Source organism: Nonomuraea sp. NPDC003727, from assembly GCF_053586935.1.
Genome location: NZ_JBSFNE010000007.1, coordinates 57,154 through 113,192 on the forward strand (window position 1 = coordinate 57,154; position 56,039 = coordinate 113,192).

Genomic DNA, 56,039 nt, shown 5'->3' on the forward strand with positions numbered 1-56,039 from the left:
CAGCTTGGGCTTGCTGGTGGTGCCCGAGGTGAAGTACAGCAGCAGCGGGTCCGCGGGCGCGGTGCCGGGGTGCTTCGCCGGGGGGACGGGAGCGGCGTAGGCGTCGCGGTAGGCGGCCCAGCCCTCCGGGGCGTCACCCACGCAGATCCTGGTGTAGTCGCCCTTCACCTCGTCGAACTTGGCTGTGTCGGCGGCGTTGGCGACGACGTAGCGGGCGCCGCCCCTGTCGATGCGGTCCGCCAGGTCCGACGGGCCCAGCGCGGTGGTGGCCGGCAGGATGACCGCGCCCAGCTTCATCACCGCCAGCATCGACTCCCACAGCTCGACCTGGTTGTTGAGCATGAGCATCACCCGGTCGCCCCGCGAGACGCCCTGCCCGGCGAGGAAGGCGGCGACCTGGTCCGATCGCCGCGCCATCTCGTCGTAGGTGTAGCGGGCCTCGGAGCCGTCCTCCTCCACCACCCACAGCGCCGTCTGGTCGTTGCCGCGGGCGATCGCGTCGAACCAGTCGACCGCCCAGTTGAAGGTCGCCTCGAACCGCGGCCAGGCGAACTGCTCGACCGCTTCGGCGTGCCGCCCGCCCAGGTTCAGCAGCAGGTCGCGGGCCGTGCGATAGATCTCGGTGTTGCTGGTCGCGCCCATGGCGGCAACTCCTCTCGCTGGTTGCCACAAGCTACGACAGCAGTATCCGTCGCGGCACCCCCGAAAGGGGGAGACCGCACCGCCGCCGGCGAGGCCGTCCAGGGCTCGTCGGGGCGCGCGGGTCAGCGGGCCGTACGGCCGATCAGCTGGGGGACCGTGGTGCGGTGGCGGCGCAGGCGGCGCGAGAGCTGCCGGTGGATGCGCGAGGCCCACAGCGGCCCGCCGTAGATCATCCCCGTGTAGCCCTGCACCAGCGTGGCCCCGGCGAGCAGCCGTTCCCACACGTCGTCGACGTCCTCGACACCGCCCACGGACACCAGCGTCAGGCGGTCGCCCACGCGCGCCCGCAGCCGGCGCAACACCTCGAGCGAGCGCCCCTTGAGCGGCCGCCCCGACAGCCCGCCGGTCTCCCCGCCGTGCTGGATGGTGGTGTTCGTCGCGATGATCCCGTCGAGGCCCAGCTCCAGCGCGAGGTCGGCGACCGCGTCGATGTCGGCGTCGGCCAGGTCGGGCGCGATCTTCACCAGCAGCGGCGTACGGCGCGGCGTGGCGTCGGCGACCTCCTTGACAGCCACGAGCAGCGGCCGCAGCAGCTCGACGGCCTGCAGGTTGCGCAGCCCAGGCGTGTTGGGCGAGCTGACGTTCACGACGAGATAGTCGGCCAGCGGCGCGAGCTCCTTGGCGCCGGCGACGTAGTCGGCCGCCGCCTCGGACTCCGGCACGACCTTGGTCTTGCCGATGTTGACCCCGACCACGACGGGCACGCCCCTGGTACGGCGGAGCCTGCGGGCCGCCGCGTGGGCGCCCGCGTTGTTGAACCCCATCCGGTTGATCACGGCGTGCTTCCCGAGGTCGCGGAACAGGCGCGGCCGCGGGTTGCCGGGCTGGGCGTGGGCGGTGATCGTGCCGACCTCGACGTGGCCGAAGCCGAACGCCGACAGCGCCTCGGCGCAGGCCGCGTCCTTGTCGAACCCGGCGGCGAGCCCGAGCGGCCCGGGGAAGTGCACGCCGAAGGCCGTCACCCGCAGCGCGGGATCGCTGGGTGCGAGAAGCCGGTGGAGCAGCCGCTTCAGCAGCGGCAACGTGGAGAGCAGCGCGAGCGCTCTGACGGTCGCGTGGTGCACGGCCTCGGCGTCGAACCGCCGCAAGACCTGCGTGAACAGGAGTCGGTACATCAAGGCCAGGCTATCGGTCCCCGGTGGCCCCGATCACGAGGCCCGCTTCGTAGGCGACGATCGCCGCCTGCACCCTGTTGCGGACCTCCAGCCTGGTGAGGATCGTGCTGACGTAGGCCTTGACGGTGCCCTCGACGATGAACAGCCGCCTGGCGATCTCGGCGTTGGACAGCCCCTCGCCGACCAGGGCGAGCACCTCCTTCTCCCGCTCGGTGAGCACGTCGATCCGGTCGCGGGCGTGGGCGCCGCGCCCCATCCTGCCGCCGCTGATCTGGGTGATGACCCGGTGGGCGACCTTGGGCGACAGGTAGGCGGCGCCGCCGGCGACGGCGTGGACGCCCGCGATGAGCTCGCGCGGATCACCCGCCTTGAGCAGGAAGCCGCTGGCGCCGACGTCGAGCGCCTTGGCGATGTAGTCGTCCTCGCCGAAGGTGGTGAGCATGATGACCGCCGTGGCGGGGGCCACCCGGCGGATCTCGGCCGCGGCGGCGAGGCCGTCGAGCTTGGGCATGCGGATGTCGAGCAGGGCGACGTCGGGCCGGTGACTGATCGCGAGGTCGACGGCCTGCCTGCCGTCGCCCGCCTCCGCGACTACCTGGAAGGCGGGGTCCACGCTGAGGATCGCGCCGACCCCGGCCCTGATCATGGCCTCGTCATCGGCGAGGAGGATACGTACCACTTTTGTATAGTGCCCGACATGGCGCAGGTGAAGGTCTTCGGACGGCGGGACGTGTGGGCGGGGCGGCAGCGGGAGGTCTCCGACCTGCTGCACGCGTGCGTCACGAAGGCGTGGGGGCTGCCGGAGGACAAGCGGTTCCACCGTTTCCTGCTGCTCGACGCCGACGACCTGATCTGCCCGCAGCGCGGCGACGGCTACCTCATCGTGGAGATCGTCTGTTTCACCGGGCGCAGCGACGAGGCCAAGCGGGCGCTGATCCGCGAGGTGTTCGCGAAGGCTCCGGCCCTCGGGATCACGACCGACGACATCGAGCTAACGATCATCGAGATGCCCGCTGTGAACTGGGGTATCAGGGGCGTGCCTGCCGACGAGCTGGCGTTGCCGTACAAAGTCGAGGTCTAGCCGCAGCACCAGCACCGCGGTCAGGACGGCGACGCCGCCCGCGAGCTGGCCCGGCGTGAGGATCTCGCCGTACACGAGGGACGTGGACAGCAGCGTGACCACCGGCTCCGCGCACGACAGGATCGCCGCGGTGGGCGCGCCGAGCATCCGCACGCCCACGAACAGGGTCGCCATGGCCAGCACGGTGGACACCAGGCCGAGCAGGCCCGTCCACAGCCAGCCCTCGGCGGTCGCCGGCACCTGGAAGCCGCCGGCGAAGCCCAGCGTGATGGCGGCGGCCGTGCAGACGATGGCCGACAGCAGGTAGACGTCGACGTCGGCGGGCAGGCCGTCGGCGACGGTGAGGTAGAGGGAGTAGGCGACGGCCGCGCCGAGCGCGAGCAGCACGCCGGTGGTCCCGCCCTCGGCCACCCCGCCGAGGCCGAGCAGCAGCACCAGGCCCACGGCCGAGCAGGCGAGCGCGGCGAGCTTGCGCCGGTCGAGCGACTCCCTGCGCAGCGCCACGGCCAGGGCGGTGACCAGGGCGGGGAAGGTGTAAAGGAGCAGCGCGGCCAGCGAGGCGTCGATCCTGGCGACCGCGCCGAAGTAGCACAGCGCCTGGACGGCGTAGCCGACGGCGCCGAGCCCCACCGCGGTGGCGATCACCTTTCTCGTCGGAAGCGCGGGCCTGCGCCAGGCGCAGATGGCCCACAGCACGACGGCGGCGATGACGAACCTGCCGGTCAGCAGCTCCGTCACGCTCGCGCCGGACTGGTAGGCCTCCTTGGCGAAGATCGGCGACAGGCCGAACGCCGCGGCGGAGATCAGGCACCACAGCACTCCCATGCCCGGCAACCTAGGCAGCCTGGAGCCATCGAGGTAGCCTTGCTTTCCTTTGGAATCCGCAGGAATTACCTCTATGACCACGTTGCACCAGCTGCGCTGTTTCCTGGCCACCTTCGAGCACGGCTCGTTCACCGCCGCCGCCGCGGCGCTCGGCTACGCCCAGCCGTCCATCTCCGAGCAGGTGCGCCTGCTGGAGCAGCACCTCGACGTGTCGCTCTTCCTGCGTGTGGGCAGGGGCGTCGTGCCGACCGAGGCCGCGCTCGCGCTCCGCCCGCACGCGCTGGCCGCCATCGCGGCGGTGGACGAGGCGCGCAGGGCGGTGGCCGCGGTCCGCGAGATGCTGACGGGCACGGTACGGCTGGGCCTGTTCGGCACGGCCCGCTTCTACCTGGGCGCCGATCTGGTCGCCGACGTCCTCGAACGACATCCCGGCGTGCGCGTCGAGCTGATCGGGCAGAACTCGGCCGAGGTGCTCGACCACGTCCGCAGGGGCCGGCTGGAGGCGGCGGTCGCGACCGTGCCGGTCGCCGACGAGGGGCTGTCGGTGACGCCGGTGTTGCGTGACGAGCTGGTCTTCGTCAGCACCGAGCCCTCGGACCCCGTCACGCCCGAGCAGCTGGCCGCCCGCCCGCTCGTGCTTCCGAACATCAGCTGGCGCGAGGAGGACACCACCCGCCGCACGCTCACCAGCACCCTTCAGGCGGCGGGCCAGGTGCTGCGGCCCCGGGTGGAGGTGGAGGATCCCGAGATGGCGCTGGAGATCGCGGCGCGCGGCCTGGCGGCGACGGTGACGTGGCGGGGCGTCCTGCACCGGCTGGCCGACCGGCTGCCCGGCAACCTGCGGTGGGCGCCGCTCGACCCGCCGCTGCACGACACGTTCGCGATCGTGCACGGGCCCGCGCTCTCCCCCGCCACCCGCATGGTGCTGGAGCTGGCGTCGGCGCGCATGCGCGCGCTCGAGGCCCAGGTACGCAGGTGACCGCGGAAAAACCGGTCGACTCGACGGGCCGCGCGGCGGCACGATAGGAGGCCCACGAACCTCAGGGAGGACCAGATGCGGCAGAGCCTCGCGGCACCCCAGCGTCCTGTCCTTCTTCCTGTCGAGGTTCCACGCATCCATGACCACCCTGAACATCGGCGTGCTCGCGCACGTCGACGCGGGTAAGACCAGCCTCACCGAACGACTTCTCTTCGACGCGGGCGCCATCGACCGGCTCGGCAGCGTCGACGGCGGAGACACCCAGACCGACAGCGGGGCGATCGAGCGCCGCCGCGGCATCACCATCCGCTCGGCCGTCGCCGCCTTCGCGATCGGCGGTCTGCGGGTCAACCTCATCGACACCCCCGGCCACGCCGACTTCGTCGCCGAGGTCGAGCGGGCGCTCGGCGTCCTCGACGGCGCCATCCTGGTGATCTCGGCGGTCGAGGGCATACAGGCGCAGACCAGGGTCCTGCTGAAGACCCTGAAGAAGATGCGCCTGCCCACGCTCCTGTTCGTCAACAAGATCGACAGGAGGGGGGCGCTCCAGCGCGACATCCTCGCCGGGCTGCCCGTCATCGCCATGAACCGGGTACGGCAGGGCCGCGTCGTCTCCGTCCCGATCGACGCCGAAGCCCTGGCCGACCACGACGACGCGCTGCTGGAGGCGCTCGTGGAAGGCCGGGTGCCGAGCCACGACGAGCTGCTCAAGACGCTGGCCGTACGGACGGCCGGCTGCGAGGTCCACCCGGTCTTCCACGGGTCGGCGGTCGGCGGGCAGGGCGTGGCCGAGCTGCTCGGCGGCATCCGCGACCTGCTGCCGGTGCCCGCGCCGAGGGGGGAGGGGCTGTCGGGCACGATCTTCGCGGTGGAGCGCGACCAGGCCGGGCGGAAGGTCGCCTATCTGCGGCTGTTCTCCGGCGAGGTGCGCCCGCGGCAGAAGCTGGCCGGGGGCCAGGTCACCGCGCTGCGCGTGGTCGGCGCGGCCGAGGAGCCGACGCTGACCGCAGGCAACATCGCCAAGGTCTGGGGGCTGCACCGGGCCCGTGTCGGGGACCGGCTGTCCGACGAGGGCGGCGAGACCTCCGCGTTCGCGCCGCCGGGCCTGGAGACCGTCGTGCGGGCGGTCGACCCGGCCGACTCCGCGCGCCTGCACTCCGCGCTGCTCTGGATGGCCGAGCAGGACCCGCTCATCAGCACCCGCGTCCTGCCCGGCGGCGGCTCGTCGGTGCTGCTCTACGGCGAGGTGCAGAAGGAGGTGCTGGCCGAGCGGCTGCGCGACGAGTTCGGCGTCGAGGCGGTCTTCGCCGACAGCACGCCCGTCTACCTGGAGCGGCCGGTCGGCGTGGGCGCGGACGTGGCCGACATCGACGACCACGCCGTGCACCACTTCTGGGCCACCGTGGGTCTGCGCGTCGAGCCGGGCCAGGGCTTCACGTTCCGGCGCGAGGTGGAGCTGGGCGCGCTCCCGCCCAGCTTCGACCAGGCGATCGAGGACACCGTCCGCGCCACCCTCCGCGAGGGCCGGTACGGCTGGCCGGTCGTCGACTGCACGGTCACGCTGACCAGATCCGGCTACGCGTCGCCGGTCAGCACGGCGGGCGACTTCCGCGGCCTGACGCCCGTCGTGCTGCGGTCGGCGCTGGCCCGCGCGGGCACGAGGGTCTTCGAGCCGTGCCATGCCTTCGAGGTGGAGATCCCCTCCGCCGCGCTCGGTCAGGTCGTCGCCAGGCTGGCCGCGCTGGGCGCCGAGCTGGCCGACACCTCTCCCACGCTTGTCACGGGGTCGCTGCCCGCCCGTTCGGTCAACGAGGTCAAGAGGCAGCTGCCGGCGCTGACCGGGGGCACGGGCGTGTGGTGGTCGCGTCCGTCGGGCGATCGTCCGGTGCAGGGCCGGATTCCGCCGACACGGCGGTAGACACTCCATCCGCTCCGAATAACGGCGATTTCCCCGATCGCGGCCGGTGCCTACCGGCCGCGATCGGCATTCGCGGGACCATAAACGAGTAACTGGTATTTCCCGCACCAACTCACTGTCAATGAAATCTTGCCTGCCAATCTTCCGTTTCCCCTGCACGGTGCCGGAAACGATGATTGCCGGAGGGCTACGATCAAGGCCTTTGTTGCGGCATTTCTCGCGCAATGCGGAGGCAAATATCGGCACCTCGTCAAGAGCAAAGACAAGAGACTCACAAGAGCCGCCGGTGATCCTTGACTGGATTAGTCGGGCAATTAACGCATGCCCGACTTAAGGTGATTTATTCCGGAGAAATGATGGCTGTACCTGTTAGGGATGACCGCCATGCCAGGGAACGGGCGGGGCACCGACGGTCGAGACGTTGGGCGGCAGTCCAACCTCTCGGCCTGGTCGGCATGGACCTGGCGTGCATGACCGTCACCTCGCTGGCGGCCGGACAGGGGGCCGCGCGAGTCGCCCTCGCAGGAGCGCTGGTGGTGGCGGTGAACGCGGCGGGCCGCGGCTACGAGCCGCGGATCCTGCCGTCGAGCCTCGACCGGGGGTTCTGGCTGGCCGGCTCCGGGCTGGCCGCGTCGCTCGCCGCCTTCTGGGGAAGCACGTCGTTGACGGTGGTCGCCCTGACCTGCCTGCTCTTCACCTTCCTGGCCTTCTGCGGCAGATGCGTCTTCCATTCCGTGGTGCGGGGCGCCCGCCGGCGCGGCGTCACCACGCCCACCGTGATCGTGGGCGCCGACCGGCACGGGCAGCGCCTGGCCGTCACTCTGCTCGGCCATCCCGAGTACGGTCTGCTGCCGATCGGCTTCATCAACGACGGCGAGGAATCCGAGCTGCGGCTGCCGGTGCTCGGCAAGCCGGGTGACCTGCGCGAGATCCTGCGCGACCACGGCGTGCGCGCCGTCGTCCTCGCGGGCCAGGACGACCAGGCGACCGCCAGGACGGCCAGGTCGCTCGGGTGCGCGGTCTACTTCGCACCGGAGCCCGGCGACGTCATCGTCGACTTCGTCCCGCTGCGCGAGCACGTGCGGAGCTTCACCCTCCTGCGCATGCGTCCCGCCCCCCAGGCCCGGGTGACCTGGCCGCTCAAGAGGGTGCTGGACATCACGGCCGCCATGGTCGGCCTGCTGATCAGCGCACCGATCCTGGCCGTGTGCGCGGCGGTGGTGCGCTGGGAGATCGGCCCCGGCGTGCTGTTCAGGCAGCGCAGGGTCGGCTACGGCGGCGAGCCGATCGAGCTGATCAAACTGCGCACGCTCAAGCCCGTGGACGCCCACGAGTCGGCGACCCGCTGGAGCATCGCGCACGACCACCGGCTCGGCCCCGTGGGCAAGGCACTGCGCAAGACCTCCCTCGACGAGCTGCCCCAGCTGTGGAACGTGCTCAAGGGAGACATGAGCATCGTCGGCCCGCGGCCCGAGCGCCCGTTCTTCGTCGACCAGTTCTCCAGCTCGACGCCGCGCTACCACCTGCGTCACCGGGTGCCCGTGGGGATCACCGGCTGGGCGCAGATCCACGGCCTGCGCGGCGACACCTCGATCGAGGACCGGGCCCGCTTCGACAACCACTACATCGACGACTGGTCCCTCAGAACCGACTTCAAGATCATGCTCAGGACCGCGTGGTCCCTGCTTCGCCCTGGTGGCAGTTAGGAAATGCGCGTCGTGTTCACCCGCCTCCGGCGTCCCCTCACCCTGGTCCGCAGGCCGAGCGTTCTCGCGGCCCTGACCGTCCTGCTGACCTGCCTTCCCGACGGGCGGGCCGACCAGGCCGCCGCCGCGCACGTGACGGCGGCGGACATCGCGTCGGTAGGGCTGATCCTCGTGGCCGCGGCGTGCCTGGCGGCGCGCCGCGCGACGCTGCCGGGACGCGCGCTGGTGCTCGTGCCCGTCGTCCTCGCGGCGACGATCGCGACGCTGGCCTCACCCGACATGTTCACCAGCCTGCCGGGACACCTGAGGCACATCCAGATCTTCGTGCTGATCCCGCTGGCGGTCGTGGTGACGCTGCGCGACAGGGTCGACGCCTGGCTGGTGGGGGGCGCGCTGGTGGCCGCCGCCTCCGTCCAGGGGGTCATCGGCTGCTACCAGACGCTCACCGGGACGGGCGCGTCCTACGGGGGCGAGCGGGTGCGGGCCGTGGGCACGTTCGGCGCCCTCGACGTCATGGGGATGGCGACGGTGGTCAGCTACGGCGCGATCGTCCTGCTCGGCGCGGGGCTGACCCTGCGGGGCAGGTCCAGGGGCGCCGCGCTGGCCGGCGCGGCGCTGCTGGCCGTACCGCTGGTGCTGTCGCTGAGCCGCGGCGCCTGGCTGGCGATGGCGTGCGCCGCGCTGGTCATGCTCGTCATGTACGGCACGCGGACCGCGGCCCGCGTGATCATGGTGACCGCCGCGGCAGGAGTCCTGCTCGTCTTCGGCGTCGGCGTGGGCGCCGACACGATCGGCCAGCGCATCACGTCGATGACCTCGTCGGTCACCCAGCCCGACCAGTCGGTCAACGATCGCTACGACCTGTGGCGGACGGCCGCGGGCATGTGGCGGGACCACCCGGTGACCGGCGTGGGCCCGCGCAGGTTCGCCGCGCTGCGCGACAGCTACGCGCCCGCCAGCCTGTCGTCGAGCAGCGACACCGACGACCCCGTGCACGGTTTCCAGCGCCAGCCCCTGCTGTCGCCGCACAACATGTACCTGCTGGTGCTCAGCGAGCAGGGCGTGCTGGGGCTCGTCGCCTTCACGCTCATGCTCGCGGCGCTCCTGCTGTGGGCGGTCACGCGCGCCGGGCTCGTCGTCGCCGGGCTGCTCACCTGGGTGAGCGTCGACTTCGCCTACTCCGACATCGGTGGCCTGCCGACTCTCGTCACGGCCGTGGTGCTGGGCGCCGGGCTCTCGTGGGCCGCGGGCGGGTGGGCGCGATGACGTCCACCGGCACGCCTGGGCTGAAGGCGGCCAGCCTCACCGCGGTGCTGGTCGGGCTGGGGTTCCTGCTGGGGTTCGGCCGCGACCTGCTCATGGCCAGGACCTTCGGCGCCGACTCGGGCACCGACGCCTTCCTCGTCGCGTGGATGGTGCCGGAGACCGCGGCGCCGCTGCTGATCGAGGGCGCCATGGCGTTCCTGATGGTGCCGCTGTTCAGCAGGGCGGCGGAGCTGGACGACGACGTCAGGCACCTGATCTCGGCGACGCTGCCGCACATGGGCGTCGCGCTGCTGGCGCTGAGCCTGGTGACGGCGGCGGGGGCGCCCTGGCTGGTCGGCGTGCTCGCTCCGGGCATCGCGGACCCCGCGCTCGCGGTCGGCTGCATGCGGTTCACCTCGGTCACGATCCTCATGTTCGGGCTGGCGGGATACGCGAGCGCCGCCCTGCGCGCCAACGACGTGTTCGGGCCGCCCGCCACGGTCACCGTGGCCTACAACGTGGGCATCGTCGCGTGCGTGTGGTGCTTCCACGACCTCGGCGTGTCCGCCGCGGCGGTGGGGGTGGCGATCGGGGGGCTGGGCATGGTGCTGGTCCAGGCGCCCTCGTTCGTCCGCAGGCTCGGCCTGCCGCGCCGGCCCGCGGCCAGGATGCTGCTGCCGCTCGGCGCGTTCGTCCCCGTCGCGGCCTTCACCCTGGAGCGTCAGGGTCAGGTGTTCGTCGAGCGCTTCGTCGGATCGTCGCTCGCCGAGGGGTCCATCTCGCACCTCAACTACGCGCAGAAGATCGCCCAGGTGCCGATGATGCTCTCGCTCGTCGTCGCCACGGTGAGCTTCCCGCATCTGGTCCGCGCCATCACGGCGGGCGACGTCGCCGCCGCCCGGCGGCGCCTGACCGACGACCTGCTGGCCGCCGCCGCGATCGTGCTGCTGGCCACCGCCGTGCTGGTGGTGTGCGCGCCCGACATCGTGCGGCTGCTGCTGCAGCACGGCGCCTTCACCGACGCCGACACCGCGGCGACCGCCGAGATCATGCGGATCTACGCGCTCGGCCTGCTCGGCCAGGCCGTGGTCGGCGTCGTCTGCAGGGTGTTCTTCTGCGGCTCGCGCCCGAGCTGGTTCCCCGCGATGGCGATGATGGCGGGCCTGGCCGCCACGATCGCGCTGGCCACGCCGTCGGCGGAGGCGGCCGACATCGCGGCGGCCAACGCGGCGGGCATCACGCTCACGGCGGTGATCCTGCTGGCCGGCCTGCGCGGCCCCGCCGTCGGCATGCCGGTGCGGGAGATCGCCGGGCCCGCCGTCCGCCTGCTCGTCGCCGCCGCCGTCACCGCCGCCGCCGGGTGGGGGACGCGTTCGCTGCTGGAAGGACTGCCGTCGGCGGCCGCGCTCGTGCTCGCCGCGCTCGCGATGGCGGTGACGTTCTGCGCCGTGACAGCACTCACGGGAACTGAGGAGATCAACAGGATGATCAGGATTCGAGGTCGTTCGTGACCGCCATGCCGCTCGTGCTCATGTACCACTCGGTGACGAAGTACGACAGCGACCCGCTGCTCGTCACCGTCTCACCCGACCGGTTCGCCGCCCAGATGCGCTGGCTCGCCGGCCGCGGCCTGCGCGGGGTCGCGATGCGCGACCTGCTCGCCGCCCGGCGACCGGGTACGGCACGCCGCCTGGTCGGGCTGACCTTCGACGACGGCTACGCGGACTTCGCCGGCGAGGTCGTCCCCGTCCTCCTCCAGCACGGTTTCACCGCCACCGTCTTCCCTGTCACAGGTGAGCTCGGCGGCCACAACGCCTGGGACTCCGGATACCCGCGCAAGCCGCTCATGGACGCCGACGACGTGCGCAGGATGGCGGACCTCGGCATGGAGGTCGGCTCGCATTCCGTGGGGCACCGCTCGCTGCCCACCCTGTCCGACGACGAGCTCGCGCACGAGCTGGTGGCGAGCAAGGAGCGGCTGGAGGACATCACCGGCACCGCGGTGACCGGCTTCTGCTACCCGTACGGCCACGTCGGCGCCCGCGAGGTGGCCGCCGTCCGCGACGCGGGCTACGGCTACGCGTGCGCCATCTGGAAGTCCGAGGTCACCGGCGTCCACGCGTTGCCGCGCACCTACATCGGCGATCGTGACGGAGCGCTGCGGCTGCACGCCAAGCGGCTGCGACACCGGATGCGGTGGGGGTCGTGAAGGTCCTGCACGTCATCACCGGACTCGCGGCGGGCGGCGCCGAACAGCAACTGCGGACGCTGCTGCCGTACATGAGCGCGCGGTGTGAGGTCGCCGTGCTGACGGGGCTCGGCGTGGTGGCCGAGGCCATCAGCGCGAGCGGTGTCCCGGTCCACCAGCTCGGCATGCGCGGCAACCGCGATCTGCGGGCGGTCGGCCGGCTGGCCAGGCTGATGCGGGCGGGCCGGTTCGAGGTGGTCCACGCGCACCTGTACCGGGCCTGCGTGTACGGCAGGCTGGCCGCGCGCCTGGCCAACGTCCCCGCGATCGTGGCGACCGAGCACTCGCTCGGGGACGAGCGGATCGAGGGCCGGCGCATCACCATGCCGATCAGGCAGCTCTACCTGGCCAGCGAGCTTCTCGGCCACGCCACCGTGGCGGTGTCCCCGTCGGTGGCCGAACGGCTGGCCACGTGGGGGATCCCGCGCTCGCGCATCGTGGTGATCGCCAACGGCGTCGACGCCGACGCGTTCCGCTACGACCCCCGGCTGCGGGAGCGGACCAGGGCCCGACTCGGGCTGCCCCAGGACGCCTTCGTGGTCGGCGGGGTGGGCCGTCTGGAGCCGGGCAAGCGCTTCGACCTGCTCATCGAGGCCATGAAGGGCCTGGAGGACGCGTTCCTCCTGCTGGTCGGGACGGGATCGGTGCGGCGGCGGCTCGAGGATCTGGCCCGCGCGCTCGGGGTCGAGCGCCGCGTGGTCTTCGCCGGTGAGTCGGCCGACATGCGGGCCATGCTGTCGGCGATGGACGTGCTGGCCGCGCCCTCGCAGGAGGAGACGTTCGGCCTGGCCGTCGTCGAGGCGCTGGCCGCGGGGCTGCCCGTCCTGTACGACACCTGCCCCGCCATCGACGACCTGCCCCCTGACGCCGCGCCCGGAGCGCGGCGTGTCCCGGGGGGCGGGCTGGGCGCCGAGATCAGGACGCTGGCCGCGACGCGGCCCGCCCGGCTGGCGCCTCCTGGAGCCGTCCGGCTCTACGACATCCGACATCAGGTCGCCCAACTGGAAGCGCTCTACCGGCGCCTGCTGGGCGCCGCCGCGGACAAGGAGTAGCGATGACATCGAAGCGGGCTCAGGTGACGCAGTGGCTGGCGCGGTTGTGGCTGCCGCTGTCGCTGCTGTTCGGTGTGCTGGGGGGACTGTTCTACTCGCTGGCAAAGGAACCCGTCTACACCTCCGACGCCTACGTCGTGGTGGTGTCGGAAGGCGACATGGCGCAGGCGGTGCACTTCGCCCAGGCCTACACCAGGATCGCCGTCCAGCCCTTCATCATCGGCAACGAGCAGGCGGGCGGGACGCTGAGCGCGACGGCCTCGCCCGACGCGCCCATCATCAGGCTCACCGCGCAGGCCGCGACCGCGCTCGACGCGGCCGCGCGGGCCGACCAGGCCGCCTCGGCGCTGATCCTCTACGCCAACGGGCACGCCGCCGACACCAGGGTGCGGCTGACCAGCTTCGCCACCGCCTCGGTCGCCACCTCGCCGTCGTCGCCGGTGCTGCTGGTCAACATCAGCGTCGGCGGCGCGGCGGCGGCGCTCGTCACCGGTCTGCTCTATCTGGGGGCGCCGTACGTGCGTCCCAGGAGCAGGCGGGAGCCGGCCGCCGCTCCTGACGAGAAGGCTCCCGCGATGAGTGGAGCCGAGGCGTGAAGGGCGCCGCGTCCACGGGCCCGCGCGTGCTGCACGTGACGCAGCCCGTCGACGGCGGCGTGGGCGCGTACGTGGCCGCGGCGGCGGCCGACCAGGTACGGCGCGGCTGGCAGGTCGCGGTCGCGTGCCCTGGAACGGGACCGCTGCGCGGACGGCTGGCCGAGCTGGGCGTGCCCTGGCTCGACTGGCCCGCCGGACGGGACCCCGGCCCGCGCGACCTGGCGGCGATCCGCCGGCTGCGCCGGCTGGTCGACGCGTTCGCGCCCGACGCGGTCCACCTGCACTCGTCGAAGGCGGGGCTGGCCGGCAGGGCGGCGATCCGCGGCCGGATCCCCACCCTCTTCCAGCCGCACGGCTGGTCATGGCTGGCCGGCCGGGGTCTGGTGGCCAGGGCGGCGCTGGCGTGGGAGCGCCGCGCCGCCCGCTGGACCGGCCTGACGGTCTGCGTGGGCGAGGGAGAGGCGGCGCTCGCGCGCCGGCACGGCGTGGGCGGCGACCAGGTTGTCGTGCGCAACGGCGTCGACCTGCGCCGGTTCCGCCCGGCGGGCAAGGAGGAACGGGCGACGGCGCGGGAGCGCCACGGCATCCTCTGGTCGGCGCCGCTGGCCGTGTGCGTCGGCAGGATCACCCGCCAGAAGGGGCAGGACCTGCTGCTGTCGGCATGGGAGCGGGTCGTCGAGGAGTGCCCGCAGGCCAGGCTCGTGCTCGTCGGCGACGGCGACCTGCACGACGAGCTGCGCGCGCTGGACGTCCCCGGGGTCTGCTTCGTCGGCGACGTGGCCGACGTCCGCCCCTGGTACGTCGCCGCCGACGTGGTGGTCCTGCCGTCGCGCTGGGAAGGCTTGCCGCTGACCGCCCTCGAGGCCATGGCCACGGGGCGGTCGCTGGTCTGCTACGACGTGCCGGGCCTGGCCGAGCTGGTCGGCGACGGCGTGGGCGCCGCCGTACCGGCGGAGGACGTCGCGGCCCTGGCCGAGGCCCTGCTGCTCAGGCTCTCGCAGCCTGGCCTCGCGGCGGCCGAGGGGCTGGCCGCCGCGGCGCGCTCCGCGGCCTTCGACGCCGCCGTCGCCTTCGGCGAGCTCGCCCAGCACACGCTGCGAACGGCGAACGGCGGGTGGGCAGGCACCGGCGGCGTGGGCGGCGGGGCGGGCATCGGCCGCGGGACCGGGCTGGCGGGGACCTCGGCCGGTGCGCCGGGGGCCTGCGCGACGGGCAGCACCGGCGAGGGCGTGACCGGGGCCGGGATGACCGGGGTCGGCGCCAGAGGGGTCGGTACGGCCGGGTCCCGCGTGGCCGGGGCCGTGACGACCGGGCCTGTGGTGACCGGCTCCGTGGGCTCGGGCCCCGTCGTGGCCGGTCCCGTGACCGGCTCCGGCGTGGAGGACGGCGCCGTGCCAGACGTCGGGGCAAGCGTCGGGTCGGGCGTGCCGGGTGCGGTCGCGGACGGGCTCGGCACGGGCGTCGGGATCTCCGGGGTCGGTGTCGCGGGAAGCGGGGTAAGTGTCGCGCGGACCTGCGACTGCACCATCGTCCGGAAGAGCTCCGAGGAGTTCGGGTTCGACGAGCACTGCCAGACGCCGTGCGGACAGTAGTCGGTGATCGAGTGATACACGACGTTGTGCGTGGCGATCCAGTCGAGCATCCGGCGTACGAAGCCGGGCCGGTCGCCGTGGTGGAAGAGCCCCCACTCGGGGAACGACATCGGCTTTCCCCGCTCGGCGGCGAAGTCGGCGTGCGCCTGCAGGCCGTACGGCTGCTCGACGTAGTGGGAGAAGGTCTTGCCCGGCTCCATGTCGTAGTTGTCCATGCCGATGATGTCGACGACGTCGTCACCCGGGTAGCACGTCGTCCACTCGATGGCGTCGCGGCCGCGGGCGGGCGCGAAGTCGAAGCGGAAGCGCTGGCCGGGGATCGCCCGCATGGCGGTGACGACGCGCCGCCAGTAGGCCTTCCACGCGTCAGGATCCGGCTTGCACCGGTGGGAGTAGGTGGTGCCGTTCATCTCCCAGCCGAGCACGATGATGGTGTCGGCCGCGTTGCCCGCCACCAGCTTCTGCGCCAGGCGCTCGAAGAACGGGTCGAACGCGCCGTTCGCGCCCGCGCGGAGCAGCACGGCCACCTCGTCGTCGGACATCTCGTTCTCGTTCGGGGTGATCATCGGCACGTTCAGGGCCAGGATCCTGCCCGGCTTGGCGGCGCGCCAGCGCAGCCACGGTTCGAGGATGAATCCGGGCCCCTGCAGCGCGTCCCAGGACTCCCCCGGCAGATATGTACGGCCGACCGTCACCTCGGCGCCCAGCCAGGCCTCGAAGCCGGGCAGCCGCTGAGGACCTCGCTCGTCGGAGGCGAGGAAGACACCGAGCGCGGCGGGTCTGTGCTCGGGCTCTTCACGTTGCGCGCCGTCGACGCGGCTGCTCGCGGAAAGCCACGCCATGGCGGCCGATCCGGCGAGCATCGCGAAAAGACAGCGCACGTATCCCTTTTTGGCGGTCATTGCGAACGTCCCTATATGTCGTCTCAGGTCTCACCGTATATACCCCGCTCGGCGAAAAAGCCAATATCCGACTCGCGAGTTGCCGAGAAATGTCCGAGATGAGGCGTTTGACTTTTGGAATGGAACGCACGACATGCTTGATACGACCGTTCCCGCACTAGTGCTGCGGATGGACGACAATATCTTTCACCACGGAACACTCGGCGCCATTCGCTCCCTTGGCCGGGCCGGAGTGGAAGTGCACGGAATCATCGAGGGACGGCACGCACCCGTCTCCCGGTCGAAATACCTCAGCCGCATGTACACCTGGCCACCGGGCGGAGAGGTCGTCGAGACGCTGACCGCGGTGGCCAAGCGGATCGGCCGCAGGGCCGTCCTGGTCGCCATGGACGACGCCGGCGCCATCGCCGTCGCCGAGCACGCGGCGGAGCTCAGCCACTGCTTCCTGCTGCCCGGCCAGGCGCCGGGCCTGCCGCGGCGGCTCGCCGACAAGGCCGCGCTGTCCTCCCTGTGCACGTCACTCGGCGTGGCGCAGCCGGAGACCCGCGTCGTGACCTGCCCGGACGACATCGCCGCCGCCGTGGCGGACCTCGGCCTGCCGCTGGTGGCCAAGTGGGCCCAGCCGTGGCGGCTGCCCAGGCAGGCGGGCCTGCGCAACACCAGCCTGATCCACCGGCCCGAGCAGGCGGACGGGCTGCTCGGGCACGGCTTCGACTGCGACCTGCTGCTGCAGCGTTTCGTGCCCGGCGGGCCCACCTCGGACTGGTTCTTCCACGGCTACTACGACGAGGACTCCAGCTGCCTGTTCGGCGGCACGGGACGGAAGGAGCGCGCCTACCCGCCCGGCGCCGGCCTCACCACGTACGGCAGGGCGCTGCCCAATCCCGCGATCGAGGACGTGGCGCACGGCATGGCCGCCGCGCTCGGCTACCGCGGCGTGCTGGACATGGACTTCCGCTACGACGCCGCCGAGGACGTGTACTACCTCGTCGACTTCAACCCGCGACTCGGCGCGCAGTTCCGTCTCTTCGGCGACGGCCGCGGGCTCGACCTCGTGCGCGCCATGCACCTGCACCTGTCCGGGGAACACATACCGCCGGCCCGTTTCGTCCATGGGCGAACTTTTCTGGTGGAAAACTACGACATTTACCCCGCATTTCGCGCCGGACGCGAACGAACCTGCACCGCATGGCTGCGGGCCGTACGGGAGGCAGACGAACTCGCCTGGCTTTCCGCGGACGATTTCTGGCCCTTCGTGGCAATGGCTAGACAGTCGATAAAGCGTGGCTTTACCCGCCTCGCACAGGGTCGGAAATAGGCTTTTAGGGGACAACGAACAGGAGGGGAAGTTTTGCAGACGCCGGTGATTGACGTGGCAATTGTGGGCGCCGGTCCCTATGGACTCTCGGTCGCCACCCACGCGCTGGCGGCGGGTCTCGACGCCCGGGTTTTCGGACGGCCGATGCAGGCATGGGAATGGCACATGCCGCGCGGAATGCTGTTGAAATCCGAGCCGGACGCGTCCCATCTCAGCGACCCCGACCGGCGATACGGCCTCGACGCCTTTCGCCGCTACTCGTATGGCGAGCCCGTCCCGGTGGAGACGTTCATCGCCTACGGCAAATGGTTTCGCGCGCAAACGGTGAAGGACGCGCTCGACGAGTCGACCGTGACCGGCATCGGCACCGAAGGCGGGCTGTTCAGCGTCACGCTGTCGTCCGGCGCCACCCTGCTGGCCAGGACGGTGGTCCTGGCGCTGGGCTTCCTGCCGTTCGCGCACCGGCCCAACGCGCTGGCGCAACTGCCGCCGGAGGTGTCGTCGCACAGCTGCGAGCACCACGACCTGTCGGCCTTCGCCGGCAGGCACGTGGCCGTCGTCGGCGCGGGCCAGTCCGCGCTCGAGACGGCGACGCTGCTCGTGGAGGCAGGGGCGAAGCCGCGTATCGTCGCCAGGACCACGTCGCTGGCGTGGAACGACACGCCCGACGAGCGGCGCTCGGTTCTCACGCGCACGCTGGCGCCCCGCTCGGGCCTCGGCACGGGCTGGCCGTCGTGGGTGTGGTCCGAACTGCCCGGTGCCGTCAGGTACCTGCCGAAGGCGGCCCGCAGCCACATCGTGCGCACCACGCTGGGGCCCGCGGGCTCGTGGTGGCTCAAGGAGCGCTTCGACGGCGCCGTCCCGGTGACGCTGGGCGTGCGGCTGGAGGGCGCGGACCACCGCGACGCCGTACGGCTGCACCTGACCACCGCCAGGGGCACGGTCAAGACGCTGGAGACCGAGCATGTGATCGCCGCGACCGGATACCAGGTCGACGTCGGCAGGATCGACATCCTCGACCCGAACCTGCGCCGCGGCGTCAGCGCGGGCGGGCCGCGGCCGCGGCTGTCACGGACGTTCGAGACCCGGGTGCCCGGCCTCTACATGGTCGGACTGGCCGCCGCCGCCACCTTCGGCCCGGCCATGAGGTTCGTCCACGGCAGCGACTTCGCCGCCAGACGAGTCACCCGCGGACTGGTGAGCCAGGTCCGCAAGTCAACGTGATCCTTTCGGGACAAGAACAGGGAGCGAAATTGGGTGTGCGCGTAATCCTCGCCGGGATGACCGCGGCCTTCGTCGGGGTCACGGGCATCGTTCCCTTCGCATACGCGAGCGGGCGCCCGGCATCGTTCACGAACTCGTCGACCGAGGCCATAGGCGACACGCCCTCGGGCGTGATGGTCACCGTACGCAAGGTGATGGTCAACGGAAGCCGGGTGGGCTCCGCCGAAGTGTCGCTCGCCGACCCGGCGGCCCCGCCCGACGAGTACCTCATGCCCGTCAACGCCAAGGCGGAGGCGGGCATCGTCGACCGCTACGAGAACTTCACGGTCGAGGCCAACGAGTGGAGCGACGTCGCCGAGCTGACGTTCACCTTCTCCAGGCCGGTCCGCGATCCCCGGCTGCACGTCTTCGGCACCGGCGGCAGGGCGGAGGACCTCTCCGGCAGGCGGGACGACTACTGGGCGGGAGTGGAGCTGGTCAGCGGGACACCGACCATGCCGTCCTTCTCCCGCGTGGCGGGCTTCCCCGGCTACGAGGTCACCGGCACCTCGATCGTGCCCGAGCGGGTCTACCGGGTCCACTCCACCACCTGCGGCGTCGTCTACACCTGCGGCACCGTCCAGGTGAACGGCACGGTCACCTCGTTCACGATCCGGCTGCGCGCCCGCAACGTGCGGACCAGGGGCGACGCGGGCACCCCGCACCTGTGGGGCGCCTTCAAGCTGTCGCTGCACGAGGACGACTCCGACGCGCCCTCCTCGTACGGCCCCGCCTCGCACGCCATCACCGACATCTTCATCGGCGAGAACGCGACGGCCGACAACGCCGACACGCTGAGCTTCGAGGCGCGGGCCATCCGAGGGGACGCCGACACCGACGACGCGCTGAGCGGCGACGAGCTCGTCCTCGAGGACGACGCGACGGCGTACTCGCTGACCGTGCCCATCAGGTCGGCTTCGGACGCCGTCCTGGCGGGGTGGATCGACTTCGACCGCGACGGCAGGTTCGACGACGAGGAGCGGGCGCTCGCGGAGGTGGACCGCCGCGACGACAGCGAGACGCTGACCTGGAACCTTCCCGAATCGATGCAGGCCGGCAGCACGTGGATGCGGCTGCGCGTGACCGCCAGGCCCGAAGGGGTGGAGCGGCCGACGGGATGGGCCGACAGCGGCGAGGTGGAGGACTACCGCTTCGACCTGCCGCAGCGCGTGGCCATCACCCCGCAGGCCGACACACCCGCCGGCACCACGCCGACCATCACCACGGTCGCCGCGCCGGCGGTCGTCCCGCCGACGGCCACTCCGGCGCCGGTCACCCCGGCGGCGGTCAACCCGCCGAAGGTGGTCCCGCCGAAGATGATCAGGCCGAAGCTGGGCATGCCGAAGGTGACGTGGCGGACGGTCAGCCCGGACAAGCGGCAGTGGCCCTCGATACACAGCCGGAAGGACGGCTCCCGGGCCGAGCGGCGCGAGCACGCGACGCGGGGGGCCCGCCGGGCCTGGGCCGAGGGCGACCGGGCGACGCGGAACCGGCGGGCGGGCGACGCCGAGCCGGGCCGCGCCCGGCAGGCGCACGCCCCTGAGCTCCGCCGGGCCTGGGGGGCGCACGACCCCGCACCCGAGCGCGCCAGGCGCGAGCGGGCCGGGACCGACCGCGCCGGCCGCGGCCGGGCCACGGACACCAAGAAGCCCTGGGCGACCGCCGCGGCGGAGCGTGAGATGCGGGCCGCGATCAGGGAGGTAAGGAGACAGGCCGCGGCCCAGGCCAGGCGGCAGCGGGCCGGCCAGCAGTCCGGCCAGTCCAGCCAGCAGTCCGGGCAGCAGTCCGGCCAGCAGGCCGAGTCCGGTCAGCAGTCCGGGCAGCAGGCCGACACCGGGCAGCAGTCCGGCACCGGGCAGCAGGCCGAGGACAGGTACCAGCAGGCCGAGTCCGGTCAGCGAGCCGCGGCCTGGAGCGAGCGGACCGCGTCGGAGGCCGTCCACGGGCGGGCGGCGGACCGGCGCACGCGGGCCGAGGCGAACGACGACCTGCTCGACATCACGCGTGACTGGAACGACCGGTTCGGCGCCACAGGCGACGACGACGCGCGGCCCGGCCTCGTGAGCGGCAGGAACAGCCGGCCGACGAGCGACAGGAACGACCAACCGACGGTCGGCAGGAACGACCAGGCCACCGTGGGCGGGCACGACCAGCCGACGGTCGGCAAGAACGCCCAGGCCGCCGTGGGCGGGCACGACCAGCCCAACGCCAGGCGGGAACAGGACGACCGGACCAAGACCAGGCGGGAGCGTCAGCGCGAGCGCGACGACGCCAGGCGCGCCCTGGAGCAGTTCCGCCGCCAGCTGGGCGAGTCGCGCAGGCGCGAGACGCCCTGGAAGCCCGCTCAGATCAGGGAACTCGCCAAGGAGGAGCTGAGGCGGCACGTCGCCATCGGCAGGCTTCCCGAGTTCTAGACATGACCGCGACGGGCTCGTCGAGCTCGCCGATCGGCTCCCAGCGAGGCCCGCATTCCGATGCGGGCCTCGCTTCCTTTTCCCCCACGGTTTCCCGCGGGCTTCCCGCGCCTTCTTTCCCACGTCTCCCAGCCCATCGCGCACCCCGCGTCGACCGTCCGGGGCGGGTTCAGCGGGTGCCCGCCGTCTGGACCTCGAGGAGGCTCGCCTCGTGCCGTTCCGCCTCGTGGGCGGCGCGACCTCCGCGCACGCCGAAGAGGCGCTTGGTGACGACGATGTAGGCGACGGCCGCGAGGTTCACGACCAGGAACGTCACCCGGATCCAGGTGATCCGGTGGCTCAGCTCGTAGATCTCCAGCGGGATGAAGACCGAGGTGGCGATCACCGCGAAGTACTCGCCCCACCGCTTGAGCAGCCACAACCCGACGCTCTCGACGACCAGGATCACGCCGTACGCGGTGAGGGCGACGGTCAGCAAGGTCAGCGTCCTCGTGCCGGTCGCCAGCAGCTGGTGCAGGGTGAGGACGAGTTTGGAGTCGGCCAGGCGCCAGCCGAGCCGTTCGGCCAGCGGCATGAGCAGCGGCAGGTACTCCTCGAAGGCCCTGTTGATCGCCTCCTTGCCACCCTTGAAACGCCAGACGCCGTAGGCGGCCAGGAACAGCAGCAGCGCCCTGGCGAACCGTTCGAGCGCGAGGAGCCGGAGGATGGCGGCGTCGCGCAGGGCCCGGCCGCGCAGGACGAGCGGAGCCTCGTCGGCGGGGCCGGTGCCGTGCGGCGGTCCGAGGGTGAAGTCGCCGCAGCGCAGGCAGCGCCACACCTCGCCGAGCGTGGTGTCGGCGCGCAGCCGCCGTCGCAGATGCGGCTCGTCTGGGGCGTAGGTGACGTGACCGCGCCGGCTGCAGGCGCGAAGGCTCCAGTCCATGACGACAGGCACTCCTCAGCGTGGGACACCTTGTTCCTTCCCGCCGCGGGGCCTTCTACGGGCGACGATCCGCCGGCCGGCCGTACGGGGCGGCGGCACCTTGACATGGCCACGTTCCAACGGAGATCGTTTCGCCTCAGGAATCACCCCTCCCAGGGGCCGACCTCGGAAGAGCGCCATGAAGCTGATCATCGGTGGGTGCGTGCTGGTGGCGATCGCGGGCGCGTTATGGGTGCGAAGGCGCTACGTGGTGGTCACCGTCGAGGGGACCAGCATGCTGCCGACCCTGGCCGACGGCGATCGCGTCCTGGTGCTCAGGCGCCGGATCGACCAGGTCAGCAGGGGTGACGTGGTCGTGCTCGAGCCGCCGCCGACGCCCGCCGAGCCTGGTCCGCCGGGACCGGACGGCCGGCAGTGGAACATCAAGCGTGCCGTCGCGTTGCCCGGCGACCCGGTGCCGCCGGGCATCGACGACAGCGTGACCCGGGTACCGGCCGGCGCGCTGGTCGTCCTCGGCGACAACAGCGACAGCGTCGACTCCCGCCAGCGCGGGTTCTTCGACGCCGACCGGCTGCTCGGCGTCGCGCTGCGCCGGTTTGGCGGACACTCCCGGTAACCGCGGCCATCGTGCGGTTTCGACTTCTCGGCCCGATGCGGATCCAGGTCAACGGGTCCCCGGTCAGGATCACGGCGCCGAAGCAACGGACCGTCCTCGCCATGCTGCTGGCGCGGGCGGGTCACGTCGTCCCCATCAGGTCGCTGGTGGCGGAGGTGTGGGACGAGCAGCCGCCCCGCTCCGCGGTGGCGAACCTGCGCACCTACCTCATGCAGCTGCGCAAGCTGTTGCCGGACGAGGAACGGCTGGTCACCTCGGACGTCGGCTACCTGTTGCACGTCGGGCCGGAGGAGTTCGACCTCTTCGAGTTCGAGGCGCTGTCGGCACGCGGCCGCCAGGCGCTGGCCAGGCGCGACCTGAGCGCCGCCGAGGAGTCCTTCACCCGGGCCCTGGCGCTGTGGGACGGGACGGCGGCCGAAGACGTGCCGCTCGGCCCCACCCTGCGCGAGGTGGTCGCCCGCCTCACCGACCACTACCTGGGCGTGGTGGAGGAACACGCCGACATCCAGCTCGCGCTCGGCAAGAACGCGACGGCGGCGACCCGGTTGCGCGAGGTGATCGGGCAGTATCCGCTGCGCGAGCGGCTGCACGGCCAGCTCATGGTGGCCCTGTACCGCAGCGGCGACGTGGTCGGCGCGCTGGAGGCGTTCGGCGCCGCCCGCCGGGTCCTGGCCGACGAGCTGGGCATCGACCCTGGACCGGACCTTCGCCTGCTGCAGCAGGCGATCCTGCGCAGGGACGCCGGCCTGCTGGCACCGGACCGTGACACGGTGGCCGTCCCGACCGACGACGGGCGCCCGCGTCCCCGCCTGCTGCCGCGGGCGCCGATGGTGTTCGTGGGCCGGGCGGCCGAGCAGGCCCGGCTGCACACCGTCCTGCACGGCGAGGCGGGCCCGTCCGTGGTGACGCTGCACGGCCCCGGCGGCGCGGGCAAGTCGGCGCTCGCGGTGAAGGCGGCGCACCGCGTGGCCGACCACTACCCCGACGGCCAGCTCTATGTCGACCTCCAGGGATCCACACCCGGCCTGCCCCCGTTGCGCCCTGCCGAGGTGCTCGGCCGCTTCCTGCGCGCGCTGGGCGTGCCGCCCGGTGACGTTCCCGCCGCGCCGGCGGAGGCGGCCACCCACTACCAGTCGCTGCTGGCCGACCGGCGGGTCCTGGTCGTCCTCGACAACGCGGTCAGCGCCGCCCAGGTGGCGCCGCTGCTGCCGGCGGGCGAGGGCTGCGCGGCTCTGATCACCAGCCGCGTCGCGCTGACCACCGTGGACGCCGTGCCGATCGCCGTCGGCATGCTCGACGAGGCCGAGTCGGTGCGCCTGCTGACGTTGCTAGCCGGCGAACGGGTGGCCGCCGAGGCGAAGGCTGCCGCGGAGATCGCGTCCTGGTGCGGCTACCACCCCCTGGCGCTGCGCATCGCCGGCGCGCGGCTGGCGGGCCGGCCCGACTGGTCGCTGGCCCGCTTCGGCGAGCGGCTGGGCGACGAGCACCGGCGGCTGGACGAGCTGCAGGCGGCCGACCTGCGGCTGCGCTCCTGTTTCGAGGTCGGGTACGGCACGCTGACGAGCACCGCGAAGGCCGCCTTCCGGCTGTTCGGCGTGCTGGAGGTGCCCGAGGTGGGCGTCGAGCTCGCCGCCGCGCTGATGGACACCGACCGGGCGACGGCGGAGAGCGCGCTCGACGAGCTGATCGAGGCGCGCCTGCTCGATCCGGTCGGTGACGGCCGGTTCCGCATGCACGACCTGCTGCGCCTCTTCGCGGCGGAGCTGGCCGGCGGCCATGACGCGCCGGAGGAGCGCGCGGGTGCGGTCGGGCGGGCCCTGGAGTGGTATCTCGACGGCTGCCGCCGACTGCAGCACGTGTTGCAGCCGCACCTGCTGCCCGCCGTCGAGGGCGCCGACGCCTCCGCCGTCGCCCCGCCGGATCCCGCCGCCGCTGTGCGATGGCTGGACGCGGAGCTGCCGTGCCTGGTGGCGGCGGCCGTACAGGCGGTGAAAGAGGACCAGGGCGGCTTCGCCGTCGCGCTGATGCCCCTGATCAAGGCCATCGCGATGAAGAGCGGCTACTGGCGGGAGCTGGAGACCGTCGCGCGGCTGGCCATCGACGTCGCGCGGCGCGAAAGCGACCGCGTCGCGGAGGCGTCCACGCTGGTGACGCTGGGACTGGTGGAGTGGAGGTCCGGCCAGGCCGAGGCGGCGCACGACCTCCTGCGCCGGGCCCTCGATCTCTGGCGCGACCTGGGCAGGCGCGAGGAGGAAGGGCTGGCGCTGCACAACCTCGGCTGGCTGTGCATGCAGACCGGCGAGCTCGACGCGGCCCTCGACCACATCACCGCGGGCCTGCGCCTGCTGGAGGCGCACGGGTCGAACCGCATCGGGCTGGTCACCCACAACCTGGGCGAGGTGCTGCTCCGGCTGGGCCGGTACGCCGAGGCGGCGGACCGCCTCGAAGAGTGCCTGTCCGTCCGGCGCGCCGACCGCGACCTGTACGGCGAGAGCATCACCCTGGCCGCGCTCGGCCGCGCCTACTGCCTGCTCGACCGGCGGGAGAAGGCGCTGGAGGTGCTGACCGAGGCGCTGGCCCGCTGCGAGGAGATCGGCAACAGGGAGGACCAGTGGGAGGTCCTGCTCAGCAGGTCCGAGATCCGGCTGCGGCAGGGTGATCCGGGCGCGGCCGTGGCCGACCTGGCCCGCGTCCTGGAGCTGACCGACCAGATCGGCGACGCGTACGGCCGCGCCGCCGGCACCCGGCAGCTCGCCCGAGCCCGCGCGGCCCTCGGCGACCCGCGCGCCGCGGCGGACGCCGCCAGGGCCGCCGGCCTTTTCGCCGACCTTTTCGCCGACCCGTCGAAGCGCCGCGATCCGGTGCTGGAACGGCTGCTCACCGCCCGGTTGTAGCGCGGCTGTATGGGGCGCTGTATGCCCCGCCCCTAGGTTTCGGCTGACCGCATCGCTAGGAAAGGAGCGAATCCATGACCGCTGTCCTTGGCAGGCTCGGCGACCGGATTCTTGACAAGCTGGTGCCCAAGGCGTCCGCGAAGGCCGCCTCCGAGTGGTACGTCCACTGCTACTGCAGGGAGCGCTCCGACTACCGCAAGCTCTGCACCAACATCGGCGGCCAGACCTACTGCGGGGCCTGCTACGTGTACAGAACCTGTGGTGGCTAGGTAGGACACGCGGGTCTGGCGGCGGTGTCCGCCGCCAGACCAGGCGACGAGGTGACGACGTGCTGTATCTCATGATCGCCTGTCGGGCCCTGCTGGCCGCCGTCTTCACGATCGCACTCGTGGGGAAGATCCGCGGCCGGGCGGCGTTCGACGAGTTCGCGGCCTCCATCGTGGCGCTCGGGATCCTTCCGCGAGGCGGGTCGGCGGTGGCCGCGCACGCGCTCGTGGCGGCCGAGGCCGTGGTGGTCCTCCTGCTGGCGCTCCCGCCGGCCGTACCGCTGGGGTTCGCGGCCGCCGTCGGGGCGCTCACCGTGCTGACCGGCGGCATCCTGGCCGCCCTGCGCCGAGGACGGCAGGCGCCGTGCCGGTGCTTCGGCGCCTCCGCCACGCCGCTCGGCCGGGTGCACGTGGTGCGCAACCTGGTCCTGGCCGCCCTCGGGGGCGTCGGGCTCACCGCCTGGATCACGGCCGGGACGTCCGCGCCGCATCCGGCCGGTGTCGTCCTCGCGCTCGTCGCGGCCGGCGTGGGCGCCCTGCTCGTGGTGCGCCTCGACGACCTGATGGAGCTGTTCACCGTCTGAAGTGAGGTTGTCCGATGCCTTTCCTGGTTGCCGCCGTCGTGCTCGTCGGCGTCCTGTGCCTGTTCAACCTGCTGCTCACCCTGGGGGTGCTGCGCCGGCTCCGCGAGCACACCGCCGAGCTGGAACGGCTGGCGGGGCGTTCGATGCTCATGGCGTACGACCCCGGCGTGCTGGTCGGCCGCACGCTGCCCGAGGTCGCCGCGGGGGCGCGACTGGTGGGCTTCTTCGACGTCGGCTGCAGCACGTGCCACGAGCGGGCGCCGCAGTTCGTCGAGGCGGCGGGCAAGCAGCCCGCCCTGGCGGTCATCAGCGGCGCCGGCGCGAAGGTCGACGACCTGCTCGCCGTACTGGGCGGCGCGGCGAGCGTGATCACGGGCGCCGACGCCGACCGCATCGGGCACGCGCTCGGCATCGAGGCGTTCCCCACGTTCCTGCGCGCCGAGGAGGGCACGGTCGTGGCCGCGCACACGGAACTCGCCGAGCTCACCGCCATGGCGCCGGCGACGTGATCGCGGAACGGCTGCGCGGCGCCGCCGCCCTGGGGGCGCTGTGCTGGCGGGCCGGACCGGTGCTGGCGGTGTCGCAGCTGGCGGCCACCATCGCGGCCGGGCTGCTGCCCACGGGCACCGTGTGGATGACCAAGGAGCTCGTCGACGGGCTGGCGGCGGGTCTCGCGGAACGGGTGGCGGGACCGGTCGCCGGCCTCGTCGCGCTCGGCCTGGCCGCGGGAGTGCTGCCGCACGTCACGGGATACCTGCGGGCCGAATCTGACCGCCGGCTCGACCTGTTGCTGCAGGACCGCCTGTACACGAGGGTGAACGGGTTCCAGGGGCTGTCGCGGTTCGAGGACCCGGCCTTCCTCGACGAGCTGCGGATGGCCACGCAGGCCACCGGTGGCGCGATGGGGCCGATCACCTCGGGCCTGTTCGACCTCGGGCGCAACGTCATCACCCTGGCCGGACTGCTGGGCGCGCTGGCCGTCCTGAGCCCTCTGATGGCGGTACTGGTCGCGGTCGCCGCGCTGCCCACCCTCGCGGCCAGGATGTCCCTGGAGAAGCGGCGGGCCGCGATGATCGCCGGACAGTCGGCGGCGGCCCGGCGGCAGATCTTCTACTCCTCGCTGATCACCGACGTGCAGGCGGCCAAGGAGGTGCGCCTGTTCGGGCTCGGCGACTTCCTCAGGCGCCGGGTGATCGGCGAGCTGACCACCATGCAGGCGGGCGAGCGGCGGCTGGACCGGCGGGAGGCGCTCACGCAGTCGTCACTGGCGGCCCTGTCCGCCCTGGTCAGCGGTACCGGACTGGTGTGGGCGGGGTACGCGGCCCTGGCCGGACGGCTGACCCTGGGCGACGTCACGGCGTTCGCCGCGGCCGTCGCCGGCACCCAGGCCGCGCTGGTCGCCACCGTGGAGAACGCGGCCAACGCCGGCCACGCGCTGCTCCTGTTCGGCCACCACGAGCGGGTGATGTCGCTGCCCGACGACCTCCCGGCGCCGCGCCTGCCCGCGGCGCTGCCGGCGCTCCGGCGCGGCATCGAGCTGCGCGACGTGTGGTTCCGCTACGACGAGAGCCACCCCTGGGTGCTGCGCGGCGTCGACCTCACGATCCCCCACGGCGCCTCGGTCGCGCTGGTGGGGCTCAACGGAGCCGGCAAGAGCACCCTCATCAAGCTGCTGTGCCGCTTCTACGACCCGGTCCGCGGGACGATCCTCTGGGACGGCGTGGACATCCGCGACGTACCGCCGGCCGAGCTGCGCGCCAGAATGGGCGTGCTCTTCCAGGACTACATGAGCTACGACCTCACCGCGGCGGAGAACATCGGCGTCGGCGAGCTCGCGGCGATGTCCGACCGGGCCAGGATCGAGGCCGCCGCCGAGGCGGCGGGAGCCGGCGAGACCGTGCGGGCCCTGCCGCAGGGGTACGACACGATGCTGAGCCGCATCTTCTTCGGACCGGAGGACGACGCCGGCGTGGTGCTGTCCGGCGGGCAGTGGCAGCGGCTCGCGCTGGCCCGTGCGCTGGTGCGCGAGCACCGCGACCTGCTCATCCTCGACGAGCCCAGCTCGGGACTCGACCCGGAGGCCGAGTACGAGGTGCACCGGCGGCTGCGCGAACATCGGGCGGGGCGCACCAGCCTGCTCGTCTCCCACCGGCTCGGCGCGGTACGGGACGCCGACCTCATCGTGGTGCTCGGCGACGGCCGGATCGCCGAGCACGGCACCCACGCCGACCTCATCGCCGCGAGCAACGGCTACGCCCGGCTGTTCGAGACCCAGGCCAGCGGCTACCGCGCCGAGGACGAGGCGGCGGCCGACCAGGCGACCTTCGCAGCCGGCTGAGCCCCCTGCCCGCGCCACTCCCGGCGACCTTCGCGACCGGCCGAGCCCCCTACCCGCCGCCGCTCCCGGCGACCTTCGCCACCCGGCCTGATCGTCGCGCGCCCTGGGAGCGGCTCTCGGGTCCCGGCACGCTTCCCAGGGTCGGGCGCGAGCGGTGGATTGTCGGAACCGGCTCCTACGATGCTGGGCACCGATCACCTGAAGGGACGTGCGATGACCGCCTCACCGCAGGACGCCTGGGACGCCGCCCTCTCCCGCGCCTTCGCGATCCTCCTCGGCCGGCCGCTGGAGACCTTCGACACGCGCGCCACGTACGCCGCGTACTACGCCTGCCACGACCTGTCGCTCGAGCTGTTCGACGAGGGCTTCGACGTCGCCCCGCTGGTCCGCGGCGAGATCGTCAGGGCGCCGTTCCCCAGCATGCCCATCCTGGGCGAGCTCTTCGACGGCTGGGACCTCATGGCCCCGCACTGGACCATCGACCTCGGCAACTCGCTCTTCTACGGCGAGGACTCAGGACACGGCGTGGACGGCCTGGAATCCGGCCTGCCGGGCGCCGAACTCGGCCGGACCCTCGTCGAACGCGGCATGAAGCCCCGCGACCTGTCGAAGGCGTTCCCGCTGGTCGCCTTCCGCGTCCACAGCGACGGCTCGCTGCTGGACGCGATGCGCGTCATCACCGGCACCATGCGCGGCCCCGACCACCTGACGTCGCTGGACCCCACGGGCGGCGTCGAAGGCCGCTGGAAGAAACGCCTGTCCACCGTCGACCACCCGGGACTGCGCGACCACCTGCTGAACCTGTGCAGGGACGAGGACACCGCCCGCGCCTACGGCGCCTTCTACCTGGAGAACGAGAACCCCGGATACGGCACTCCCCCGCACCCGGTCGTGGCGGCCTGGCAGTTCGGCGAAGCCGAAGCCTGGTCCGCCGTCATCCACCTCCCCGCCCCACAGGACCCAACCCCTTGACGACCCCAGCACCACACCCGTCCCACCTCCGGATCGCACCCGAACGGCCTGGGGCAACCATCACGCTGGAGTCCTCGCCAACGTCTCCCGAGGCGACCCGCGCCCCGGTCGCCTGCCCTGCCTCCCCTCGCCGTGTCACTCGCTCTCGCCCTCTTGATCCACCGGCAGATGACGTCCACGACGTTCGCCCGCTCTTTCGGACGTCAGCTCTCTCCCCCGGGGGATGTCGTGCCAGCGGTGCAGGCAGGTACGGCAGCAGGTGGCGGTCGCGTGCTGGGCGACGAACACCGGATGGCCCCGGCAGGGCGTCTGCTCGCCGTCCTTGTACGGCTCGGCCGGTACCAGGCGCCTGGCGATCAGGTCGCAGGACCACGGTCCCCACACGGGTCAACGAGTGAGCGGCCGCCGCACTGGACGGCCCCACCTCCCAAGGAACTCGACGGGGCGTCGTCAGCAGTACGGATCCGTGCCCCCGCAGGCCTCGATCAACCAGTACAACGAGCCGGTGCCGAACGGCCAGCCGTCCGTGGCCACGTCGATCCAGCCCCTGTCCGGCCTGTCACTGCCCGCGTCCCACCACCACCAGCTCCGGTCACCGCCATCCCCCGCGGCCGGGTCGAAGAAGTGGAGCCAGCCGGACAGAGTCCACGACTCCCCGGACACCGCGGCCCTCTCCCCCGGCATTAAGAACCGCCACCACCACGCCGGCCGTCCAGCCCCGTCCTGCACCGAATCGGCCCGTGGTTCCGGCGCGCACTTCGCGACGAACCACGACGGCAGCAGGTCTGGCCATTCGTCCGCTGTCGGCCACGGCTCAGCCCGCTCGATGACGCGCGTGAGGACCTGCCCCGCCCGGGCGACCACGTTCGCGGGGGCGTCCGCCGTGAAGAACACGCGCACGACGAACGCCGGCTCTGCCTCGGCCGGCGGCCCGGACTCGATCCGGCGTAGCTCGCCTTCCGAGATCTCCATGAGGCGGCAGTATGCAGCACGCCGCGCGTTCTCGAGCTTGTCGGCGGGGTGGGCGACACGGGGTGGCCGATGCGCCGGTCATGGCCTCGGCGACGGCGGGCTGCCGTTCCAGGCATTGAGGTGGTGGAAACGACGGTTCGTCATCGAAGCGCGCCGGGCTCGCTCTGCGCGATGCGGCGTAGCAGCGGCGTCACCCAGTGGGCGCCGTATGCGCGCCGCAGGCGGGCGAGTCGCCAGTCGCCGCCGGTGACCGTACCGCGGCACAGAGGGCTCAGGCACCGGCACGGCATGGCCCAGGTGTCCGTTCCGCTGTGGGTGGCGTAGTCGAGGGAGAGCTCCTCGCCGGGCATGACGCGCCTGCGCGCGACCACCGTGGTGGAATCGTCGTGCCAGAGGTTCGGGTCGCACGAGTGGTTGCCGTAGCGGACCGGATGGCCGGGGTCAAGGAGCAGGTGGACGCCTTCCTCGACGGTCAGGCTGCTGTAGGGCGGGGTCAGGCCGGCCAGGGTCACGTCGTCGATGACCTGTCCGCCGAGCCGCATGACGAGGTCCCCTGGGTCGATCTCCGCGGTGGCGAAGAGCCCGAGTCCCTCGACAGGCGAGGGACGGACCTCCGCGCTCGGTGTGAGCCAGCACGTGGCCGGGTAGCGGTTCGTGACCATCCGGGCGATCCTCCCTTGCGACGGTGGGACTCGGGGCCTGCGCGGGTGCCGCGGATCCGGCACCTCCACCACACCGGAGGTGTCTTCACCGATCAAGTCCCACCGTTGACGACGCCTGTGATCAATCCAGCCAGCCCGCAGCGGGAGCGTGGCGAGCAGCGGTGCTCACCCGGCGTAGGAGCCGCTGGTCAGGTCCGTGGTGACGTACGGCCGGCTCGGCCGCCATCCCAGCTCGTCCCACGCCCGCCTGCCGGAGACGGTCTGGTCCAGGGCCAGCGCCTGGGCGAACGGCGCGCCCAGCGTCTCGGCGGCCTGCTCGACCGGCCACGGCTCGGCCCTGCCGGTTCCGCCCGCGGCCAGGTCGGCGGCGGCGGCCAGGGCGGCGGCCGGCACCGCCTCCAGCGCGATGCCGTGCAGCACGCTGCCCGCGGAGCCCTTCTCCAGCACCAGCCCGTACAGCGCGGCCAGGTCGTCCACGTGCACCATCGGCCAGCGCGTCCCCGCCGAGCCCACATACCGCCCGTGGCCGTGCTCCCTGGCCCAGGCCACCATCAGCGCGGGAATGCCGCCGCCGTTGCCGTAGGCGATGCCGGGCCGGATCACCGCGGAGCGCACGTCATCCGCCGCCGCGGCCAGCACCCGCTGCTCGATGCGCGGACGGTAGCCCACGATGTCGATCGCGTTCGTCGCCGAGCCCTCGTCCGCGACCCGGTCGCCGGTCTCGCCCAGCACCCACACGCCGCTGGTGTAGACGAACGCCCGTCCGGTGCCCCGCAGCCGATCCAGCAGGGCGTCGACGGCGGCGGCGTCCACCGCCTCCTCGCCGGTCGGTGTCGCGATGTTCAGCACCGCGTCGATGTCCTCCGTCACCGCGGCCCGCAGCGAGCCGGGGTCGGACAGATCACCCACGCGCGTCCCTGCCTGGGCCGCCGCGGGGTCGTCGGCCTGCACGAACGGCACCACCTCGTGGCCGTCCTGCCGCAGCCGCCGCACCGCGGCCTTGCCGATGTAACCCGTCGCACCCAGCACCAGAACCTTCACGGGTCCTCCCCTTCGCGTCGTTGATCGAACGGAGGCGACGCTACGGGCGCGAGGGGATGGCCCGGATCTGCCGAATGACCGGGTTCTATGCCAGGTCGAGCCGCGCCAGCGCGGCCCGGCCGGTCACGCCGAGCTTGGGATAGGCGTTGGACAGGTGGTAGCCGACGGTCCGCGGGCTGAGGAACAGCTGGGCGCCGATGTCGCGGTTCGTCATCCCGGTCGCGGCCAGCCGTACCACCTGCAGCTCCTGCGCGGTCAGCCGGGCGGCGGGATCCACGCTGCCCGGCGCCCGCACCGTGGTGGTGCCGGCGGCCCGCAGCTCGCTCCTGGCCCGGTCGGCCCACGGCGTGGCGCGCATCCGCTCGAACGACTCCAGCGCCGATGCCAGCGCCTCGCGGGCGGTCGCGCGGCGCTTGGCGCGCCGCAGCCACTCGCCGTGGAGGAGCCGTGTGCGCGTCTGCTCGAACGGGCGGCCGTCCCCCTCGTGGACGGCCAGCGCGGCCTCGAAGAGCGGCCCGGCCGCCTCGCCCGGTTCGAGCAGGGCACGGCAGCGCAGCGCCACGGCCCGCGCCCAGGGCGTCCTGATGTTCGCCGCCCACTGCCGGAACCGGTCGCAGGCTTGGCGCGCCTCGGCGGCCCTGCCCAGCCGGGCGGCCGCCTCCACCTGCTCCGGCAGGCTGTGGAGGGCGATCACGGTGTGCCGGTCGGCGCCGGTGACGACACCGGCGAGCCGGGGCAGCGCGGTCTCGTACCGGCCGAGACCGAGATCGAGCAGGCCCAGGGCATACGCGTGCCAGGTGGGGTTCGGCGGGATGCCGTGTGACAGGTCGTCGCCGACGGGCCGGCGACAGCCGTCCTGGTCGCCCGCGAGCGCGGACAGGACGGCGAGCACCGCGCTGAGCATCGCGACGTAGTGGTGCTGCCCGGTGTCGCGGGCGATCTCCAGCCCCTCCGTGGCAGTCGCGTAGGCGTCGCGGTGCCTGCCCAGGAACAGCCGGCAGCGCGCCAGCCGCAGCAGCACCCTGGGCAGCACGCCGAGCGCGCCCTGTTCGCGGCATTCCTGGTCCAGCGCGACGGCCTGCTCGTGGACGCCTGCGTAGTCGCCGAGCAGCATCTCCCACCCCTGCAGCCGGGAGTGGTCGGACAGGCTGCGGTCCTGGCGGGTGGCCGCGACGTGGCCGGTGAACTCCCGTAGCGCGGCGACGCCACCGGCGAGATCCCCCGTGGCGAGCCCGAGCAGCCCGGCCGCGCCCCTGCGCAGGGCGCCGTCCCCCACGTCCGGGTCGGACAGCCTGAGGGCGGTGCCCGCGGCGGCCGTGGCCGGGTCGGGCAGCGTGGCGGCGGTGCCTGCGGCGGGGTCGGGCAGTCTCGCGGCGGTGTCCGTGGCGGCCGTGGCCGGGTCGGGTGTGTCCCAGGCCGCGGCCATCGCCTCGAAGGCCATCATCCGGCCCGCCGTGGAGTCGAGCGTCATGACCTCCCGTGCCGCGTCGATGAGCAGCAGGCGGGCCACCTCGGGCCGGCCCTTGGCGTGTTCCCTGCCGGCCCGGATCGCGGCCAGGCGGGCCAGCTGAGACGGGTCACGCACGTGTGCCGCCGCGGCGTCAGCCAGCGCGGCGGCGTGCTCGATCTGGCCGGCGTCGTGGGCGGCCAGCGCCGCGGCGGCCAGGCGACCGGCGCGGATGTCCAGGTCCTCCGTCAGCTGAGCGGCGCGACGGTAGGCGGCGGCGACCGCGGCCAGGCCGCCACGCGACCTGAACAGCTCCGCGTTGCGTGCCAGCTCGGCCGCGACCTCCTCGTCGTAGCCGGCGGTCGCGGCGGCCAGATGCCAGGCCCGGCGGCCCGCGTCCCGACCGGCGCCCATCGCCTCGGCCAGCGCCCGGTGGGCGGCCATGCGCTGTGCCAGCGGGGCACCCTGGTAGGCGGCGGCCCGTACCAGAGGGTGGCGGAACGCCACGCGTCCGTCCGCCGGCCGGATCAGCGCGGCCTCGGCCGCGAGCTCGAGATCCGTGGCCGAGGCGCCCATCAGCTGCCCGGCGCGCAGGACCATCGCCAGGTCGCCGGTGTCGTCCGCCGCCGTGATCGTCAGCAGGGTGCGCGCCGGGGCGGGCAGTGCGGCGATCCGCTCGTCGAAGATCCGCCGGACCCGCCAGGAGACCGGCAGGACGGCGATCTCCTGCTCGTCGACCGGTTCGCGCCCGTCACGCTGGGCGGGGGTGAGCGCGTCCGCCAGCTCCACCAGGGCGAGCGGATTGCCCCGCGCCTGCGCCAGCATCCGGCGGCGTACGGCGGCGTCCAGGTCAGGGGCGTGGTCGGCGAGCAGCGCGACCGCCGCCTCGTCGGTCAGCGGATCCAGCCGCAGCACCGGCAGGCCCGGCCCGTCGAAGACCATGGAGCCGTCACGGGCGGCGAAGATCATGGTCACCGGCTCCGCGCCCAGCCGGCGCGCCGCGAACACCAGCGCCTGCGCCGATTCGAGGTCGAGCCAGTGCGCGTCGTCGACCAGCACCAGCACCGGCAGGTCCGCGGCCAGCTCGCTGAGCAGCGTGAGCGTGGCGGCGCCGACCAGGAAGCGGTCGGCGCCCGAGCCCCCCGGCAGATCGATCGCCGCGCGCAGCGCCAGGGCCTGCCGTTCCGGCAGCCGGTCGACCAGCCCCGGCACCTCCCGCAACAGCACCTGGAGACCGGCGTAGGGCAACTCGGCCTCCGACTCGACGCCCGTCGCGCGCAGCAGCCGGACCTCCCCCGCGGCGGCGGGAACCGACTCCAGCAGGGCGGTCTTGCCCGTGCCCAGGTCCCCGCGGATCACCACGGCGCCGCCGTGACCGGCCCGCGCCCGCGAAAGAACCTCTCCCAGGACGGCCAGCTCGGCGGATCTCCCCCTCAACACGGTCGCCCACCCTACCCAGCGGGTGTCCGGCAGGAACTCGTGCCCGCCGTGCCGGCGGCCCCGTTTCACAGGGTTTCACGAGTTTCACGAGGGTTCACGAGGGTTCACGAGGGTGAAGGCGTGCCGCTCCGCTGACGGGCCTGCTCAGGCGTGAGCTCCGACTGCAGGAACTCCGACTCCGCGTCGACGAGGACGAGACCCGACACCTCGTGCGGGTACTCGCCGGCGTAGATCCTGACGATCGGACCGCCCGCCGACCAGCCGACAAGCACGTAGGGACCGGGCACTCGCGCCGCCTCCAGCAGTGCGTGCAGGTCGGCGACATCGCCCTTCGAGGTGGTGGGCTGCGGCACCGGCCCAGGCCGAGTGATCCTCTTCGCGGACCGGCGCGGCGACGACTCGATCCCTTCTTCCTCATCGGCCCTCCTGCCGGGAGCGGTCACGCGGACCGCGCCTTCATTCGGCCCGAGCGGCGATCCGCAGTTGCTTCTCGGCGTCCACCATCGAGGGCACGGTGCCCCACCACGGCAGGTCACGGAGGACGCCCAGCAGGCGCAGCCGTTCAGCGCGGGCCTCAAGGAGGTCGGCCATCGCCAGCGGCTCGAACGTGGCCCTGCCTTCGGCCACGTCGACGGACGACGGCATCGCGGCGGTGAGTTCCCTGACCCGGTCGTCGGCGGCGTCGTACGCCCTCCGGGCTTCGATCACGTCTTCGGGCAGCTCGAGGTCGGCCATCATTCCCCCAGGTCACAGCGCGGATTATGCGCCAGATCCTAGGACCGCGACAAGCTGGGACAACATCCGTCCCAACACCTCAAAAGGTAAAGTTTGGCTCCCGTACGGCGTGCGGCATCAGAAGCCCCAGCCGCACAGGGGCAGCGTCCGTCCCACAGGTGTCACGCTCAGGGCCTCGATCGGCGCCGCGGGGGCGGGGTTCCCGAGGGAGCGGCCCGCGCGGGCGTCCGGCGCCGGGTCCGTCAGGCATCGCGAAAGCCGCCGTCAAGTCACATAAGCCCAGGTGAAACCGGGTTCCCGTACACATGAGACTTACCAGCGAACCAGGCACGAAAGGTATGTCTCATGGAGTGCACGTTCCGGCTTCGCCTCCGCGACCGCGACAGCCGCTGCGGCTTTCACCGCGCCCGCCGCCACGGCCGGGTGGGGCCGTCCGGGTGGGTCGCGCGCGCCACGTCCGGCGGCTTCGGCTGCCCGACGTAGCGCCCGACGCCGCCCCGGAAGCGGAGCCACGCGCGGCCGTTCCGAGGGACACGACGCGTCGTAGGCGGGCCGTACAGCGGGCGGCAGGTGGCCATCCGGGCCGCTTCAGTGCCGATCCGCCCTTGCGTCGGGCCGGCGTGTCGCCGTGAACACCTTGAGCAGCAGCCCGTGCAACTGGGCTCGTTCGTCCGTCGTCAAGGGGGCCAGCACGTCGTCCTGGATGGTGCGGGCCTCGTGGACGAGCTCCTCCAGGGCGCGGCGTCCCGCATCGGTCAGGCCGACCGAGACCCGCCGCCGGTCGGTGACGTCGCGTGCGCGTGTCAGGTAGTCGAGGGCGGCCAGCTGCTCGACGACCTTGGCCATGTCGCTCGGGTCGACGGAAAGGCGTGCGCACAGGCCGCGTTGCGTGTGGGGGCCGAAGTCGGCGAGCGCGGCCAGTACGGCCATGTGCCAGAGGCGAAGGCCGCGGGAAGCGAGCCGGTCGGCTACGCGGCCCCGCGCCGCCTTGCCGGTCAGCGACAGCAGGTAGGTGCTGAGGCCGAGCAGCGTGGGCGGGAGCGCGTCCGGCGTTTCTGTTCCCATGGCGACATTGTAGGTGTCGACCTATAGTGGGTGAAGACCCACTATTTGGAAGGTAGGCCGCCCATGGACGCGCTGCATCCCCGTCTCCTGGTCGACGACTTCGCCACCGCTTTCAGGTTCTATGACGCCGTGCTGCCGGAGCTCGTCGGCGCGCGGCGCGTCAGGGGCACCGCGGCGGGGCCGTATGCGAACTGGGACGTCGGTGAGGAGGGCGTCCTCGTGTTGTTCGACCGGGCATCCCTGGCCGAGGTGGCGGGCACCGCCCACCTCCCCTCCAAGAGCGCGCCGGCGCAGGACGCGGTGATGTTCGTGTGCCGGGTCGACGACGTGGACGAAGGGCTGGCCCTGTGCCTGACGCACGGCGCCGCACAGGTCGTACCACCCACGGACCGGCCCGCCTGGGGACCGAATCTCCGGACCGCTCACCTACGCGACCCGGCCGGCACCCTGATCGAACTCCAGTCGTACTGAGGACGTTTCTCGTGCCGCCCGGCGGCTCCGTCCCGGCGACGCGACCGTGAAGCTGGGAGTCCGAAGTCCATGGCCGACCGCGCCATGCCTGGACGCGGAAACACGAACGCCCCGAAGCGATTCGCTTCGGGGCGTTCGCGCGGCTCGGGAATGCTGGCGTCAGATGCCGACGTAGGCCGCGAGGTGCTCGCCGGTGACGGTGGAGCGGGCGGCGACGAGGTCGGCGGGCGTGCCCTCGAAGACGATCCGGCCGCCGTCGTGGCCGGCGCCGGGGCCGAGGTCGATGATCCAGTCGGCGTGCGCCATGACCGCCTGGTGGTGCTCGACGACGATGACCGACTTGCCGGAGTCGACGAGCCGGTCGAGCAGGCCGAGCAGCTGCTCGACGTCGGCGAGGTGGAGGCCGGCGGTCGGCTCGTCGAGGACGTAGACGCCGCCCTTCTCGGCCATGTGGGTGGCCAGCTTGAGCCGCTGCCGCTCGCCGCCGGACAGCGTCGTGAGCGGCTGGCCCAGGCTGAGATAGCCGAGCCCGACGTCGGCGAGCCGGCCGAGGATGGCGTGCGCGGCCGGCGTGCGCGCCTCGCCGGCGCCGAAGAACTCCTCGGCCTCGGTCACCGACATCGCGAGCACCTCGCTGATGTCGCGGCCACCGAGGTGGTGGTCCAGCACCGATGCCTGGAACCGCTTCCCCTCGCACTCCTCGCAGGTGGTGGCCACGCCGGCCATCATCGCCAGGTCGGTGTAGATGACGCCGGCGCCGTTGCAGTCGGGGCAGGCGCCCTCGGAATTGGCGCTGAACAGCGCCGGCTTCACACCGTTGGCCTTCGCGAACGCCTTGCGGATCGGGTCGAGCAGCCCGGTGTACGTCGCCGGGTTGCTCCGCCGCGAGCCGCGGATCGCGCCCTGGTCGACCGACACCACACCCGCGCCGGCGGGGATCGACCCGTGCACGAGCGAGCTCTTGCCGGAGCCGGCGACGCCGGTGACGACGACGAGCACCCCGAGCGGGATGTCGACGTCGACGTCGCGCAGGTTGTGCGCCGTCGCGCCGCGGATCTCCAGCGTTCCGGTGGGCTTGCGCACCGTCTCCTTGAGGGCGGCCCGGTCGTCGAGATGGCGGCCGGTGATGGTGCCGCTGGCCCGCAGCCCCTCGACGGTGCCCTCGAAGCAGACGGCGCCGCCCGCCGTACCGGCGCCGGGGCCGAGATCGACGACGTGGTCGGCGATCGCGATCGTCTCCGGCTTGTGCTCCACGACGAGCACCGTGTTGCCCTTGTCCCGCAGCCGTCGCAGCAGGTCGTTCATCCGCTGGATGTCATGGGGGTGCAGGCCCGTGGTGGGCTCGTCGAAGACGTAGGTGGTGTCGGTGAGCGAGGAGCCGAGGTGGCGGATCATCTTGACGCGCTGCGCCTCGCCGCCCGACAGGGTGCCCGACGGCCGGTCGAGCGAGAGGTAGCCCAGCCCGATCTCCACGAACGAGTCGAGGGTCTGCTGCAACGTGGCGAGCAGCGGCGCCACCGACGGCTCGTCGAGGCCGCGGACCCATGCGGCCAGGTCGCTGATCTGCATCGCGCAGGCGTCGGCGATGCTGATCCCCTGGATCTTCGACGACCGGGCCGCCTCACTGAGCCTGGTGCCGCCGCAGTCGGGACAGGCGGTGAAGGTGACCGCCCGGTCCACGAACGCCCGGATGTGCGGCTGCAGCGCCGTCCTGTCCTTGGACAGGAACGACTTCTGGACCTTGGGGATCAGCCCCTCGTAGGTGAGGTTGACGCCCTCGACCTTCACCTTGGTCGGCTCCCGGTAGAGGAAGTCCCGCATTTCCTTCTCGGTGAACTCGCGGATCGGCTTGTTCGGGTCGAGGAAGCCCGACTCGGCGTAGACGCGCACCGTCCAGAAGCTGTCCGACTTCCAGCCGGGGATGGTGAACGCGCCCTCCGCGATCGACTTGGAGTCGTCGTAGAGCTGGGTCAGGTCGATGTCGGAGACCGTGCCCCGGCCCTCGCAGCGCGGGCACATGCCGCCGGTGCGGGTGAAGGTCTGTTTCACGGTCTTGCTGGCACCCCGTTCGACCGTGACCGCACCGCTCGCCCGGACCGACGGCACGTTGAAGGCGAACGCGTTGGGCGAGCCGATGTGCGGCTGCCCGAGCCGGCTGAAGAGGATGCGCAACATCGCGTTGGCGTCGGTGGCGGTGCCGACCGTGGAGCGGACGTCGCCACCCATCCGCTGCTGGTCGACGACGATCGCGGTCGTCAGCCCGTCGAGCACGTCGACCTCGGGCCGCGCCAGCGTCGGCATGAAGCCCTGCACGAAGGCGCTGTAGGTCTCGTTGATCAGCCGCTGCGACTCCGCCGCGATCGTGTTGAACACCAGCGAGCTCTTGCCCGAGCCGGAGACGCCGGTGAACACCGTCAACCTGCGCTTCGGGAGCTCGATGCTGACGTCCTTGAGGTTGTTCTCGCGCGCGCCGTGCACGCGGATCACATCGTGGCTGTCGGCAACGTGCGGCGCAGGCGACTGCGTGTCCGTCCTCGTGGCCATGCTCATGGTGTCTCCATCTGTTGGGCGGGGCCGCCTTCGCGGTCGCCGGGGTCACGCTCGGCGCAAGATACCAAGCCAGACACGCTGCTTCCGCATGAGCCGGTGGGCCCCGGCCACGCGGCGTGCCCGCCGACGCGTCAGCCTGCCGTTCAATCCTGGGGTTGCGACGCGGGCAGATGCGGAACCACCGGTACGGCGTGGCCGGCGACGCAGGCGGGCCGGCGCACGCAAGACAGGCCCGAGCACGCGGGGCGGGCCGGAGCACGCTAGGCGGCCGGTGACGGTGACCACCGGACGGCCGCCACTGACGCGCGCGCCCCTTCACGGTGCCGCCTGTCGCAGCTCATGGCCGCGATCGCCGGACGGCTCAGCGCAGCTGCTGGATGCGGATCAGGTTGCCCGCGGGATCGCGGACGGCGCAGTCGCGCACCCCGTACGGCTGCTCGGTCGGCTCCTGGACGATCTCGGCGTCGCCGGCCTGCAGCCGCTCGAAGGTGCCGTCGAGGTCGGGGGTGGCCAGGACGACGCCGGCGTAGGTGCCCTTGGCCATCATCTCGACGATGGTGCGGCGCTCGTCGTCGGTGACGCCGGGGTCGACGGCCGGCGGCTGCAGGACGATGGACGTGCCCGGCTGGTCGGCGGGGCCGACCGTGATCCAGCGCATCCCGCCGTATCCGACGTCGTTGCGGACCTCGAAGCCGAGGGCGTCGCGATAGAAGGCCAGCGATGCGTCCGGGTCGTCATGCGGTAGGAAGCTCGCGTGAATGGTGATGCCCATGACGGTCAGGTTAGGTGCGACTCCGTGACCCGCGCTTCTCGATTCCTGACCGGTCTGGTCACCTGCTTCGCCACGCACGACGGCATCCCGGCCGTCGCGCGCGCCGCGTGGCGCCGGTAGGCGCTGGGCGGCATGCCGACCAGCTCGGTGAAGCGGCTGCTGAAGGAGCCCAGCGACGAGCAACCGACCGCGAAGCAGACCTCGGTGACGCTGAGGTCGCCACGGCGCAGCAGCGCCATCGCGCGCTCGATGCGCCGCGTCATCAGATAGCCGTACGGCGACTCGCCGTAGGCGAGCCGGAACTGGCGGCTGAGGTGCCCGGCCGACATGTTGACGCCACGGGCGAGCGCCTCCACGTCCAGCGGCTGCGCGTACTCCCTGTCGATCCGGTCGCGGACGCGGCGCAGTCGCGCGAGGTCGCGCAGGTGCTGCGCCGCGGCGGGTCTGCTGCTCACCTGCGAAATCGTGTCACGTCACACCGGAGTTGCCCAGCGCCGCCGGCGCCGAGCAGGACGAGGGCGCTCCCAGGCGGTCTTCCCCGATGAACGATCAGGCCGGCTCACATCTCCGGCGGAAACCAGGCCTGGAGGTTCTGAGGGTTGATCGGCACCGAGATGTGTTCGTGCGTGATCAACCACTGGCCCCGTGACCGCCGCAAACAAACGGTCGATCGTACCCATATCGCGCTCTGGAGCCCGTTCTTGCGTGTTCCGCTGTCCAGGTGAAGCATGTGCGCGAACGCCACATCCCCACTCGCCGCAACGGTGAGCTCGTGCGTTTCCAAGCCGATGGGGCCGTCGTATTCGTCGAACCACCGCACGAAGTTGCCGCGGACTTCATCGGATCCGGCGAACTGGAGCGGGGGAACGACGTCGTAATACACGATGTCAGGAGAATAATGTGACATGAGGCGATCAATGTCTTTTGTCCGGCAGGCCTCGACCCGGCTGTCCAAGAACTCTCTGACCTCGGAATCGTTCGACGCCATCGCATCCTCCATTCACGAATCTGACCGCGACCAGCTCATCCGGCGCGGTCCCTGTGGTCTCAGTGGTCCGACGACGCAGCCCTCGGGAATGTGAGGTGCCGCAGGCCGACGGACCTGCCGTACCAGGCCCGTTTCCTCAGGCGGCGCGGCCGGTCTTGAGCGCGGCCGTGGTGTCGACGACGCGGCGGGCCTGGTGACGGGCCGCCTGCAAGGTCACCTCACCGGCCGGGCCATCGCCGGCCACGTGGGAGGTGCCGTAGGGATTGCCTGACTGGAACTGGATGGGGTCGGTGTAGCCGGGGGGCACGATGATGCCGCCCCAGTGGTAGAAGGTGTTCCCCAGCGCCAGGAGAGTGGATTCCTGTCCGCCGTGGGCGGTGTTGGAGGCGGTGAAGGCCGAGTACACCTTGCCCGCGAGCTTGCCCTGGTACCACAGGGGGCCGGTGGTGTCGATGAACTGCCTGAGCTGGCTGGCCGGGTTGCCGAAACGGCTGGGGGTGCCGAACAGCACCGCGTCGGCCCAGTCCAGATCGTCGTGGCCGGCCTCGGCGACGTCGGCGGTGTCCTGGAGGTGTTGGGCCCAGGCCGGATTGGCGCTGATCGCCGCGGGCGGGGCCGTTTCGGCGACCTTGCGCAGGCGCACGTTCGCGCCGGCCATCTCCGCGCCCTCGGCGACGGCTCGCGCCAGAGCGTGCACGTGGCCGGTGGCACTGTAGTAGATGATCGCGACGTTCACGGGTTCCATGATCGGTTTTCTTCCTTCGCGCTCGGGTTCATCGATACGACGACGCAGCCCTGCGCGATGTGAGGCGACCCGCCGGCCTCCCCGGCCGGCGCGACAGGGAACCGCCGCCGACGACCGGATCTCCCGGAGCACCACCCCGCCCTGTCGCACTGCCGGTCACTCGGCCGGTCCCACCCCCTGTCGCACTGCCGGTCACTCGGCCGGTCCCGGCTCCTGACGCGAGGAGCCGGGACCGGCCCGCGCTCCCTCCGACCCTCCCCTCGTCCCCGCGCCGGGAGCGGAGGGAAAGGCATGGCCCGGCGAGAGCGGGCGGGTGGCTAGTTCTCTTCGTACGGCGCGGGCGGCTGCAGGGAGGCGCACCCCTCGAAGACCTGCTTCTCGGCCGCCGAGCCGGGCTTGACCTGCTTGAACCCGGCAGGCTTCTCCTCCTTGCCGACGGGCTGCCAGACGCCGCCCTTCTGCAGGCACTGGGCCCACGCGGCGAACTTGGCCTCGTCCTCGGGAGAGGACGGCTCGGCGCTGCCGAGGATCACCGAGTCCCACTCCTTGCACGCCTTCATGGCGGCGTCGAGCTTGGCCTGGCTGACCTTGGTGACGGCGCTGGTGTCGAGGTCCTGTCCCTTGACCGGGTCCGGGATGTCGATCCCGTTCTCCCGCATGCACCCGGCGAACTTCACCGCGGTCTCGTGCCAGCTGGGCTTGGCGGAGCCGGGCGCAGGGCTCGACGTGCTGGCCAGGCTCTGGGCCCCGCACGCCGCGCTCAGCGCCAGGGTGGGAAGGGCCGCCAGGACGGCGAGGCGCCGCTTGGTGATGAACACATGTCCTCCAACAGGTCTGTGACTGCCCATCACCCTGGCCCGCCCCTGTGAGCGGCCCGTCCGCGCCATGTCATGAACGTGTAATAGCTTCCAAGCCCGGACGAACCGCACGTCGGAGCCGCCGATACTGGACCGCATGGCTCGCGTGTTGCTGATCGAGGACGACCCGAACGTCAGGGACGCTCTGACGCTCGCCCTCAAAGGCAGGGATCACGAGGTCGAATCGGCGGCATCCGGGGAGGAAGGGCTGGAGCGGCTGGCACGCTTCGCCGCCGACGTGGTCGTGCTCGACCTCATGCTGCCCGGCATCGACGGGTTCGAGGTCTGCCGGCGCATCCGCTCGGCCACCTCCACCTCGATCGTGATGCTGAGCGCGCGGGGCGACGACTTCGACGTGGTCGGCGGGCTGGAGGCCGGCGCGGACGACTACGTGGTCAAGCCGGTGCGGCCGCAGGTGCTGGAGGCTCGAATCAGGGCGGTGCTGCGCCGTACCGACGGTGTGCCCTCGCCCGTGGAGTCATACGGCGCGCTGTGCGTGGACCGCGCCAGCCTGACCGTGAGCAGGGACGGGCGGCAGGTCGCGCTGCCACCGATGGAGTTGCGGCTGCTGCTGCACCTGTCGGCCACACCCGGACAGGTCTTCAGCAGGCAGCAGCTGCTGGAGGCGGTGTGGGAGCACGACTACCTGGGCGACTCGCGGCTGGTGGACGCGTGCGTGCAGCGGCTGCGCGCCAAGATCGAGAGCGTGCCGGCCGAGCCGAGGTACGTGCAGACCGTGCGCGGATTCGGTTACCGCTTCGGGCCGGTATGACCTGGCTCCGGGGGTTGCGGGCCCGGCTGGTGATCACGTTCGTGCTGGTCGGCGGGCTGAGCGCGGTGGGGGCCGCCGGGCTGACCTACTACACCGCGCAGAACAACCTGCTTGCCGGGGCGCAGGACCGGTTGCTGAAGGACTTCAGGAACCGGGTGCTGCTGCTGTCGCGCGACGTCGTGCTGCCCGCCGGTGACGGGGAGCTCGCCCTGCTGGCCGAGGACCTCGAGGTGGGCGACCGCAAGGTGTACGTGGTCAGGGACGGCGCCATCCCCAGCGACGCCCGCATCACCGCCGAACTGCGCACCAGCGTTCTGCGGCGGCCGGAGCTGGCCTGGCAGCGGGTGACCCGCGACGGCGTGCCGTACCTGGTGGCCGGCAGCAGGGTCATGCTCCTCGCGGGCGGGACACCGTCGGGGATCACCGTCTACCTCGTCGAGTCGCTCGCGCAGGCCGCCTCCGACGAGGCGGCCGTGCTGCGCGCCGCGCAGGCGGCGGCCCTCCCCGTCGTGCTCCTGGCGGTGCTGGCCGGACTGCTGGCCGCGCGCGGCGTGCTGCGGCCGGTCGCCGACCTGGACCGCGCGGCCCGGCGGCTGGGCGAAGGCCGGCTGGAGACCCGCCTGCCCGTGCGCGGCGGCGACGAGCTGGCGCGGTTGGCGGGACGGTTCAACGAGACCGCCGCGGCGCTGGAACGCTCGGTCGGCGAGCTGCGCGAGATGGAGGCCAGGTCGCGGCGGTTCGTCGCCGACGTCTCCCACGAGCTGCGCACCCCGTTGGCCGCCGCCACCGCCGTCACCGACGTCCTCCAAGCCGGCGCCGACCGGCTGGACGCCGACGCCGGGACCGCCGCCCGGCTGGTCACCGCCGAGGTCGCCCGGCTCACCAAGCTCGTCGACGACCTGATGGAGATCTCCCGCTTCGACGCCGGAGCCGCCGTGCTCAACCTCAACGACGTGGACGTCGGCGCCGCCGTCGCCGCCTGCCTGCGCTCACGCGGCTGGAGTGCCGACGTCACCACGGACCTGCCGCCGGACATCCGCGTCCCCCTCGACCCGCGCCGCCTGGACGTCATCGTCGCCAACCTCGTCGGCAACGCGCTGCGGCACGGCACGCCGCCCGTCACGGTCCGGGTGCGCGCCACCGGCCAGGCCGTCGCCATCGAGGTCGCCGACCATGGGCCGGGCCTGCCCGCCGACGTCCTCCCGCACGTCTTCGAGCGCTTCTACAAGGCCGACGCCGCCCGCGCCCGCTCCGAAGGAAGCGGCCTGGGCCTGGCCATCGCCCGCGAGAACGCCCTCCTGCACGGCGGCGACCTGACCGTCGCCCCCGGCCCCGGAGCCGTGTTCACCCTCACCCTGCCGAGGAACCGCCCTGCCGGGGAACCGCCAACCACCCCACCGGGGAACCCGTGAGAACCTGGCCCCTCGCCCTGCTCCTGGCAGCCTGTACGGCCTGCGGAGTCGGCCCCACCGGCGTGGTCGGCGCCGGAGAGCCCGCCCGCGGCTTCACCCAGGGCACCCGCCTGTACTTCGTGCAGGACGACCGCCTCGTCTCCGTCGGCCGCCCCGAGGGCCCGCTGGACGCCGCCGAAGCCGTCGAGCTGCTGGCCGGCGGCCCCACCTCGAAGGAGCGCGAGCGCTCCCTCGACACACGCCTGCCCAAGAACATCGCCGTCCGGGTGAACGACGACGGGTTCGCGCTGGAGAAGGGCGCCCCGATGCTGGTGGGCGGCCGATGGCTGCCGCCGGTCTCCCGCCTGTCGCGGATGGCGACCGGGCAGCTCGTCTGCACGATCGCGGCCGCCACCGCCGCCAGGCGCGGCGTGGACGTGGATGACGTGCGGGTGACCGTACCGGCCGAGGGTCAGGCGCGCTGCGCGGACTTCACATGAGCGACGCTCCGGGGCTTCGCCGTCGAAGATCAGCGGGGAACCACCTGAGCGCGGACGCCGGGGAGACCGTCGAATGCGGCCGAGGCGTCCATCGTGATCACTGTTCTCGCCGTGGCTGCGGCCGTCGCCGCGATCAGCAGATCGTACGCGCCCCTGGACTTACCTTCTCGCCGAACATGCGCCATGAGCCGAACATGAACTCTGGCGACGTCTGTCGTGTACTCCTCGACGGGAATCAAGGCCAGGACTTCATCCACGAAGGCCTGTCGATCGGGGCGTCGGGCCGCATCGGCCATCTCCACGCCGACGAGGAGCTCAGCCACGGTGATCGCGGCGATCGCCACATCATCGGCATCGTCGATCACCGTGTCCACGGACGCCTTGCCTCGCTCAGCGGCGATGAGCACACCCGTGTCCAGGATCAGGCGTCGGGCCACGTGCCCCTCATCTCGTCCGTGATGGACTCGCGGGCCGCCGCGACATCAGCCTCGAAATCCGCGTCCAGTGTCCCCGCGCTTCTGGCCAGAAACGCCTTGACCATACGCCCCGGCGCAGTGGGCGCGGGGCCGATCACGGCGATTTGCTTCCCGCCACGGGTCACCACGATCGTTTCCCCGCGCTCCGCCTCGTCGAGGACCGTCGCGAAGCTCCGAGACGCTTCAGTGGCAGTCATCACCTTCATGAAATCAGATTATCTGATTCGATGCCCTCGCGTACGCGTACGCGTACGCGGACGCGTCACGTCCCCCGCTCCCTCGGCTCATCGAGTTCCGATCAGCCATCCACTCCAGGCAGGCCACCAGCCACATCGCCCTCGCCAGGCCGCGCATCAGCAGGACCGGTGCTCACCGTGACCGCCGGCGGTGCCTCGTGTGAGAGGCACCGCCGGATGCCTCCGAACGACCGTCCGCCCGGTGTGGCCGGCGGCGAGATCGGGGGCGAGTTCAGCGATACCCCGCGTCGAGCGGGCTTTCACGTCTGGGCGGTGAGCAGGGCGTCGGCCAGGCCGGTGCGGGCGTAGAGCACCGAGCGGCCCGCACGGTGGGTGCTGGTCAGGCCGGCGGCCCGCAGTGCGGTGAGGTGTTGGGACACGCCCGCCGCGGAAAGGCCCGACCGCTGGGCGAGTTCGGTGGTCGAGGCGGGTGAGTCCAGTTCGGTCAGGATCAGCGCGCGGGACCGGCCGATCACCGCGGCGAGGGCTTCCACGCGCTCGTGCGTCCGACGCTCCCACAACGTGCCGATCCCGCGTGCCGGGTAGGCCAACTGCGGTGGTTCCGACGCGACGGAACGCGTCAGCACTCGCGGCCACGCGAAGACCGACGGCACCAGGAGCAGCCCGGCCCCGGTCTCGATCCTGGTGATGGCGCAGTGCCGCTGTACCAGGTGGAGGCCGCCGCCGGCCCAACGCACCGTGTGGTGCAACTCGTTGAGCACCTGGGCCGTGCCCTGCTCGGCCACCTGGCGGCCCCGATGGAAGACGTCCGCCTCCAGCACCGTGCGGATCCTGGCCCAGTAAGGCGCTATCGCGAGCCGCCAGTAGGCCTCGATCTCCGCGACGATCCTGGGCAGGTAGGTCCCGGGGGTCCGGTGAAGGCTCCGCAGCCGGGAGGACAACCGGCCGTCGCGCTCGGCGGCCAGGCAGTCGAGGTCCCGCCGTACCTGCTCGGGGTCGGTGGCCTCGATGGCGGCCAGCTCGTCGGAAAGGTCGGGGGACGCGGTCGCCGGTGCCGGGTTGAGAAAGTCGGGGAGGTGGCCGACGAGCGGAATCATGTCAGCCAGCCAGCCGCGGTCGAGACCCGCGGCCGCGAGCCGCGGGCGTACCTGGTCGACCCAGCCCCGATGGGGGTCCGCCACCGCGGCGGCGGTCAACACTCTGCGACTGGTGACGACTTCCCACATGGGCGAGACGGCGAACCGGGTCTCGGCCAGATCGTTCACCGAGAAGGTCAGCCGCGCCTTCATACCGCCTCCCTTGCGTCCCATGATTCGGTCCGAGCTTAATCAATGGACGCTCGCCGTCCCGCCCGGCAGCATCCCGTTGCGGGTGCCCACGAGGCGGGGCGCCGCGAAGCAGAACGACGCGAAGGCGGTCATGCACATGTCTGTTGACCTCTCCCCCACCCCTGATGCCGCGACCGAGCGGAAGGCCCGGCTGTTCCGCGCCTTGAGCACCGAGTCCGTGCTGGTGCTGCCCAACGCCTGGGACGCCGCCAGCGCGACGGTGATCGCCGCGGCCGGCGCCACGGCGATAGCCACGACCAGCGGTGGCGTGTCGTGGTCCCTGGGTCGCGGGGACGGGCAACGGCTCAGCCGGGGCGAGATGATGGAGGCCGCGCGGCGCATCGTGGACTCCGTCGACCTGCCGGTGACGGTCGACGTGGAGGGAGGGTACGGCCCGGCCCCGGCGGATGTCGCCACAACCGTGCGGGCGGTGGTCGAGGCCGGTGCGGTGGGCGTCAACCTGGAGGACTCCACGGCTGTCGGCGGTCCGCTGTTCGACGTCGCCGAGCAGAGCGCCAGGCTGCGCGCCGCCAGGGATGCCGCGGCAGCGGCGGGCCTGCCGACACTGTTCATCAACGCACGCACCGACGTCTTCCTGTTCGCGATCGGTCCGTCCGACGCCCGACTGGGCGAGGTGCTGGCGCGCACGGCGGCATACGCCGAGGCGGGAGCCGACGGCATCTTCGTTCCCGGCCTGCTCGATCTGGACGTGCTGAGCACTCTCTGCGCCGAGTCGCCACTGCCGGTCAACGCGATGGCCGTCGCCGGTGGACCACGTGTCACCGAGCTCGCGCAGGCGGGGGTGCGCAGGATCAGCCTGGGCACCGGGCTGGCTCAGGCCGCCTACACCGCGGCCCGCAGAGCCGCCGCGGAACTGCTCGGCACGGGAAGCCTCACAGCCCTGGACGGCTCACTGGACTTCAGCGAACTCGACGTCCTGTTCCGTCGTTGACCGAGCCTAGGAGGACGGCTCGGGCAGGCGATCGAGGGCGGCGTCCGCTCTCCTGACCGGATAGCTGAGAATGAGATCCACGCTCTGACGCGTATACAGGCGCAGCCGGTAGACGCCAGGACCGCCGCGCGCAAGATCGGGGAAGCGCACCTTGCTCGCCGAGAGCGTCTGCATCACCAGGCGACCCGATTCGCTGACGATGTCCACCTCGACCACCTTCTCCCAGCCTTTGCGTCGCAGGGGTGGCGGGGCCGAGCGCAGCGCCTTCGCCGTGACGCAGGTCGCCCAGTCCTGGCTGGGCGTGAAGACCAGGGCCAGCGGACCGCTGGCCGCCAGGGTGCCGACCGATTCCGCGTTCCAGATCTTTTGGGAATGTTCCTCGGTGTCCGCTTCCGGGTCGTCGATGCCGTACGGCATGCCGTCCCAGTCGTAATAGGACGCGGTCGCCTGGAACCGAGTACGTAGCGCGGGCCACGGGTCGCGGCACATGGCGTCCTCCTTGCGCGCCTCGCGCTCTCGCCGTTTGCGCTCGGCGTTCTCCTTCTCTGCCTGCTGCCGGCGCATCTGAGCAGACGACAGCAACAGATCCGGATATTTCCGTCCGATCACCTCCGGACAGAGCAGCGCGAGCAGCGCGGGCCGAGCCTTGACCGGCTCCCCGGCTGCGAACCTGGCGCACGCGGCCCAGCCCTTGCCGAGCAGTTCCTGATCCGAGACACGCAGGTCAGAAGGCTTGTTCACGCTGCACATGTAGGCCCGGTCGCGCTCGTGGGCCGGGATGTCCGCGACGCGTGGCGGTGCCGACGACGCCCAACAGTCCATGAGGTCACCGCTCTGCCAGGTGTAGCCGAGATGGGGACGGCCCTCGGGTCCGACGACCATCAGCGGCAGGACCGCGGCCACAGCCGCGACCGCTGTGGGCACTCGCAGCGCCGTCTTCCGCCTCCGCTCACGGTTCAGCTCGTGCGCCGTACGCGCCAGCCAGACGATGTAGAGCACATCCATCGCCTCGGCGATCGACTCGATAGTGCTGCCGCGCGTCAGGCCATCCACGAGCTCCACCAGGAACGCGCTCGCGAACGTGCCCAGACCGATGAGGAGCGTCACCCGGCTCCAGCGTCCGTCACGCCGCTGAGCGACCAGCAGCAGCACCATCGCGACGAACGCGGCCACTCCCGCGGCCATGACACTCGCTCGGTCGGCCGGACTCATGAAGAGCTCGGGCTTCAGATCGTCCGCCAGGTCGCTCGCGAACGATATGGCCGGTCCCACCAGTCCGAGCAGGAGCAGAGCCAGCCGGAAGGGCCGACCTGACCCGGTGAGCATCACCGTGAGCAGCACCAGCGCAGGCACCCAGAGCGCCAGTCCGATGACCGTCTCAACCAGGTCTGGAAGGAACGAGGGGATCAGCAGCCACACCACGTCCGCGTACAGCAGCAGCCGTAGCCACGTGGCCGCGCGACGCATCGGCACGGCCGCAGGCGCGGGTCCCCGCAGAATCTGCCACAGCATCCACGAGTTCACCAGCCCGACCAGCAGCAACCCGCCCAGCACCGGCACCAGAGGAGACTTCCCGACGACCTCGCCGGGCGGGTACCACATGGTGACCAGCCATGCGGGTGTCGCGGTGCCGATCACCAGGCTGAGGACGATCGAACCGAGAGTGATGACCAGGTAGACAGACGTCGCTAAACGATCTATGCGCACAATGAGGCCCGATCGTAGTACGACCGCGTAGTTCCCCCGGAACTGGTCGAGCACCACGATCCACGGCAACATCCGTGGCGGCGGCCTGCTCGATGGCGCCCCCGGCTGGCCCGATGGCACCGAGCCTCTCCTGGCCGGAGGGAAGCGCGGGGTCGACGTGCCGGGGGTGGGGACCATCATGGAAAGCGACAGGTTCAGAGCGGGAGGCGGTGGATCCACCTGGCGCACCAACCCGCCGTCCGGAGTCAAGATCCCCGACGACTGCCTGCCTCCAGGGACCGACGGGACGGTATTCATCATCGGCGAAGTCCAGCGCTAGACACACGTCTGGCGCCGAGCACAGCGCGACTCGTCCTGCGGCTAGATCCGGCGAAGGAGAGGCCCCTGGTCGGCGATCAGAGTGACTCGAGCCAAGCCCGCCGGACTCACCCAAGCAAGCCGTCGCCGCCGCCTACATCGCCAAGTGCGCCACCCAAGCCGCCGAAGGCGTCGGCACACTCGATCGCCGCATCAACCCCCTCTGGCCGACCTGCGCCTCACCCAGTGGGCTCACATGCTCGGCTTCCGCGGCCACTTCTCCACCAAGTCCCGCCGCTACCCCACCACCCTCGGCGTCCTCCGTAACGCCCGCCAGCAACTCAGACTCCGCTGGCAGAGCGGCCACGTGAGGCTCTTGGACGGGAAGAGTGCGTCGACGACCGGCCGCCCGCTGATCACCCACCAGCCTTCCCGCCAGGCCGGCACGCCCCGATCTCACGTCCCGACCAGGTCGCCGCGACCACCACCGGCCCCCTCGCAACGGCCTGGCCCGTTCGAGTCACCCGCACCGTTGCAGAACCAGGAAGAAATAGGTGACGGTGTTACGATTATTCCGGATTCGTTGGTCGGCTCGCAGGAGCTGGTTTTCCACTAGAACAGCTGGAAAAAGACCGACAAGACGACACCGACGTATCTGGACACCGGCGACCCGGCGCGGCAGCGCACGGACTACTACCCCCCTTGGCTGGACAACCTTGCCGACGAGGTGACGATGGGGGGCTCGGTTCTGAACGGGATCGTGCGGCGGGCCGAGGACGTTCGCACGGTGCCGGCCTATGCGCGCACTCTCTACGAGTACCAGGGGATCTCATGGCCATGCCACAATCCATGCGCGCGCTCGTAGCCGGAAAGGTCGGCGAGCCGGCCGATGTCCTGCGGGTGGAATCCCGGCCTGTTCCCACGCCAGAAGCCGGTCAGGCGTTGATCCGCGTGAAGGCGACTCCGATTCACGCCAGCGATCTACACGTACTGCGTGGTCGCTACGGTTTCTCCCCCGAGTTCCCCACTGTTGGTGGTCACATGGAGTGCGTGGGCCGTATAGAGGCCCTGGGCCCGGACACCGAGGGGCTGGAGATCGGCGAGCGCGTGGTGACCGTTGCAGTCCCGGCGGTACCCGGGCCCCGTACGGCCGGCACTTGGCAGGAATACCTTGTCGCCGACACCCGAAGGCTCCTGCCGGTCCCCGACCATCTGAGCGACTCCGACGCCTGCCAACTCGCCGTCAACCCGTTGACCGCGCTGCTGCTGGTGACACGCGAACTCGACGTACAGCCGGGTGAATGGTTGTTGCAGACAGCCGCGGGCTCCACCGTCGGCCGGCTCGTCATTCAGCTGGCCAGGCATCTGGGCATTCCGACGATCAATGTCGTGCGGCGGCGCGATGCCGTCGAGGAGATCAAAGCGCTTGGTGGTGACGAGGTCATCTGCACTGAGGACGAGGACCTGTTGCAGCGTGTGGCTGAAACAGCAGGACCGGCTGGCGTGCGCAAGGCCATCGACTGTGTCGCGGGCCACGTGGGTGCCCAGGTATCCCACGCATTGGCTCCGGGAGGAGAGCTCGTGGTCTACGGCGCGCTCTCTACCCATCGGCAGACCGACCCGGCAGCGCTGACGATCCCGCTGCAGGCACGCTCGGTTATCTACGAGACCAAAGCAGTCCGTGGCTTCTGGCTGAACCGCTGGTTCGGCACTGCCTCACCTGCGGATGCGCTGCGCGCGCTTTCCGAGGTTCGCAGTCTCGTCGCGGACGGAGTGCTGAGTATCCCCCAGGGCCAGCCGTTCCCGCTCGAACGCTTCATGGAAGCCATCTCGCTCGCCGAAACACCCGCACGTGGCGCCAAGCCACTCTTCGTCTTCGAATAGGACGCGGTATTTGGATCGCGGGAGCCTGTCGCCGGGCGGGCTGTCGGTGGTGGTCGCGCACAGGTCTTCCGCGCCGGGCCCCTCAAACCGGCAGGCGAGGCCGACCGTGTTCAACGTGCAGGGTGCTGGACAGCCAGCCTGTGACGAGGTCGGCGATCACGGTGCCGGCCTGGTCGTTGAGGTGGATCTGGTCGGTGAGCATGGTCAGGCCATTGCCCGTGGCGATGTCGTCCCATGAGCGGCGCAGGAGATAGTGCTGCAGGGCGACGCGCAGCGCCAGGCCGAAGCTGAAGGCGAAGCGGGGCGCGGTGCCGTTTGAGCGGATGTGCTCGGCGATGCGCTCATATGCCGGCAGGTAGGCGACGCCCGCACGGGTGGCGGTCTGCCTGATGGCGGCGTTGTAAGGGGCAAGTTCCTGGTTGGCCCGGCCGTCGAGGTCCTCGCCCAGCCGGGGGCGCCGACAGCAGGGCGATGCGGGCAGTGGTACGGGACTGCAGCCGGCTGACGATCTGTTCCAGGTTGGTTTGGAAGCGGGTCACGGGGATGCCGTTGCGGGCGTCGTTGGTGCCGATGAGGATGGCGACGGCGTCCGGCCGGCAGGCCACGACCTGGTCCAGGCGGCCCAGCAGGTCGGCGCTGGTATGGCCGTTGATGCCCGCGTTGACGAACTCGTGCCCGCCGGGGCCGAGCCGCTCGCGCAGCGCGCCCACCCAGTCGGCGCTGAGGCTGGCGTGGGTGAGGCTGTCACCGAAGGCGACCGTGACGGTGTGGGTTCCGGGCCTGGGCCCACGAGTGCGGAACTTCTTGGGCGGGTTGGCGGGCGGGCGGCGGAAGGCCAGGTACATCAGGGCGCTCAGGCCGCCGATGAGCAGCAGGATCAGGGTGATGGCAACGGTCATGGTGATCTCCGGTGGAGGGTGAGCTGGAGGTTCAGCAGGCGTTGGGTGCTGTTGACAGCCAGTGGGAGGTGAGGCCGGTGATGATGGCCGCGCCGCGGTCGCTGAGGTGGACGTGGTCGATGAGGAGCTCGCGTCCGCCGTCGCGGGCGATCTCGTCCCAGCTGCGCCGCAGCAGGTAGTGCTGGGCGGCGGCGGTGAAGGCGAGCGGGAAGCTGAAGGCGTACGGCTGCCGCCCACCTTGCGGCCGCAGGTGGTCGGCCACGCGCTCGTGCACGGGCAGGTAGTCGACCTGCGCCTGGTGCGCGATGTCCTTGATCGCGGCGTTGTATCCGGCGAGCTTTCGGTTGATCGCTGTGTCCAGGTCCTCGCCGAGCGGCGGCAGGGACATCAGCGCGATCCTGGCTGTGGTGCGGGACTTGAGGCGGTCGACGATCACGCCGAGATTGTCTCGGTACTGATCCAGCGGGACGCCGTTGCGGACGTCGTCGGTGCCGATCAGGATCGTGACCGCGGCGGGGCGGCAGGCCACGATGTCGGCCTCGACCCGCCGGCGCAGGTCGGCGCTGGTGTTGCCGTTGGTGCCGGCGTTGATGAACGCGTATCCCTGATGCTCGGGCCGGGCGCGCAGCGAGCCGACCCAGTCCGCGCCGAGTGCGCCCTGGGTCATGCTGGCGCCGGCGGCGACCACGCGGGGGCGGGCGTCCGGCCCGTGCCCGTGGGCGCAGAGTTCGGCCGGAACGTCGAAGACCTGGACCCCGAGTTCCGCTGGGCCTGTGTCGTGTCGCGGAAGGAAGCGCAACCAGCCGCCTTCGGAGCGGATGCCCAGCAGGGCTTGGGCCACGGCGACCTGGCCGCACCGCCCACACACAGGTCGCCGTCGCCGGCAAAGGCGCGGATCGCGCGTTCGAACGGCGGCAAGGTGGCACACGCAGTCGCTTGCTGTAGCCCGATGGCACTCCGGGTGGCCGACTCCACCGGACGCCACGTTCACAGCGCTCGGGATGCACTCCCGAGCATCATCACCGACCTGACCGTGATCCGCGCCGACTCGACACCGAACCACGATCGGACCTGAGCGGCCTGCCGGGGCCATGATGTGCGTGACACATGGTGCTCGGACATGTGTGGCTAACTGGCCGCGCACACTATGAGACCCCACCCTTTCGGCAAGCTCGGAAACGCACTCAAGTAGAGCTTCCATTGCAGCGCCTCAGGCTTATGAGCTTGAGGCGCTGTTGTCATTCCAAGGAGGCGTCGATCCGTCGAGTGTGATTCGCACCTGGTGGTTGTGCTTGACATGGTCGGCAACGCGACCTTTCACCTGGGCGCCAAGCTGCGGAAGTTCGAAATCCAGAGGCATGCCGGCTACCTCGGCCAGTCCTACAGCATCAGGGACACCGTGGATCCTCAGGAAGATACCGAACGGTTGTCTGCCAATGACTGTTCCAGCGATGTGCTCATCCACCGGGAGCGCCTGGCATGTGGCAGGCCAGGATGCTTGGATCTTCTCAGCCGCCTCTGGCCCGATTTGCGGCCACGAATACTCGCCCACACTCTGACTCTTCACTGAAGGCTCACTGTTCGACGAGCGCATACTGTCGTCAGCGTTGTCGTCAAGGCAACAAAAACGCCCCGGAGCGATTTTCGCTTCGGGGCTTCTTTGCAGCTCAGGAATGGTGGTCAGGGGCAGGGTCGAACTGCCGACCTTCCGCTTTTCAGGCGGAGCAATCACACTGCTCGGCTGATCGAGACCGTGCTCAGGTGCGTGTGTGCGGTGGCGCGGATGCGTCGGCGTGTGGGGACGTTGCTGTCAGCGCTGCTGTCACCTCAGCCATGGTCATCCGGTGCCGGGGCCCGACGAAGGAGGGCTTCGGCGTCGATCGCCCCAGCCCCGGTCGGCGGGAACCGAAGTCAGCGATCGTCACGGCCTGGACGGATCACTTCGGTGTGAACTCGCGGCATGGAAGTCGCTGACGGTCGGCATCGAGGCCAGACGTCCGGTATAGATCGCGAGCGGCCGATTGCGGTTGGCGAGGTTGCTGCACGCGATTGCTGCACCCTTTGGGGTCGATGGATTGCCCGCGAACTCCGTAGCACCTATGGCCGAACGGTGTCCGAATACGGCTAGACCCTACCGGTTTCGGTAGTTTGATCCACCGCCTATGAGGTCTTTAAGATGTCACTTCTTCAACGTAGACTCAGACCCTGCCCTAAAGCTAGGAGAAGTCCAAGCCGCAGGAGGGTGACTTGGCCGGCACCTTGTTCTTTCGCCTACATGTTGCGCACATATATCAGCGCAGGTTCGACTCAACAAGCCTCGCCCAGGCACTCTCGGGCAGCCAT

At 71.6% G+C, this 56,039-nt stretch carries 54 protein-coding genes, 1 tRNA gene and 1 pseudogene (2 of these 56 only partly in view); 29 read left to right on the plus strand and 27 right to left on the minus strand.

Annotated features, from left to right (window positions below):
• The 3 genes from ACWDLG_RS18980 to ACWDLG_RS18990 all read right to left on the minus strand — a co-directional run.
• A protein-coding gene (locus ACWDLG_RS18980; protein ID WP_449921539.1) for an AMP-binding protein crosses the window boundary here: on the minus strand, positions 1-642 show its start. Its footprint begins 1,062 nt before the window's first position; only the first 642 of its 1,704 coding nucleotides appear in the window; it begins with the start codon at positions 640-642; the stop codon falls past the left edge of the window.
• Between the two features lie 122 nt (positions 643-764).
• On the minus strand, positions 765-1,817 hold the full coding sequence (locus ACWDLG_RS18985) for a quinone-dependent dihydroorotate dehydrogenase (RefSeq protein WP_449921541.1): 1,053 nt from the start codon (positions 1,815-1,817) through the stop codon (positions 765-767).
• A 10-nt stretch (positions 1,818-1,827) separates the two neighbouring features.
• Positions 1,828-2,496, minus strand: coding sequence for a response regulator (locus ACWDLG_RS18990; protein WP_449921544.1), 669 nt, complete (start codon positions 2,494-2,496; stop codon positions 1,828-1,830).
• Between the two features lie 18 nt (positions 2,497-2,514).
• Here ACWDLG_RS18990 and ACWDLG_RS18995 point away from each other — a divergent pair, with 18 nt between their 5' ends.
• The gene (locus ACWDLG_RS18995) at positions 2,515-2,898 is read left to right on the plus strand and encodes a tautomerase family protein (RefSeq protein ID WP_354919921.1); all 384 of its coding nucleotides are present in this window, start codon (positions 2,515-2,517) and stop codon (positions 2,896-2,898) included.
• On the opposite strand, the gene ACWDLG_RS19000 is transcribed toward ACWDLG_RS18995, so the two are convergent.
• Positions 2,809-3,723 carry a DMT family transporter gene (locus ACWDLG_RS19000; RefSeq protein ID WP_449921547.1) on the minus strand — a complete coding sequence of 305 codons (915 nt, stop codon included), beginning with the start codon at positions 3,721-3,723 and terminating at the stop codon, positions 2,809-2,811. The two genes, ACWDLG_RS18995 and ACWDLG_RS19000, sit on opposite strands and share 90 nt — an antisense overlap.
• 73 nt (positions 3,724-3,796) lie before the next feature.
• Between ACWDLG_RS19000 and ACWDLG_RS19005 the strand changes: the two genes are divergently transcribed.
• From ACWDLG_RS19005 to ACWDLG_RS19045, 9 genes are all read left to right on the plus strand, one after another.
• Positions 3,797-4,702: a LysR family transcriptional regulator gene (locus ACWDLG_RS19005; RefSeq protein ID WP_449921549.1), complete on the plus strand. Its 906-nt coding sequence runs from the start codon at positions 3,797-3,799 to the stop codon at positions 4,700-4,702.
• A gap of 139 nt (positions 4,703-4,841) precedes the next feature.
• Positions 4,842-6,620, plus strand: coding sequence for a GTP-binding protein (locus ACWDLG_RS19010; RefSeq protein ID WP_449921550.1), 1,779 nt, complete (start codon positions 4,842-4,844; stop codon positions 6,618-6,620).
• A 470-nt stretch (positions 6,621-7,090) separates the two neighbouring features.
• The gene (locus ACWDLG_RS19015; RefSeq protein ID WP_449921553.1) at positions 7,091-8,326 is read left to right on the plus strand and encodes a sugar transferase; all 1,236 of its coding nucleotides are present in this window, start codon (positions 7,091-7,093) and stop codon (positions 8,324-8,326) included.
• Between the two features lie 12 nt (positions 8,327-8,338).
• On the plus strand, positions 8,339-9,592 hold the full coding sequence (locus ACWDLG_RS19020) for an O-antigen ligase family protein (protein WP_449921556.1): 1,254 nt from the start codon (positions 8,339-8,341) through the stop codon (positions 9,590-9,592).
• On the plus strand, positions 9,589-11,082 hold the full coding sequence (locus ACWDLG_RS19025) for a lipid II flippase MurJ (RefSeq protein WP_449921559.1): 1,494 nt from the start codon (positions 9,589-9,591) through the stop codon (positions 11,080-11,082). Before ACWDLG_RS19020 ends, ACWDLG_RS19025 begins: the two co-directional genes overlap by 4 nt.
• 5 nt (positions 11,083-11,087) lie before the next feature.
• Positions 11,088-11,780, plus strand: a complete 693-nt coding sequence (locus ACWDLG_RS19030; protein WP_449922139.1) for a polysaccharide deacetylase family protein — start codon at positions 11,088-11,090, stop codon at positions 11,778-11,780.
• Positions 11,777-12,871: a glycosyltransferase gene (locus tag ACWDLG_RS19035; protein ID WP_449921560.1), complete on the plus strand. Its 1,095-nt coding sequence runs from the start codon at positions 11,777-11,779 to the stop codon at positions 12,869-12,871. Before ACWDLG_RS19030 ends, ACWDLG_RS19035 begins: the two co-directional genes overlap by 4 nt.
• A gap of 2 nt (positions 12,872-12,873) precedes the next feature.
• Complete coding sequence (locus ACWDLG_RS19040; protein WP_449921562.1) at positions 12,874-13,467, plus strand: hypothetical protein; 594 nt, start codon at positions 12,874-12,876, stop codon at positions 13,465-13,467.
• Complete coding sequence (locus ACWDLG_RS19045; protein ID WP_449921563.1) at positions 13,464-15,059, plus strand: glycosyltransferase; 1,596 nt, start codon at positions 13,464-13,466, stop codon at positions 15,057-15,059. The genes ACWDLG_RS19040 and ACWDLG_RS19045 overlap by 4 nt, the downstream gene beginning before the upstream one ends.
• Before the next feature lie 257 nt (positions 15,060-15,316).
• On the opposite strand, the pseudogene ACWDLG_RS19050 reads toward ACWDLG_RS19045, so the two are convergent.
• Positions 15,317-15,469, minus strand: a pseudogene (locus tag ACWDLG_RS19050) (glycosyl hydrolase family 26); the annotation flags it as partial.
• On the opposite strand from ACWDLG_RS19050, the gene ACWDLG_RS19055 reads away from it, so the two are divergent.
• From ACWDLG_RS19055 to ACWDLG_RS19070, 4 genes are all read left to right on the plus strand, one after another.
• A complete protein-coding gene (locus tag ACWDLG_RS19055; RefSeq protein ID WP_449921565.1) occupies positions 15,459-15,794 on the plus strand; it encodes a hypothetical protein in 336 nt (111 codons plus the stop codon). The pseudogene ACWDLG_RS19050 and the gene ACWDLG_RS19055 sit on opposite strands and share 11 nt — an antisense overlap.
• Positions 15,795-16,199: 405 nt before the next feature.
• Entirely contained in the window at positions 16,200-17,279 is a 1,080-nt protein-coding gene (locus ACWDLG_RS19060; RefSeq protein ID WP_449921567.1) for a carboxylate--amine ligase, read from the plus strand.
• 63 nt (positions 17,280-17,342) lie between these two features.
• A complete protein-coding gene (locus tag ACWDLG_RS19065) occupies positions 17,343-18,503 on the plus strand; it encodes an NAD(P)-binding domain-containing protein (RefSeq protein ID WP_449922141.1) in 1,161 nt (386 codons plus the stop codon).
• 35 nt (positions 18,504-18,538) lie between these two features.
• Entirely contained in the window at positions 18,539-20,956 is a 2,418-nt protein-coding gene (locus ACWDLG_RS19070) for a GEVED domain-containing protein (protein WP_449921568.1), read from the plus strand.
• A 169-nt stretch (positions 20,957-21,125) separates the two neighbouring features.
• On the opposite strand, the gene ACWDLG_RS19075 is transcribed toward ACWDLG_RS19070, so the two are convergent.
• Positions 21,126-21,878, minus strand: a complete 753-nt coding sequence (locus ACWDLG_RS19075; protein WP_449921570.1) for a DUF2127 domain-containing protein — start codon at positions 21,876-21,878, stop codon at positions 21,126-21,128.
• 178 nt (positions 21,879-22,056) lie between these two features.
• Here ACWDLG_RS19075 and lepB point away from each other — a divergent pair, with 178 nt between their 5' ends.
• From lepB to ACWDLG_RS19110, 7 genes are all read left to right on the plus strand, one after another.
• Positions 22,057-22,494: a signal peptidase I gene (gene lepB / locus ACWDLG_RS19080; protein WP_354919882.1), complete on the plus strand. Its 438-nt coding sequence runs from the start codon at positions 22,057-22,059 to the stop codon at positions 22,492-22,494.
• A gap of 11 nt (positions 22,495-22,505) precedes the next feature.
• The gene (locus ACWDLG_RS19085) at positions 22,506-25,388 is read left to right on the plus strand and encodes a BTAD domain-containing putative transcriptional regulator (RefSeq protein ID WP_449921571.1); all 2,883 of its coding nucleotides are present in this window, start codon (positions 22,506-22,508) and stop codon (positions 25,386-25,388) included.
• 74 nt (positions 25,389-25,462) lie between these two features.
• Positions 25,463-25,657: a hypothetical protein gene (locus ACWDLG_RS19090; protein WP_449921573.1), complete on the plus strand. Its 195-nt coding sequence runs from the start codon at positions 25,463-25,465 to the stop codon at positions 25,655-25,657.
• Positions 25,658-25,716: 59 nt separating this feature from the next.
• Positions 25,717-26,238, plus strand: a complete 522-nt coding sequence (locus ACWDLG_RS19095) for a MauE/DoxX family redox-associated membrane protein (RefSeq protein WP_354919874.1) — start codon at positions 25,717-25,719, stop codon at positions 26,236-26,238.
• A gap of 14 nt (positions 26,239-26,252) precedes the next feature.
• Positions 26,253-26,747, plus strand: a complete 495-nt coding sequence (locus tag ACWDLG_RS19100; RefSeq protein WP_449921577.1) for a hypothetical protein — start codon at positions 26,253-26,255, stop codon at positions 26,745-26,747.
• Entirely contained in the window at positions 26,744-28,576 is a 1,833-nt protein-coding gene (locus ACWDLG_RS19105; RefSeq protein WP_449921578.1) for an ABC transporter ATP-binding protein, read from the plus strand. The genes ACWDLG_RS19100 and ACWDLG_RS19105 overlap by 4 nt, the downstream gene beginning before the upstream one ends.
• Positions 28,577-28,789: 213 nt before the next feature.
• Entirely contained in the window at positions 28,790-29,548 is a 759-nt protein-coding gene (locus tag ACWDLG_RS19110) for a hypothetical protein (protein WP_449921581.1), read from the plus strand.
• A 135-nt stretch (positions 29,549-29,683) separates the two neighbouring features.
• Here the strand turns inward: ACWDLG_RS19110 and ACWDLG_RS19115 are convergent, their stop codons facing one another.
• From ACWDLG_RS19115 to ACWDLG_RS19150, 8 genes are all read right to left on the minus strand, one after another.
• Complete coding sequence (locus ACWDLG_RS19115) at positions 29,684-29,932, minus strand: DUF4186 family protein (RefSeq protein ID WP_449921584.1); 249 nt, start codon at positions 29,930-29,932, stop codon at positions 29,684-29,686.
• A 66-nt stretch (positions 29,933-29,998) separates the two neighbouring features.
• Complete coding sequence (locus ACWDLG_RS19120) at positions 29,999-30,520, minus strand: hypothetical protein (RefSeq protein WP_449921587.1); 522 nt, start codon at positions 30,518-30,520, stop codon at positions 29,999-30,001.
• A gap of 140 nt (positions 30,521-30,660) precedes the next feature.
• Entirely contained in the window at positions 30,661-31,182 is a 522-nt protein-coding gene (locus ACWDLG_RS19125; RefSeq protein ID WP_449921590.1) for an SET domain-containing protein, read from the minus strand.
• Positions 31,183-31,347: 165 nt separating this feature from the next.
• Entirely contained in the window at positions 31,348-32,223 is an 876-nt protein-coding gene (locus ACWDLG_RS19130; protein ID WP_449921593.1) for an NAD-dependent epimerase/dehydratase family protein, read from the minus strand.
• An 85-nt stretch (positions 32,224-32,308) separates the two neighbouring features.
• Positions 32,309-35,110 carry a LuxR C-terminal-related transcriptional regulator gene (locus tag ACWDLG_RS19135; RefSeq protein WP_449921595.1) on the minus strand — a complete coding sequence of 934 codons (2,802 nt, stop codon included), beginning with the start codon at positions 35,108-35,110 and terminating at the stop codon, positions 32,309-32,311.
• Positions 35,111-35,214: 104 nt separating this feature from the next.
• Positions 35,215-35,463, minus strand: coding sequence for an alpha/beta fold hydrolase (locus tag ACWDLG_RS19140; RefSeq protein ID WP_449921597.1), 249 nt, complete (start codon positions 35,461-35,463; stop codon positions 35,215-35,217).
• A gap of 103 nt (positions 35,464-35,566) precedes the next feature.
• Complete coding sequence (locus ACWDLG_RS19145; RefSeq protein WP_354919847.1) at positions 35,567-35,848, minus strand: hypothetical protein; 282 nt, start codon at positions 35,846-35,848, stop codon at positions 35,567-35,569.
• Between the two features lie 585 nt (positions 35,849-36,433).
• Complete coding sequence (locus tag ACWDLG_RS19150) at positions 36,434-36,910, minus strand: MarR family winged helix-turn-helix transcriptional regulator (RefSeq protein ID WP_449921600.1); 477 nt, start codon at positions 36,908-36,910, stop codon at positions 36,434-36,436.
• A gap of 63 nt (positions 36,911-36,973) precedes the next feature.
• Here ACWDLG_RS19150 and ACWDLG_RS19155 point away from each other — a divergent pair, with 63 nt between their 5' ends.
• Positions 36,974-37,381 carry a VOC family protein gene (locus ACWDLG_RS19155; protein WP_449921602.1) on the plus strand — a complete coding sequence of 136 codons (408 nt, stop codon included), beginning with the start codon at positions 36,974-36,976 and terminating at the stop codon, positions 37,379-37,381.
• A gap of 159 nt (positions 37,382-37,540) precedes the next feature.
• On the opposite strand, the gene ACWDLG_RS19160 is transcribed toward ACWDLG_RS19155, so the two are convergent.
• The 6 genes from ACWDLG_RS19160 to ACWDLG_RS19185 all read right to left on the minus strand — a co-directional run bounded on the left by ACWDLG_RS19160 (position 37,541) and on the right by ACWDLG_RS19185 (position 43,254).
• Positions 37,541-39,931 (minus strand): ATP-binding cassette domain-containing protein, encoded by a 2,391-nt coding sequence (locus ACWDLG_RS19160; protein WP_449921604.1) that lies wholly within the window; start codon positions 39,929-39,931, stop codon positions 37,541-37,543.
• Positions 39,932-40,292: 361 nt separating this feature from the next.
• Positions 40,293-40,703, minus strand: coding sequence for a VOC family protein (locus ACWDLG_RS19165; RefSeq protein ID WP_449921605.1), 411 nt, complete (start codon positions 40,701-40,703; stop codon positions 40,293-40,295).
• 5 nt (positions 40,704-40,708) lie between these two features.
• Positions 40,709-41,167: a helix-turn-helix transcriptional regulator gene (locus ACWDLG_RS19170; RefSeq protein WP_449922143.1), complete on the minus strand. Its 459-nt coding sequence runs from the start codon at positions 41,165-41,167 to the stop codon at positions 40,709-40,711.
• A gap of 95 nt (positions 41,168-41,262) precedes the next feature.
• A complete protein-coding gene (locus ACWDLG_RS19175) occupies positions 41,263-41,703 on the minus strand; it encodes a YybH family protein (protein ID WP_449921608.1) in 441 nt (146 codons plus the stop codon).
• A gap of 124 nt (positions 41,704-41,827) precedes the next feature.
• Entirely contained in the window at positions 41,828-42,436 is a 609-nt protein-coding gene (gene wrbA / locus ACWDLG_RS19180; protein ID WP_449921611.1) for an NAD(P)H:quinone oxidoreductase, read from the minus strand.
• Between the two features lie 317 nt (positions 42,437-42,753).
• Positions 42,754-43,254, minus strand: a complete 501-nt coding sequence (locus tag ACWDLG_RS19185) for a hypothetical protein (RefSeq protein ID WP_449921614.1) — start codon at positions 43,252-43,254, stop codon at positions 42,754-42,756.
• Between the two features lie 136 nt (positions 43,255-43,390).
• Here ACWDLG_RS19185 and ACWDLG_RS19190 point away from each other — a divergent pair, with 136 nt between their 5' ends.
• The 3 genes from ACWDLG_RS19190 to ACWDLG_RS19200 are packed head-to-tail and all read left to right on the plus strand — an operon-like array spanning position 43,391 to position 45,956.
• Positions 43,391-44,065 carry a response regulator transcription factor gene (locus tag ACWDLG_RS19190; protein WP_354923159.1) on the plus strand — a complete coding sequence of 225 codons (675 nt, stop codon included), beginning with the start codon at positions 43,391-43,393 and terminating at the stop codon, positions 44,063-44,065.
• Positions 44,062-45,477, plus strand: coding sequence for an ATP-binding protein (locus tag ACWDLG_RS19195; protein ID WP_449921617.1), 1,416 nt, complete (start codon positions 44,062-44,064; stop codon positions 45,475-45,477). Before ACWDLG_RS19190 ends, ACWDLG_RS19195 begins: the two co-directional genes overlap by 4 nt.
• Positions 45,474-45,956: a hypothetical protein gene (locus ACWDLG_RS19200; RefSeq protein WP_449921619.1), complete on the plus strand. Its 483-nt coding sequence runs from the start codon at positions 45,474-45,476 to the stop codon at positions 45,954-45,956. The genes ACWDLG_RS19195 and ACWDLG_RS19200 overlap by 4 nt, the downstream gene beginning before the upstream one ends.
• 29 nt (positions 45,957-45,985) lie before the next feature.
• On the opposite strand, the gene ACWDLG_RS19205 is transcribed toward ACWDLG_RS19200, so the two are convergent.
• The 3 genes from ACWDLG_RS19205 to ACWDLG_RS19215 all read right to left on the minus strand — a co-directional run bounded on the left by ACWDLG_RS19205 (position 45,986) and on the right by ACWDLG_RS19215 (position 47,918).
• On the minus strand, positions 45,986-46,393 hold the full coding sequence (locus ACWDLG_RS19205; RefSeq protein WP_449921621.1) for a PIN domain-containing protein: 408 nt from the start codon (positions 46,391-46,393) through the stop codon (positions 45,986-45,988).
• Entirely contained in the window at positions 46,378-46,638 is a 261-nt protein-coding gene (locus tag ACWDLG_RS19210; RefSeq protein ID WP_449921624.1) for a type II toxin-antitoxin system Phd/YefM family antitoxin, read from the minus strand. The genes ACWDLG_RS19205 and ACWDLG_RS19210 overlap by 16 nt, the downstream gene beginning before the upstream one ends.
• Positions 46,639-46,928: 290 nt before the next feature.
• Entirely contained in the window at positions 46,929-47,918 is a 990-nt protein-coding gene (locus tag ACWDLG_RS19215) for a DUF5937 family protein (protein ID WP_449921627.1), read from the minus strand.
• Positions 47,919-47,937: 19 nt separating this feature from the next.
• On the opposite strand from ACWDLG_RS19215, the gene ACWDLG_RS19220 reads away from it, so the two are divergent.
• Positions 47,938-48,909, plus strand: a complete 972-nt coding sequence (locus ACWDLG_RS19220) for an isocitrate lyase/PEP mutase family protein (RefSeq protein WP_449921630.1) — start codon at positions 47,938-47,940, stop codon at positions 48,907-48,909.
• A gap of 6 nt (positions 48,910-48,915) precedes the next feature.
• Here the strand turns inward: ACWDLG_RS19220 and ACWDLG_RS19225 are convergent, their stop codons facing one another.
• The gene (locus tag ACWDLG_RS19225) at positions 48,916-50,673 is read right to left on the minus strand and encodes a hypothetical protein (RefSeq protein WP_449921633.1); all 1,758 of its coding nucleotides are present in this window, start codon (positions 50,671-50,673) and stop codon (positions 48,916-48,918) included.
• 406 nt (positions 50,674-51,079) lie between these two features.
• On the opposite strand from ACWDLG_RS19225, the gene ACWDLG_RS19230 reads away from it, so the two are divergent.
• Both ACWDLG_RS19230 and ACWDLG_RS19235 read left to right on the plus strand, forming a co-directional pair.
• Positions 51,080-51,529, plus strand: coding sequence for a replication initiator (locus ACWDLG_RS19230; RefSeq protein ID WP_449921636.1), 450 nt, complete (start codon positions 51,080-51,082; stop codon positions 51,527-51,529).
• 233 nt (positions 51,530-51,762) lie between these two features.
• The gene (locus ACWDLG_RS19235) at positions 51,763-52,797 is read left to right on the plus strand and encodes a zinc-dependent alcohol dehydrogenase family protein (RefSeq protein ID WP_449921638.1); all 1,035 of its coding nucleotides are present in this window, start codon (positions 51,763-51,765) and stop codon (positions 52,795-52,797) included.
• A gap of 341 nt (positions 52,798-53,138) precedes the next feature.
• Here the strand turns inward: ACWDLG_RS19235 and ACWDLG_RS19240 are convergent, their stop codons facing one another.
• From ACWDLG_RS19240 to ACWDLG_RS19250, 3 genes are all read right to left on the minus strand, one after another.
• Positions 53,139-53,696, minus strand: a complete 558-nt coding sequence (locus tag ACWDLG_RS19240; RefSeq protein WP_449921639.1) for an SGNH/GDSL hydrolase family protein — start codon at positions 53,694-53,696, stop codon at positions 53,139-53,141.
• Between the two features lie 31 nt (positions 53,697-53,727).
• On the minus strand, positions 53,728-54,537 hold the full coding sequence (locus tag ACWDLG_RS19245; protein WP_449921642.1) for an SGNH/GDSL hydrolase family protein: 810 nt from the start codon (positions 54,535-54,537) through the stop codon (positions 53,728-53,730).
• 833 nt (positions 54,538-55,370) lie between these two features.
• A tRNA-Phe gene (locus tag ACWDLG_RS19250) sits at positions 55,371-55,449 on the minus strand.
• A 494-nt stretch (positions 55,450-55,943) separates the two neighbouring features.
• Between ACWDLG_RS19250 and ACWDLG_RS19255 the strand changes: the two genes are divergently transcribed.
• Positions 55,944-56,039, plus strand: partial view of a hypothetical protein gene (locus ACWDLG_RS19255; RefSeq protein ID WP_449921645.1) — the 5' end (the start) only. It continues 2,202 nt past the right edge of the window; only the first 96 of its 2,298 coding nucleotides appear in the window; the start codon lies at positions 55,944-55,946; its stop codon lies beyond the right edge, outside the window.

What these genes read in the sequence shown, in the direction of transcription:
- ACWDLG_RS18985 (WP_449921541.1), bottom strand. Translation starts at nt 1,817, where the DNA reads ATGTACCGACTCCTGTTCACGCAGGTCTTGCGGCGGTTCGACGCCGAG.
- ACWDLG_RS18995 (WP_354919921.1), top strand. Translation starts at nt 2,515, where the DNA reads ATGGCGCAGGTGAAGGTCTTCGGACGGCGGGACGTGTGGGCGGGGCGG.
- ACWDLG_RS19000 (WP_449921547.1), bottom strand. Translation starts at nt 3,723, where the DNA reads ATGGGAGTGCTGTGGTGCCTGATCTCCGCCGCGGCGTTCGGCCTGTCG.
- ACWDLG_RS19005 (WP_449921549.1), top strand. Translation starts at nt 3,797, where the DNA reads ATGACCACGTTGCACCAGCTGCGCTGTTTCCTGGCCACCTTCGAGCAC.
- ACWDLG_RS19010 (WP_449921550.1), top strand. Translation starts at nt 4,842, where the DNA reads ATGACCACCCTGAACATCGGCGTGCTCGCGCACGTCGACGCGGGTAAG.
- ACWDLG_RS19015 (WP_449921553.1), top strand. Translation starts at nt 7,091, where the DNA reads ATGACCGTCACCTCGCTGGCGGCCGGACAGGGGGCCGCGCGAGTCGCC.
- ACWDLG_RS19025 (WP_449921559.1), top strand. Translation starts at nt 9,589, where the DNA reads ATGACGTCCACCGGCACGCCTGGGCTGAAGGCGGCCAGCCTCACCGCG.
- ACWDLG_RS19030 (WP_449922139.1), top strand. Translation starts at nt 11,088, where the DNA reads ATGCCGCTCGTGCTCATGTACCACTCGGTGACGAAGTACGACAGCGAC.
- ACWDLG_RS19040 (WP_449921562.1), top strand. Translation starts at nt 12,874, where the DNA reads ATGACATCGAAGCGGGCTCAGGTGACGCAGTGGCTGGCGCGGTTGTGG.
- ACWDLG_RS19075 (WP_449921570.1), bottom strand. Translation starts at nt 21,878, where the DNA reads ATGGACTGGAGCCTTCGCGCCTGCAGCCGGCGCGGTCACGTCACCTAC.
- lepB (WP_354919882.1), top strand. Translation starts at nt 22,057, where the DNA reads ATGAAGCTGATCATCGGTGGGTGCGTGCTGGTGGCGATCGCGGGCGCG.
- ACWDLG_RS19090 (WP_449921573.1), top strand. Translation starts at nt 25,463, where the DNA reads ATGACCGCTGTCCTTGGCAGGCTCGGCGACCGGATTCTTGACAAGCTG.
- ACWDLG_RS19100 (WP_449921577.1), top strand. Translation starts at nt 26,253, where the DNA reads ATGCCTTTCCTGGTTGCCGCCGTCGTGCTCGTCGGCGTCCTGTGCCTG.
- ACWDLG_RS19110 (WP_449921581.1), top strand. Translation starts at nt 28,790, where the DNA reads ATGACCGCCTCACCGCAGGACGCCTGGGACGCCGCCCTCTCCCGCGCC.
- ACWDLG_RS19120 (WP_449921587.1), bottom strand. Translation starts at nt 30,520, where the DNA reads ATGGAGATCTCGGAAGGCGAGCTACGCCGGATCGAGTCCGGGCCGCCG.
- ACWDLG_RS19125 (WP_449921590.1), bottom strand. Translation starts at nt 31,182, where the DNA reads ATGGTCACGAACCGCTACCCGGCCACGTGCTGGCTCACACCGAGCGCG.
- ACWDLG_RS19145 (WP_354919847.1), bottom strand. Translation starts at nt 35,848, where the DNA reads ATGATGGCCGACCTCGAGCTGCCCGAAGACGTGATCGAAGCCCGGAGG.
- ACWDLG_RS19150 (WP_449921600.1), bottom strand. Translation starts at nt 36,910, where the DNA reads ATGGGAACAGAAACGCCGGACGCGCTCCCGCCCACGCTGCTCGGCCTC.
- ACWDLG_RS19155 (WP_449921602.1), top strand. Translation starts at nt 36,974, where the DNA reads ATGGACGCGCTGCATCCCCGTCTCCTGGTCGACGACTTCGCCACCGCT.
- ACWDLG_RS19160 (WP_449921604.1), bottom strand. Translation starts at nt 39,931, where the DNA reads ATGAGCATGGCCACGAGGACGGACACGCAGTCGCCTGCGCCGCACGTT.
- ACWDLG_RS19165 (WP_449921605.1), bottom strand. Translation starts at nt 40,703, where the DNA reads ATGGGCATCACCATTCACGCGAGCTTCCTACCGCATGACGACCCGGAC.
- ACWDLG_RS19175 (WP_449921608.1), bottom strand. Translation starts at nt 41,703, where the DNA reads ATGGAGGATGCGATGGCGTCGAACGATTCCGAGGTCAGAGAGTTCTTG.
- wrbA (WP_449921611.1), bottom strand. Translation starts at nt 42,436, where the DNA reads ATGGAACCCGTGAACGTCGCGATCATCTACTACAGTGCCACCGGCCAC.
- ACWDLG_RS19190 (WP_354923159.1), top strand. Translation starts at nt 43,391, where the DNA reads ATGGCTCGCGTGTTGCTGATCGAGGACGACCCGAACGTCAGGGACGCT.
- ACWDLG_RS19195 (WP_449921617.1), top strand. Translation starts at nt 44,062, where the DNA reads ATGACCTGGCTCCGGGGGTTGCGGGCCCGGCTGGTGATCACGTTCGTG.
- ACWDLG_RS19210 (WP_449921624.1), bottom strand. Translation starts at nt 46,638, where the DNA reads ATGAAGGTGATGACTGCCACTGAAGCGTCTCGGAGCTTCGCGACGGTC.
- ACWDLG_RS19215 (WP_449921627.1), bottom strand. Translation starts at nt 47,918, where the DNA reads ATGAAGGCGCGGCTGACCTTCTCGGTGAACGATCTGGCCGAGACCCGG.
- ACWDLG_RS19220 (WP_449921630.1), top strand. Translation starts at nt 47,938, where the DNA reads ATGATTCGGTCCGAGCTTAATCAATGGACGCTCGCCGTCCCGCCCGGC.
- ACWDLG_RS19235 (WP_449921638.1), top strand. Translation starts at nt 51,763, where the DNA reads ATGCGCGCGCTCGTAGCCGGAAAGGTCGGCGAGCCGGCCGATGTCCTG.
- ACWDLG_RS19240 (WP_449921639.1), bottom strand. Translation starts at nt 53,696, where the DNA reads ATGACCGTTGCCATCACCCTGATCCTGCTGCTCATCGGCGGCCTGAGC.